This is a genomic window from Agarivorans sp. 2_MG-2023 (assembly GCF_030548085.1).
GTDB lineage: Bacteria > Pseudomonadota > Gammaproteobacteria > Enterobacterales > Celerinatantimonadaceae > Agarivorans.
In genome coordinates, this window is record NZ_JAUORQ010000004.1 from 57,672 (window position 1) to 114,207 (window position 56,536).

At 43.6% G+C, this 56,536-nt stretch carries 61 protein-coding genes, 1 riboswitch and 1 other annotated feature (2 of these 63 only partly in view); of the genes, 32 read left to right on the forward strand and 29 right to left on the reverse strand.

What is annotated here, in order from left to right; translation table 11 throughout:
• The 4 genes from miaE to Q4549_RS07285 all read left to right on the forward strand — a co-directional run.
• Nucleotides 1–719 carry the 3' portion of a tRNA-(ms[2]io[6]A)-hydroxylase gene (gene miaE, locus Q4549_RS07270; RefSeq protein WP_303551078.1) on the forward strand. It extends 220 nt beyond the left edge of the window, so 719 of the gene's 939 nt are visible here — the last part of the coding sequence; its start codon lies beyond the left edge, outside the window; it ends in the stop codon at nt 717–719.
• Between the two features lie 84 nt (nt 720–803).
• Complete coding sequence (locus Q4549_RS07275; protein ID WP_303551077.1) at nt 804–1,376, forward strand: LON peptidase substrate-binding domain-containing protein; 573 nt, start codon at nt 804–806, stop codon at nt 1,374–1,376.
• Between the two features lie 301 nt (nt 1,377–1,677).
• Entirely contained in the window at nt 1,678–1,905 is a 228-nt protein-coding gene (locus tag Q4549_RS07280) for a hypothetical protein (protein WP_137674717.1), read from the forward strand.
• 125 nt (nt 1,906–2,030) lie between these two features.
• Complete coding sequence (locus tag Q4549_RS07285) at nt 2,031–2,273, forward strand: DUF6482 family protein (protein ID WP_303551075.1); 243 nt, start codon at nt 2,031–2,033, stop codon at nt 2,271–2,273.
• A 68-nt stretch (nt 2,274–2,341) separates the two neighbouring features.
• Here Q4549_RS07285 and msrA read toward each other — a convergent pair whose 3' ends face one another.
• The gene (gene msrA, locus Q4549_RS07290) at nt 2,342–2,977 is read right to left on the reverse strand and encodes a peptide-methionine (S)-S-oxide reductase MsrA (protein WP_303551074.1); all 636 of its coding nucleotides are present in this window, start codon (nt 2,975–2,977) and stop codon (nt 2,342–2,344) included.
• A gap of 43 nt (nt 2,978–3,020) precedes the next feature.
• Nucleotides 3,021–4,685, reverse strand: a complete 1,665-nt coding sequence (gene glnS / locus Q4549_RS07295; RefSeq protein ID WP_303515642.1) for a glutamine--tRNA ligase — start codon at nt 4,683–4,685, stop codon at nt 3,021–3,023.
• A 229-nt stretch (nt 4,686–4,914) separates the two neighbouring features.
• On the opposite strand from glnS, the gene Q4549_RS07300 reads away from it, so the two are divergent.
• Nucleotides 4,915–5,316: a hypothetical protein gene (locus Q4549_RS07300; RefSeq protein WP_303515644.1), complete on the forward strand. Its 402-nt coding sequence runs from the start codon at nt 4,915–4,917 to the stop codon at nt 5,314–5,316.
• Between the two features lie 26 nt (nt 5,317–5,342).
• Here the strand turns inward: Q4549_RS07300 and Q4549_RS07305 are convergent, their stop codons facing one another.
• Entirely contained in the window at nt 5,343–6,152 is an 810-nt protein-coding gene (locus Q4549_RS07305) for a fumarylacetoacetate hydrolase family protein (RefSeq protein ID WP_303551072.1), read from the reverse strand.
• 61 nt (nt 6,153–6,213) lie between these two features.
• Complete coding sequence (gene norR / locus Q4549_RS07310; protein WP_303551069.1) at nt 6,214–7,785, reverse strand: nitric oxide reductase transcriptional regulator NorR; 1,572 nt, start codon at nt 7,783–7,785, stop codon at nt 6,214–6,216.
• A 193-nt stretch (nt 7,786–7,978) separates the two neighbouring features.
• On the opposite strand from norR, the gene Q4549_RS07315 reads away from it, so the two are divergent.
• The 3 genes from Q4549_RS07315 to rhtB all read left to right on the forward strand — a co-directional run bounded on the left by Q4549_RS07315 (nt 7,979) and on the right by rhtB (nt 10,142).
• Nucleotides 7,979–8,248 carry a hypothetical protein gene (locus Q4549_RS07315; RefSeq protein WP_303515649.1) on the forward strand — a complete coding sequence of 90 codons (270 nt, stop codon included), beginning with the start codon at nt 7,979–7,981 and terminating at the stop codon, nt 8,246–8,248.
• Complete coding sequence (locus tag Q4549_RS07320; RefSeq protein WP_303551066.1) at nt 8,249–9,448, forward strand: NnrS family protein; 1,200 nt, start codon at nt 8,249–8,251, stop codon at nt 9,446–9,448.
• A 76-nt stretch (nt 9,449–9,524) separates the two neighbouring features.
• Nucleotides 9,525–10,142 carry a homoserine/homoserine lactone efflux protein gene (gene rhtB / locus Q4549_RS07325; RefSeq protein ID WP_303551063.1) on the forward strand — a complete coding sequence of 206 codons (618 nt, stop codon included), beginning with the start codon at nt 9,525–9,527 and terminating at the stop codon, nt 10,140–10,142.
• A gap of 27 nt (nt 10,143–10,169) precedes the next feature.
• On the opposite strand, the gene Q4549_RS07330 is transcribed toward rhtB, so the two are convergent.
• The 5 genes from Q4549_RS07330 to Q4549_RS07355 all read right to left on the reverse strand — a co-directional run bounded on the left by Q4549_RS07330 (nt 10,170) and on the right by Q4549_RS07355 (nt 15,102).
• Nucleotides 10,170–11,195, reverse strand: coding sequence for a hypothetical protein (locus Q4549_RS07330; protein WP_303551060.1), 1,026 nt, complete (start codon nt 11,193–11,195; stop codon nt 10,170–10,172).
• Nucleotides 11,196–11,751: 556 nt separating this feature from the next.
• Nucleotides 11,752–12,264 (reverse strand): GNAT family N-acetyltransferase, encoded by a 513-nt coding sequence (locus tag Q4549_RS07335; protein ID WP_303551057.1) that lies wholly within the window; start codon nt 12,262–12,264, stop codon nt 11,752–11,754.
• Between the two features lie 205 nt (nt 12,265–12,469).
• Nucleotides 12,470–13,327, reverse strand: a complete 858-nt coding sequence (locus Q4549_RS07340; RefSeq protein ID WP_303551054.1) for an NAD-dependent epimerase/dehydratase family protein — start codon at nt 13,325–13,327, stop codon at nt 12,470–12,472.
• A gap of 422 nt (nt 13,328–13,749) precedes the next feature.
• The gene (locus Q4549_RS07350) at nt 13,750–14,457 is read right to left on the reverse strand and encodes a CBS domain-containing protein (RefSeq protein WP_303551048.1); all 708 of its coding nucleotides are present in this window, start codon (nt 14,455–14,457) and stop codon (nt 13,750–13,752) included.
• A gap of 105 nt (nt 14,458–14,562) precedes the next feature.
• The gene (locus tag Q4549_RS07355; protein WP_303551045.1) at nt 14,563–15,102 is read right to left on the reverse strand and encodes a hypothetical protein; all 540 of its coding nucleotides are present in this window, start codon (nt 15,100–15,102) and stop codon (nt 14,563–14,565) included.
• A 440-nt stretch (nt 15,103–15,542) separates the two neighbouring features.
• Between Q4549_RS07355 and Q4549_RS07360 the strand changes: the two genes are divergently transcribed.
• A complete protein-coding gene (locus Q4549_RS07360) occupies nt 15,543–16,238 on the forward strand; it encodes a glutathione S-transferase family protein (protein WP_303551042.1) in 696 nt (231 codons plus the stop codon).
• A 98-nt stretch (nt 16,239–16,336) separates the two neighbouring features.
• Nucleotides 16,337–16,879 (forward strand): RNA polymerase sigma factor SigZ, encoded by a 543-nt coding sequence (sigZ, locus tag Q4549_RS07365; protein WP_303551040.1) that lies wholly within the window; start codon nt 16,337–16,339, stop codon nt 16,877–16,879.
• Between the two features lie 68 nt (nt 16,880–16,947).
• Here sigZ and Q4549_RS07370 read toward each other — a convergent pair whose 3' ends face one another.
• From Q4549_RS07370 to Q4549_RS07380, 3 genes are all read right to left on the reverse strand, one after another.
• Nucleotides 16,948–17,505, reverse strand: coding sequence for a YbhB/YbcL family Raf kinase inhibitor-like protein (locus tag Q4549_RS07370; RefSeq protein ID WP_303551037.1), 558 nt, complete (start codon nt 17,503–17,505; stop codon nt 16,948–16,950).
• Between the two features lie 84 nt (nt 17,506–17,589).
• Nucleotides 17,590–18,414: a helix-turn-helix transcriptional regulator gene (locus Q4549_RS07375; RefSeq protein WP_303551034.1), complete on the reverse strand. Its 825-nt coding sequence runs from the start codon at nt 18,412–18,414 to the stop codon at nt 17,590–17,592.
• Nucleotides 18,415–18,555: 141 nt separating this feature from the next.
• Nucleotides 18,556–18,948: a cupin domain-containing protein gene (locus Q4549_RS07380; RefSeq protein WP_303551031.1), complete on the reverse strand. Its 393-nt coding sequence runs from the start codon at nt 18,946–18,948 to the stop codon at nt 18,556–18,558.
• A 172-nt stretch (nt 18,949–19,120) separates the two neighbouring features.
• Here Q4549_RS07380 and Q4549_RS07385 point away from each other — a divergent pair, with 172 nt between their 5' ends.
• Nucleotides 19,121–19,591 carry a CreA family protein gene (locus Q4549_RS07385; RefSeq protein ID WP_137674700.1) on the forward strand — a complete coding sequence of 157 codons (471 nt, stop codon included), beginning with the start codon at nt 19,121–19,123 and terminating at the stop codon, nt 19,589–19,591.
• Nucleotides 19,592–19,691: 100 nt separating this feature from the next.
• Here the strand turns inward: Q4549_RS07385 and nagE are convergent, their stop codons facing one another.
• Nucleotides 19,692–21,134: an N-acetylglucosamine-specific PTS transporter subunit IIBC gene (gene nagE, locus Q4549_RS07390; protein ID WP_303551028.1), complete on the reverse strand. Its 1,443-nt coding sequence runs from the start codon at nt 21,132–21,134 to the stop codon at nt 19,692–19,694.
• Between the two features lie 286 nt (nt 21,135–21,420).
• Between nagE and nagB the strand changes: the two genes are divergently transcribed.
• The 4 genes from nagB to Q4549_RS07410 all read left to right on the forward strand — a co-directional run bounded on the left by nagB (nt 21,421) and on the right by Q4549_RS07410 (nt 26,258).
• Nucleotides 21,421–22,218, forward strand: a complete 798-nt coding sequence (gene nagB, locus Q4549_RS07395) for a glucosamine-6-phosphate deaminase (protein WP_137674698.1) — start codon at nt 21,421–21,423, stop codon at nt 22,216–22,218.
• A gap of 10 nt (nt 22,219–22,228) precedes the next feature.
• On the forward strand, nt 22,229–23,365 hold the full coding sequence (gene nagA, locus Q4549_RS07400) for an N-acetylglucosamine-6-phosphate deacetylase (RefSeq protein ID WP_235836253.1): 1,137 nt from the start codon (nt 22,229–22,231) through the stop codon (nt 23,363–23,365).
• Between the two features lie 11 nt (nt 23,366–23,376).
• Nucleotides 23,377–24,606, forward strand: coding sequence for an ROK family protein (locus Q4549_RS07405; RefSeq protein ID WP_303551026.1), 1,230 nt, complete (start codon nt 23,377–23,379; stop codon nt 24,604–24,606).
• A gap of 110 nt (nt 24,607–24,716) precedes the next feature.
• Nucleotides 24,717–26,258: an EAL domain-containing protein gene (locus tag Q4549_RS07410; RefSeq protein WP_303551023.1), complete on the forward strand. Its 1,542-nt coding sequence runs from the start codon at nt 24,717–24,719 to the stop codon at nt 26,256–26,258.
• Nucleotides 26,259–26,353: 95 nt separating this feature from the next.
• Here Q4549_RS07410 and Q4549_RS07415 read toward each other — a convergent pair whose 3' ends face one another.
• Genes Q4549_RS07415 through Q4549_RS07425 form a run of 3 tightly spaced genes read right to left on the reverse strand, consistent with a single transcriptional unit; the run spans nt 26,354 to nt 29,059 of the window.
• Nucleotides 26,354–26,596 carry a FeoC-like transcriptional regulator gene (locus tag Q4549_RS07415; protein WP_303551021.1) on the reverse strand — a complete coding sequence of 81 codons (243 nt, stop codon included), beginning with the start codon at nt 26,594–26,596 and terminating at the stop codon, nt 26,354–26,356.
• Nucleotides 26,577–28,835, reverse strand: coding sequence for a Fe(2+) transporter permease subunit FeoB (feoB, locus tag Q4549_RS07420; protein WP_303551018.1), 2,259 nt, complete (start codon nt 28,833–28,835; stop codon nt 26,577–26,579). Before feoB ends, Q4549_RS07415 begins: the two co-directional genes overlap by 20 nt.
• On the reverse strand, nt 28,832–29,059 hold the full coding sequence (locus Q4549_RS07425; protein ID WP_303551015.1) for a FeoA family protein: 228 nt from the start codon (nt 29,057–29,059) through the stop codon (nt 28,832–28,834). Before Q4549_RS07425 ends, feoB begins: the two co-directional genes overlap by 4 nt.
• 199 nt (nt 29,060–29,258) lie before the next feature.
• On the opposite strand from Q4549_RS07425, the gene Q4549_RS07430 reads away from it, so the two are divergent.
• The 3 genes from Q4549_RS07430 (at nt 29,259) to Q4549_RS07440 (ending at nt 30,794) form a co-directional block, all read left to right on the forward strand.
• A complete protein-coding gene (locus Q4549_RS07430; protein ID WP_137674692.1) occupies nt 29,259–29,591 on the forward strand; it encodes a translation initiation factor in 333 nt (110 codons plus the stop codon).
• A gap of 44 nt (nt 29,592–29,635) precedes the next feature.
• A riboswitch (yybP-ykoY riboswitch) is annotated at nt 29,636–29,798 on the forward strand.
• A 15-nt stretch (nt 29,799–29,813) separates the two neighbouring features.
• Nucleotides 29,814–30,368: a TMEM165/GDT1 family protein gene (locus Q4549_RS07435; protein WP_303551011.1), complete on the forward strand. Its 555-nt coding sequence runs from the start codon at nt 29,814–29,816 to the stop codon at nt 30,366–30,368.
• Between the two features lie 66 nt (nt 30,369–30,434).
• Nucleotides 30,435–30,794 carry a glutaredoxin gene (locus Q4549_RS07440; protein ID WP_303551008.1) on the forward strand — a complete coding sequence of 120 codons (360 nt, stop codon included), beginning with the start codon at nt 30,435–30,437 and terminating at the stop codon, nt 30,792–30,794.
• Between the two features lie 80 nt (nt 30,795–30,874).
• On the opposite strand, the gene fadR is transcribed toward Q4549_RS07440, so the two are convergent.
• Nucleotides 30,875–31,591, reverse strand: coding sequence for a fatty acid metabolism transcriptional regulator FadR (gene fadR / locus Q4549_RS07445; protein WP_303513011.1), 717 nt, complete (start codon nt 31,589–31,591; stop codon nt 30,875–30,877).
• Nucleotides 31,592–31,837: 246 nt separating this feature from the next.
• Here fadR and nhaB point away from each other — a divergent pair, with 246 nt between their 5' ends.
• Nucleotides 31,838–33,409, forward strand: a complete 1,572-nt coding sequence (nhaB, locus tag Q4549_RS07450; RefSeq protein ID WP_137674688.1) for a sodium/proton antiporter NhaB — start codon at nt 31,838–31,840, stop codon at nt 33,407–33,409.
• Between the two features lie 51 nt (nt 33,410–33,460).
• Nucleotides 33,461–33,970, forward strand: coding sequence for a disulfide bond formation protein DsbB (gene dsbB / locus Q4549_RS07455; RefSeq protein ID WP_303551006.1), 510 nt, complete (start codon nt 33,461–33,463; stop codon nt 33,968–33,970).
• Nucleotides 33,971–34,033: 63 nt separating this feature from the next.
• Here dsbB and Q4549_RS07460 read toward each other — a convergent pair whose 3' ends face one another.
• The 4 genes from Q4549_RS07460 to Q4549_RS07475 are packed head-to-tail and all read right to left on the reverse strand — an operon-like array spanning nt 34,034 to nt 36,411.
• Nucleotides 34,034–34,489: a YcgN family cysteine cluster protein gene (locus Q4549_RS07460; protein ID WP_137674593.1), complete on the reverse strand. Its 456-nt coding sequence runs from the start codon at nt 34,487–34,489 to the stop codon at nt 34,034–34,036.
• Entirely contained in the window at nt 34,482–35,147 is a 666-nt protein-coding gene (locus Q4549_RS07465; RefSeq protein ID WP_303551004.1) for a fumarylacetoacetate hydrolase family protein, read from the reverse strand. The genes Q4549_RS07460 and Q4549_RS07465 overlap by 8 nt, the downstream gene beginning before the upstream one ends.
• Nucleotide 35,148: 1 nt before the next feature.
• Nucleotides 35,149–36,114, reverse strand: a complete 966-nt coding sequence (locus Q4549_RS07470; protein ID WP_303551001.1) for a lytic transglycosylase domain-containing protein — start codon at nt 36,112–36,114, stop codon at nt 35,149–35,151.
• A 12-nt stretch (nt 36,115–36,126) separates the two neighbouring features.
• A complete protein-coding gene (locus tag Q4549_RS07475; RefSeq protein WP_137674596.1) occupies nt 36,127–36,411 on the reverse strand; it encodes a YcgL domain-containing protein in 285 nt (94 codons plus the stop codon).
• Nucleotides 36,412–36,523: 112 nt separating this feature from the next.
• On the opposite strand from Q4549_RS07475, the gene minC reads away from it, so the two are divergent.
• Genes minC through minE form a run of 3 tightly spaced genes read left to right on the forward strand, consistent with a single transcriptional unit; the run spans nt 36,524 to nt 38,337 of the window.
• Nucleotides 36,524–37,228, forward strand: a complete 705-nt coding sequence (minC, locus tag Q4549_RS07480; protein ID WP_303550998.1) for a septum site-determining protein MinC — start codon at nt 36,524–36,526, stop codon at nt 37,226–37,228.
• A gap of 30 nt (nt 37,229–37,258) precedes the next feature.
• On the forward strand, nt 37,259–38,071 hold the full coding sequence (minD, locus tag Q4549_RS07485) for a septum site-determining protein MinD (protein ID WP_137674598.1): 813 nt from the start codon (nt 37,259–37,261) through the stop codon (nt 38,069–38,071).
• Between the two features lie 2 nt (nt 38,072–38,073).
• Nucleotides 38,074–38,337 carry a cell division topological specificity factor MinE gene (gene minE, locus Q4549_RS07490; RefSeq protein WP_137674599.1) on the forward strand — a complete coding sequence of 88 codons (264 nt, stop codon included), beginning with the start codon at nt 38,074–38,076 and terminating at the stop codon, nt 38,335–38,337.
• Here minE and rnd read toward each other — a convergent pair.
• From rnd to Q4549_RS07525, 7 genes are all read right to left on the reverse strand, one after another.
• A complete protein-coding gene (gene rnd / locus Q4549_RS07495; RefSeq protein ID WP_303550995.1) occupies nt 38,312–39,433 on the reverse strand; it encodes a ribonuclease D in 1,122 nt (373 codons plus the stop codon). The two genes, minE and rnd, sit on opposite strands and share 26 nt — an antisense overlap.
• Before the next feature lie 49 nt (nt 39,434–39,482).
• A complete protein-coding gene (gene fadD, locus Q4549_RS07500; protein WP_303550992.1) occupies nt 39,483–41,144 on the reverse strand; it encodes a long-chain-fatty-acid--CoA ligase FadD in 1,662 nt (553 codons plus the stop codon).
• Between the two features lie 198 nt (nt 41,145–41,342).
• Nucleotides 41,343–42,176: an alpha/beta fold hydrolase gene (locus Q4549_RS07505; protein ID WP_303550989.1), complete on the reverse strand. Its 834-nt coding sequence runs from the start codon at nt 42,174–42,176 to the stop codon at nt 41,343–41,345.
• 16 nt (nt 42,177–42,192) lie between these two features.
• Nucleotides 42,193–42,456, reverse strand: a complete 264-nt coding sequence (locus Q4549_RS07510) for a hypothetical protein (protein ID WP_137674603.1) — start codon at nt 42,454–42,456, stop codon at nt 42,193–42,195.
• A 17-nt stretch (nt 42,457–42,473) separates the two neighbouring features.
• A complete protein-coding gene (tsaB, locus tag Q4549_RS07515) occupies nt 42,474–43,163 on the reverse strand; it encodes a tRNA (adenosine(37)-N6)-threonylcarbamoyltransferase complex dimerization subunit type 1 TsaB (protein WP_303550986.1) in 690 nt (229 codons plus the stop codon).
• Entirely contained in the window at nt 43,160–45,076 is a 1,917-nt protein-coding gene (locus tag Q4549_RS07520; protein WP_303550983.1) for an ATP-dependent DNA helicase, read from the reverse strand. The genes tsaB and Q4549_RS07520 overlap by 4 nt, the downstream gene beginning before the upstream one ends.
• A 67-nt stretch (nt 45,077–45,143) precedes the next feature.
• Nucleotides 45,144–45,359, reverse strand: a complete 216-nt coding sequence (locus Q4549_RS07525) for a hypothetical protein (protein WP_303512985.1) — start codon at nt 45,357–45,359, stop codon at nt 45,144–45,146.
• Nucleotides 45,360–45,552: 193 nt separating this feature from the next.
• Nucleotides 45,553–45,680: a sequence feature (His leader region), on the forward strand.
• Between the two features lie 21 nt (nt 45,681–45,701).
• Here Q4549_RS07525 and hisG point away from each other — a divergent pair.
• The 9 genes from hisG (at nt 45,702) to Q4549_RS07570 (ending at nt 54,486) form a co-directional block, all read left to right on the forward strand.
• Nucleotides 45,702–46,601, forward strand: coding sequence for an ATP phosphoribosyltransferase (hisG, locus tag Q4549_RS07530; RefSeq protein ID WP_137674607.1), 900 nt, complete (start codon nt 45,702–45,704; stop codon nt 46,599–46,601).
• A gap of 5 nt (nt 46,602–46,606) precedes the next feature.
• Nucleotides 46,607–47,893 (forward strand): histidinol dehydrogenase, encoded by a 1,287-nt coding sequence (hisD, locus tag Q4549_RS07535; RefSeq protein WP_303550977.1) that lies wholly within the window; start codon nt 46,607–46,609, stop codon nt 47,891–47,893.
• A 1-nt stretch (nt 47,894) separates the two neighbouring features.
• Nucleotides 47,895–48,953, forward strand: coding sequence for a histidinol-phosphate transaminase (gene hisC, locus Q4549_RS07540; protein ID WP_303550975.1), 1,059 nt, complete (start codon nt 47,895–47,897; stop codon nt 48,951–48,953).
• On the forward strand, nt 48,954–50,030 hold the full coding sequence (hisB, locus tag Q4549_RS07545) for a bifunctional histidinol-phosphatase/imidazoleglycerol-phosphate dehydratase HisB (RefSeq protein WP_303550972.1): 1,077 nt from the start codon (nt 48,954–48,956) through the stop codon (nt 50,028–50,030).
• A 29-nt stretch (nt 50,031–50,059) separates the two neighbouring features.
• Nucleotides 50,060–50,668, forward strand: a complete 609-nt coding sequence (gene hisH, locus Q4549_RS07550) for an imidazole glycerol phosphate synthase subunit HisH (protein ID WP_303550971.1) — start codon at nt 50,060–50,062, stop codon at nt 50,666–50,668.
• A 1-nt stretch (nt 50,669) separates the two neighbouring features.
• The gene (hisA, locus tag Q4549_RS07555; protein ID WP_303550968.1) at nt 50,670–51,422 is read left to right on the forward strand and encodes a 1-(5-phosphoribosyl)-5-[(5-phosphoribosylamino)methylideneamino]imidazole-4-carboxamide isomerase; all 753 of its coding nucleotides are present in this window, start codon (nt 50,670–50,672) and stop codon (nt 51,420–51,422) included.
• A complete protein-coding gene (gene hisF, locus Q4549_RS07560; RefSeq protein WP_303550963.1) occupies nt 51,412–52,185 on the forward strand; it encodes an imidazole glycerol phosphate synthase subunit HisF in 774 nt (257 codons plus the stop codon). Before hisA ends, hisF begins: the two co-directional genes overlap by 11 nt.
• Nucleotides 52,182–52,799, forward strand: a complete 618-nt coding sequence (gene hisIE / locus Q4549_RS07565) for a bifunctional phosphoribosyl-AMP cyclohydrolase/phosphoribosyl-ATP diphosphatase HisIE (RefSeq protein WP_303550958.1) — start codon at nt 52,182–52,184, stop codon at nt 52,797–52,799. Before hisF ends, hisIE begins: the two co-directional genes overlap by 4 nt.
• Before the next feature lie 652 nt (nt 52,800–53,451).
• Nucleotides 53,452–54,486 (forward strand): LamG domain-containing protein, encoded by a 1,035-nt coding sequence (locus Q4549_RS07570; RefSeq protein WP_303512970.1) that lies wholly within the window; start codon nt 53,452–53,454, stop codon nt 54,484–54,486.
• Between the two features lie 764 nt (nt 54,487–55,250).
• Here Q4549_RS07570 and Q4549_RS07575 read toward each other — a convergent pair.
• On the reverse strand, nt 55,251–56,536 hold the 3' portion of the coding sequence (locus Q4549_RS07575; RefSeq protein WP_303551294.1) for a SulP family inorganic anion transporter. It continues 376 nt past the right edge of the window; only the last 1,286 of its 1,662 coding nucleotides appear in the window; the start codon falls outside the window, past its right edge — the gene reads right to left on this strand; it ends in the stop codon at nt 55,251–55,253.

The window sequence follows — 56,536 nt, forward strand, 5'->3', positions numbered from 1 at the left end:
CGCCCTACGAGTACCTAATATTTAGAGCAGGAAAATGGTCTGTTGAAGGTTTTAAGCAATGGTTTTTTCCTCAAGGCATTCGGCAAGCGAGTAAAGAACAACAAGATTTAGCACACGCCACACTAAACATAATGACGAGGTGCTACATACTACCTTTATTAGTAGAGCAATTGAGCCAAGAGCTAAACCTTAACAACCGCAGCATGGCAAACCAATATTCAGCGCTTAACCGAGATAGCCAGCGCGAGGTAAACGCGGGCTTAAGCGCTTTTCAAGCTCAATTGATAGACAAAATGCGGCTACTGATTAGAGAAGAGTTACATCATTTCGAACAAGTCTGCGCAATAATGAACAGCCACCAAGTGTCTTATAAAAACATCAGTGCGGGCGGTTACGCAAAAGCCTTAATTCGCCAAGTACGCCACTTTGAGCCACAAGCATTAGCCGATAAACTTATCGTTGGTGCATATATAGAAGCCCGTTCATGTGAGCGCTTCGCCTTGTTAGCGCCCCACTTACCCCAAGACATAGGTAAGTTTTATCAATCCTTGCTTCGCTCAGAAGCCAGACATTATCAAGATTACCTAAGTTTAGCCGCCAGTATTCTCCCGCAAGAGCAACTAGAACCTCGCATACAGCAAATTGGCCAAGCAGAGGCTGAGTTTATACAACAAACAGATCCTACTTTTCGCTTTCACAGCGGCATTCCTATCAGCTAATATTGATAAAGCACCATCAACATTGATCAACTACCGATTTACTCACGTAGTTAAGTACATAGTTTGATTAAGATAAGGTGACCTATGCGATTACCCTTGTTTCCATTAGATCTACTGGTACTGCCTGGTGGCTTAAGCCAGCTAAGAATTTTTGAGCCTCGTTATTTACGTCTGGTGTCCATCGCCAGTGAAGAAGCCAAAGGCTTTGTGCTATGCCAACCCAGTAATGAAGACTTCCCTCAATTCAACATAGGTGTGCATTGCATAATTGAAGATTTTGAGCAGCTTGAGGATGGCATGTTAGGCATAACAATTAGAGGCTTAGAGCGTGTCGAACTCAGCGATACTAATCAAGCCGATGACAAACTCTATAGTGCACTAACAAAAAAAAAACCTGCTTGGTCACTCGAGCAAGCAAATCCTATTGAAGATGATCTCAGTGAGAAATTACAGCAAGTTTTAGTGCAACACAGCTTGTACGAACAACACCCCGATTTTTTTGCCTACGACGACGAAAGTTGGGTGGTATCTCGTTGGTTAGAATTACTGCCGTTTTCGAGCAATGCAAAGAACCAAATTTTAAACGAAGACGACTTTAATACCCTAGATAACTTAGTACATCAACTAGTGTCTGAAATAACAATAGATGCTAGGTAACTGAAATATATAGCGATTACATCTTGACCAATTAATCGCTAAGTTTAATGTCAAATTTCAGCACTAAAAACTTATATTTAACTCAAAAAAGTCATATTTATCGTATTTTGCGAACTTTTACACAGTCTTGTAATCAAAAGTGCTTTAAGATGGCTTTGTCATGGATGATGATTAAGGAGCAGTAGTTAAATGCCGTACAGCGGCGTCCAATTGCACTACTGCCCTAATACCCTTGGAACATTAAATATCTAGTAGTTTGAAAGTGAGTGATCTGCGACCCTGACTTTCTTAAAGGTGATTCATGAGATATAAAGCAAAAATAAGCGCAGCAATAACACAAGCACTACCGCTGATCCAAACCGCCACTTCTGATGAAGCCGTATTATGGAACATCGAAAAAGAGCGAGACATGTTATGCATGGAATTTACCTCAAACTTGAGTTTTGAGAATTTAGAGGCCGGTTTTAAGCAAGCCGCTGAAAAATTAGGCATAAGCTGCCCAATTAGTATCTTAAAGTTACGCCGCTAGCTTAGAAATCTTGGGGGTGGATTTACCCTCCCCCAGTTCTCTCTTCCTTTATTGTCCCACCCACTCATCTATTTTGATCTTTACTACGTATTCACTATTAAGTGCAATCACGGTTAGGAAACAAAATGGAACTCGTTATTAATTCTCACGAAGGCGATATTTACCTAGTTTGCGAGCAGAACCTTAACCCTGCTCAGAACAAGAGCCATCCAAAACGATTTAACAGCCTTTCAAGCGTTAAGCAGCACTACCAGCAACAGCATCCAGATAAAGTGTGGTTAATACACCATTCGGCGTACGACGAGATGTGCGGATTACCTAGCAGTCATTCAGAAATGAAAATTGAACTCGATTGGTCAAAGCATTAAACCGGTTTAGTTAAAGGTAAACCAACAAAAAAGCAGCCCTTAGGCTGCTTTTTTACTTTAAAGGCTAGTTAGTCTTGTAACCAAGGCGGTAAACAAACACCTAAGCCACCTAGTCCGCAATAGCCGTTAGGATTTTTATGTAAGTACTGCTGATGATTAAGTTCGGCATAGTAAAACACCTCAAAATCAACTATCTCTGTGCTAATCGCTCGCGCTAACCCTTCGCCTTGCAAGGCTTTCTGGTAGGCCTGTTGAGCCTGCTGAGCAAGACTGGCTTGCTCACTATTACTCGCAAAAATCATTGAGCGGTATTGAGTACCAACATCGCCGCCTTGACGCATTCCTTGAGTAGGATCATGCTGCTCAAAAAAGCACGCTAACAACTGCTGATAACTAATAACACTTGGGTCGTATACCACTTTTACCACTTCGGTGTGACCGGTAAGGCCGGTGCACACTTCCTCGTAACTAGGATTAACGGTGTAACCACCTGCATATCCTACCGCTGTAGATACCACACCATTTTGCTGCCAAAACAAACGCTCTGCGCCCCAAAAGCAGCCTAATCCAAAGTAAGCGGTTGTTAAGCCGGCTGCCGCTTGCAAATAGTTACTGCCGTTTACCGCATGAACGCCATCAAGAATAATCGCAGTATCGCGACCCACTAATGCGTCTTGCTCACTTACCATGTCCGTTTTGCTCATCGATACAACTCCATTAATCTCGATAAAGGCGGTAACTGACTATCTAGTCGCCTATTTTTGCCCAAGTATCACGCAAACCCACAGTACGGTTAAATACTAGCTTTTCTGGGCTTGAATCTTGGCTGTCTGCACAGAAGTAACCTTGGCGCTCAAACTGATGCGCATGCTCTGCTTTCGCAGTCACTAAGCTAGGTTCAACAAAACCTTGTTTAACCACTAAAGATTCAGGGTTAAGCACTTGGGTAAAGTCTTCTTCAGCAGCTGGGTTAGGTACTGTGAACAAACGATCGTACAAACGAATTTCAGCAGGCTTGGCGTGGTCAGCCGATACCCAGTGAATAACGCCTTTAGGTTTGCGACCGTCTTCAGGGTTTTTACCCAAGGTTGTGTCGTCGTAAGTACAGTAAACCGTAGTTACATTGCCATTTTCATCTTTGTCGCAACGCTCAGCTTTAATCATATAGGCGTTACGTAAGCGAACTTCTTTACCAATTACCAAGCGTTTAAACTTCTTGTTAGCTTCTTCACGGAAGTCTTCTGCTTCAATGTAAAGTTCACGACTGAACGGTACATCACGCTCGCCCATGTCTTCACTTGGGTGAAGCGGTGCACTTAGTTGCTCTACTTTATCCGCAGGGTAGTTTTCGATAACCACTTTAATCGGATCTAATACCGCCATAGCACGTGGTGCATTGGCATTTAAGTCTTCACGAATACAGGCTTCTAACATTGGCATTTCTACCATGTTTTCCATTTTGGTCACGCCAATACGCTTACAAAACTCAACAATAGAACCAGCGGTATAACCACGGCGGCGTAAACCGGCAATGGTTAACATACGTGGGTCATTCCAACCATTTACATGGCCATCGGTGACCAAGGTATTTAACTTGCGCTTAGACATAACCGTGTATTCAAGGTTTAAGCGTGAAAACTCATATTGATGCGGTACCGTATCAATGGTGATGTTTTCTAATACCCAGTCGTATAAACGGCGGTTATCTTGAAACTCTAAGGTACACAAAGAATGAGTAATGCCTTCGATAGCATCAGAAATACAGTGAGTAAAATCGTACATTGGGTAAATGCACCACTTGTCACCGGTTTGGTGATGATGAGCAAAACGAATACGATAAATCACTGGGTCACGCATACACATGAACGAAGAACTCATGTCTATTTTAGCGCGTAACGAACACTCACCTTCTTTAAACTCGCCCGCTCGCATTTTCTCGAACAAGGCTAAGTTTTCTTCTACTGAGGTATCTCGGTAAGGGCTATTTTTACCCGGTTGGCTTAAGGTGCCACGATACTCGCGAGACTCTTCTGCATTTAAGAAACATACAAACGCCAAACCTTTCTCAATCAGCTCTACTGCATAAGCGTGTAGCTGATCAAAATAGTTTGATGAATAACACACCTCATCGTTCCACTCAAAGCCCAGCCATTTAACGTCTTGCTGAATCGAGTTAACGTAATCAATGTCTTCTTTTTCTGGGTTGGTGTCGTCAAAGCGTAGGTTACATGCACCCTGGTAGTCTTGAGCAATTCCAAAATTTAAACAAATCGACTTAGCATGGCCGATGTGTAAATAGCCGTTTGGCTCAGGAGGAAAACGTGTATGCACACTTGTATGTTTTCCCGATTGAAGATCTTCATCAATAATATGACGAATGAAATTGCTAGGGCGATTGTCCGCCTCACTCATACCAGCCTACCTATATATACCGAATATCTAATTTAATCCCGTATAATCACTGATTATTCAGCTCAGCACAAGCAACCATCAATCAAGCGTTGAAAAGATAGCCTACCCGCACTTAAGCTCAGCCGTTTTCCTTACCACTTTAGCCTTACAACAGCTCTAACAAATGGCAGTTTCGTGGTTATGGTTTATATTTCTAAAAGGCTATTGTTGATAATTAAGGGAATAAAATATGCGTATATTAAGTGTTGCATTTGGATTGCTGTTATTAGTGGCTTGTTCCAGTACACCCACTTGGGATGGTATGTCGGAATCTGAAATCGCCGCTTGGAAAGAAATAGGCGTAAATGTAGAACAAGTGCAAACCTATGTGCGAGCAGGAATGAGTCAGCCACAAGTAAAAGAGTTTATTGACCAGAAATTTACTGACCCTGCTCAAATTACTTCTTGGGGGCAAACCTTTACTGCCATTGATGCTAGAGGCTGGATAGATTCTGGTTTCGATTTAACCGCCGCTAAAGACTGGGCCGCTAACAAGTTCAGCTTTGAAGAAGCCGCTGCTTGGGCCTCAGCAGACTTCGACTTAGATGGCGCTAAGAAAAACCGAGATAAAGGCTTAACTCCGGTTAAGTAAACACAGACAGTAAACCACGCTGGTGCTTACTTGATTTGAGTAAGCACCTCGCCCAAACCTTCAATACTCACACTAACCTTATCGCCACTTTCTAATGCTTGAGTTCGCCCAGGTGTTCCCGTAAAAATCACATCCCAAGGCTGCAAAGTAAGGTATTGGCTAATGTAGCTAACAATATCCTCAACCGAATGAATCATATTGCTGCTTGATTCTTGCTGAACCACTTTACCGTTGAGCGTAGTCGTCACAGTAAAGGTGTTCTCTCCACTTACCGTGGTTAACCAAGGGGATATAGGTGCAAAGCCATTAGCGCCTTTGGCTCTCCACCATTGCAAATCTTGCCCCTGCCAAGAGCGCTCAGTGAGATCGTTGCCAGCGGTATAAGCAAATATGCAATTGCTAGCCTGCTGCTTAGTCACTTTTGCACATGGCTTGCCTATCACCACCACGAGCTCACCTTCAAAATGTACGTTATTAGCATCAGCTGGTAAATCTAGCTCGCCCCCTATGCTCAACGAGCTAGCTGATTTATAAAATATCTCAGGTTTACTAGCGCCAGCATTACCGGCATGGCTGCGGTAGTTCAAACCTACTGCAAATACCGTGGCAGGTTCAACCGGCAATACAAACTCAGCCTTGTTAACAGGCGTAGAGTTAGCCTTTATCTCACCACCCGCTAACGGCGAATCACTTAAGTGATGCAGGATTTCTCCCTTACGCTCTACCCAAACTACACCGTCATCGGTGTTGATTCGCGCATATTGGGCGGCTTGTAGCCCTGTACTCACCAGCAAACTCGCAGTCACAACGACTAGTCCATTAAATAAAGGCCTCATATACATTCCCTTGCTTAACTACTGTTTAATAACAATAGTACGCAACACACCATGTTAAAGATTAACGGCTAATCACTTTGCTCACAGTTAAGCCTAAACGTTTCGCTAAGCGGTTTAAGTTGGCTCTGTCGGTCGATAACTCACGCGCTGCCGCTGCCCAACTGCCACCATGCTTTTCAAGAGTATTTGCAATAATGTCACGCTGATAGTTGTCTGTAGCTTCACGCAGGCTTAGCCCTTGGCTCGTTATTGCGTGGCTCACGGCAACGGGTTCCGCCGCAACATACTCACTAGGCGCAAGCTCACCGCAATCGTCTATGCTTATGCGCACTATTTCTTGGCGTTGCTGGCGAGACCTTGCTTTTAAAGCTGCGCGGCTAATAAGGTGCTCTAATTCCCGCACATTGCCGGGCCAATCATATTGATTTAGGTAACTCACCAAATCGGCTTGCAGTTTTAATTGGCCAATCCCCAATTTACGTTTAAGCACTTCTACAAAGTAACCGGCTAGTAGCTGTACATCACCTGCGCGTAAACGCAACGCGGGTACCGTAACTGGGTACACCGTTAAGCGATGATACAAATCTGCTCTAAAACGCCCTTGTTCTACTTCCTCGGCTAAATCCCGATTGGTGGCGGCAATCACTCGTACATCAACTGTTTGGATCTTGTCTTGGCCAAGCGCTTGAATCTCTTTATTTTGCAGTACCCGCAGCAACTTACTTTGCGCCGCTAAAGGTAACTCGCCAATCTCATCCAAAAAAATGGTGCCGCCGTCTGCCACGCTAAACTTACCGGCTCTGGTTTTATCCGCGCCAGTAAATGCGCCTTTTACATGGCCAAACAACTCACTTTCAATTAAGTTCTCGGGCAATGCCGCACAGTTAACGTGAACAATAGGTGCTTTAAATCGACCCGATTGCATGTGAAGAGAACGCGCAACCAGCTCTTTACCCACCCCTGTTTCACCTTGAATTAAGATAGTAAAATCAGACGGCGCGACTAATGCAATCTCTTGCTTTAAGCGCTGCATCTCTGGGCTTTCGCCAATCAGTTCTTCACTGGCGGTTTGCCAGGCTGCTTGGTTTAATTCTTCTAATACTTGCTGTGAATGATGTGCTTGCTGCTCTAGTAAATCTAGGGTGAGAGCGGTATTTAAACTGGCTGCCGCCATCGCCGAAATCACTTCTAAAGTGCGACTTGGTATATCGTCAAATACTTTGGGTGTGAAGCTATCTAACGTAAGCACGCCAATCAGCTTATGGTCGAAATACAAAGGCAAGCCCATGCAAGCATGCACCGGTAAATCACCCTCGCGGTCAATTAATAAACCATCATAGGGATCGGGTAAGTCGCTATCGGCAGGGAAACGCACCGGCGTATTGGAGCTGCATATTTGCTGAAAGCGAGGATGCTCTGATAAAAGAAACCGCCGGCCCAAAGTATCTCGACTCAAACCTTGCAAAGTTAAGGGGCTAAGTACTTCGCCGCGTAAAGCTAAAAGAGCCACCGCGTCACAGCTAATGGTTTTGCGTACCGTGTCTAATAAACGATCAAAGCGATCTTTAGTACTAAGGCTTTGGGCTAAATCTAAAGCTAGTTCAATCAGTGCCTTTGAAGAAATGTCTGACATATTACCTCCGTCAATTAAATTCAAAGTAGTCTAATTGACACTTTTTATCAAGAAGTCATATTGACACCATCCACAAAAATCGCCCCACTAAGCCCCATTGAACCAGGCCTTAAACGTTTGGCACAGCGTTTGCTATTTCTAAAACAACGGTGAAGAACCTAAAGTTCGCCACTACTTCAAAGAGGAAAGCACAATGACCGTATTCCCATTACTAGTAAGCTCCGCTTACACCCAAACAGCAAAACAATATATGCGCTGCGTAGTAGGCGGTAACTGGCTAATGTTGCTTTCACTCAGCATTATCATTTCATCCATTGTTATCTCCTACCCTTTAGCACAAAGCTTTTCTATTCCAATGCAAATTACAGCTCACATCTCTACCATTGTTTTTGCTGGCATTTTAAAAGTAGGTTACGTGCTACGCTGTGTAGGATTAAACGAACTAGGCCAAGAGGTATTATAAGTGATTAAAATTGGTGAGCCGAACGCCACAGACCAAGCCCAACATTGGCATCAGCAAGCTATTTTAGAGCTCGCCTTTAGACCGTTCTTTTTACTAGCCACATTAAGCTCTGCTATTAGTATTGGTTTATGGATCCTGCTACTTAATGGCAATATGCTAATAGGTAGCCAAGGCTTAAGCCCGCATGTGTGGCACGCTCATGAAATGCTAATTGGCTTTGGCACAACGGTAGCGGTGGGGTTTATTTTAACCGCCGTACAAACCTGGACTGGCCAGCCCAGTATTAAGGGCAAGGCATTAGCCGGCTTAGTATTGTTATGGTGTTTGGCGCGTATTGGGTTTTATATAAACGACGCCAACAGCGCAATAGCCGCTACTGCACTACAAGGCCTTTGGTGGCTAAGTGTTGTTGTGATTTACAGTAAGTTAGTCTTTAAAGCGCAAAACCGCCGCAATTACATATTCATCGCTTTACTCAGCGTAATGACCTTAATCAACCTCGGTATGTTAATTGCCGATTTAAACGGTAACAGCGCCTTCGCCTTACATTTAAGCCGCACTATGGTATTACTCTTCACCATAATGATGGCCTTAGTAGGCGGCAGAGTTATTCCTTTCTTCACGGTGCGCGGCGCAAAAACTGAGGCCATTGAATGTCCAGCTTGGATAAACCAACTAGTAGGCCCATTTGCTATTGCCACGGTGCTTGTATTTATTAGTGACTACTTCACCGCTACCTTTGGCATAGTGCCAATAGCCCTGATGGCTTTAGGTCTGCTGCACTTACTACGCCTAGCTTACTGGCGCTCGATAAAAACGGTAAAAGTGCCTTTGCTATGGTCATTGCACTTATCTTACCTACTTATGGCACTAGGCTTAATATTACTCGGCGCCAGTTACTACTTACCGCAACTTACTTTTAGTAACGCCCTTCACCTCATTACCATTGGCGCCATAGGGTTAATGATCTTCGCTATGATGAGCCGTGTATCTTTAGGCCACACAGGCAGAACATTAGTGATAAAACCGGTGATTACGCTGGCGTTTTTACTCTTGGTGGCCGCTACCTTAATTAGAACATTTATGGCGATTACAGACCCACTTCAAGCTTGGAACATAAGCGCAGGGCTTTGGATTAGCGCCAGCGTGCTGTTTTTGGTGGTATACGTACCCATTCTAAGCAGTAAAAGACAAAGCTAAGGCAACAAAGGCTAGACGAACTCAGGGTAATTCTGCGATATTGCGTTAATCACCTAGCAATACCAAGGAATTACCAATGTTGTTTAGCGTTTGGCTTACGTTTGTTGCCGCTTGCATTGTATTTAGTTTATCGCCCGGCGCGGGCGCAGTGGCTACCATTAGCCACTCTTTAAGCGGCGGCTTCAAACAAGCCTGTAAAAATATTGCGGGTTTGCAGCTAGCACTAATAGGCCATGTGCTTATTGTCTCTGTTGGTTTAGGCGCCCTGCTGGCGTCTTCGGCACTGGCGTTCACCATCATTAAATATCTAGGTGCCGCCTACCTACTCTATTTGGGAGTGACTAAATTTTTTGAGAAAAGCCAAGCCTTTAGCACCGAGCCACAAGCAAAAAAAAGCAGCTCTCAGTTAGTTAAACAAGGCTTCATTGTTAACCTAATGAACCCAAAATCTATCATTTTCCTAGCGGCCTTTTTGCCGCAATTCATAAGCCCGAACAGTGACCTTTCTAACCAGTACTTAATATTAGGTTTAACCGTAGTGCTGATCGATTGCGTAGTCATGTTTAGTTACGCCACCTTAGCTAGCGCAGCTAAACCTTGGCTAGGTAAAGCTAAGTTTATGGCGCTACAAAATCGTATATTTGGTTCACTGTTTATTATGATGGGTATCGCGCTGGCACGTGTAGAACGATAAAGGAGCTTTATAGCTCCTTTAAACAAACTAGTTAGCGATGCTAATACTCACTGATTTAATATCAATCCACTGGCTCTGCCCAGATTGATCACCTTCAGCATCAGTTTGAGTGTTAAGCCAGTCTATGGGCTGGTACTTTACGCTCTCATTCGGAAAGAGATCTGCATGTAAGTCGTCAGTCCAATTCCATGGCCCATCTACAGTGCCACTCCAAACGCTTTCCGTTTCAGGTTTTGGGTAAGATAGATAACTCGTTACCTTTACTGGCGTATCAAGATTTACCAAAGACAGCAATGGATTTACATTACGCGCGATGGTAAATGAAACTATATTAGAATCGGTTGAAACCGAACCCGTTTGGGATGTATGAACCAAATCGTATAAGCCCAAATTTTCTTCTGGAGGTGGACCAGGCATATATTGAGGCACGCCAATGGTTGTAGTTAGGTCATTAATACTGATAAATTTTTCAGTTTCACTATTTTTGTTATACCTAGCAGAAAAACTAAAATCACCTGATGACCGAGTCCCTGTTTTGTCTAAATCAAACAAAAATGTGTAGATTATTTCTGTTCTATTCATCATTTGCGCATTACGATTTACTTTAAATGACGTTGGTAACTCAGCTAACTCCAGGCTTAATGTTATGTTGCCCGAATCACAGCCATCAACACTCGGGAGGTGGCTCAATTTATTAAAGCTAAGTTCCAAACTACCTTCTTTTACATTCAACTGCCCAGAGTCACCAATTGAAAAACTACTCGTAGTACTTGTTCCTTCATACACAGTTGTAAAGCTATTTTCTGTAACAGCGGAGTACGCGGAAGTTGTAGCCCCAAAACAGCCAGCTTCCGTGTCAACATAAGCAGAAATGGCTGATTTTCCTATAGACACAATCACAGAGTTATCACTAGATTCCCATGCACCCAAGTATTCATCTGCTAATACTGGGTTATCGTTACTACCATTTCCTGTATTAGAAGAATCTGAACTGTCTCCTCCTCCACAACCAGCTAAAACTGAAATCAAAGCTGGAATCAAAATCCCTTTCATTATTACACTATCCTTTAAAATACCTATTAAGCATTCGCATATTATCTAACTAGTCATTAATTAGCTTCTATATCTTGCTTATGTTTCGCCTTTACCTGATCTCGTTCGTCTTATCGGTAATTAATTAAAACAATGAGACCATCATATTAAGATTATTAGCGTTAAAATTTGCCCATTTTTAACGTGTAATTGCGGCTTTAGAAACTAGAGATGTTCCTTACGAAATTGAATACATCGAAGATGAGTTTGGCCCAATAGAAGCAGACGTAACAAACGAACAGCGCGCCATAGTCAGAGCGTGGAGCTAATTAGGCTCTAAGCATTATTTAGCGCAGTGCGGCACCAAGAGCAGTAAAAACAAGGTCCCTTTCGATCATGAGCAACAATTTCAAGTGAGCTTTATGAGTAGTTATAAGGGGTAACGCGGTAGTTTACATCGACCAATTCTGTATTGGTAAAATCATCATAAAGAACTTTTTCAGTCAAACCCAAACTCAGGAAAACCCAAAATAAATCTGCGTATTTTCACGCCATTTGAACTTTTAGTTTGGTCTCATTACGCGGATATTTGCATATAGTGAACATCATGAAATTCATCTAGGGCATATAATGCTTGCGGCTCTGTACCATAAACCTTAAAACCATATTTACTATAAAACGATATTGCAGGCTTATTACTGGTGGTAACTTGAAGCCAGAGAAGTATCACTTCGGAATGATTCTTTGCCCACTTCTGTACGTATTGTAAAAGCACTCCTCCTACGTGTGCCTTTCTGTAATCATGAGCAATGTACATCCCCCAGATAAACCCACGATGTTTGAACTTTGGGCTTAGCCTCCTTGATACAGCAATAACACCCACTAGTTTATTTTCAGCAAATGCACCAAATAACACCGTTCCTTCAGATGCGTACATAGACAAAATTGAAGATATTCCGTCATCTCCTGCTAACAACTCACGCTCGACACTTGGTCCCACATATTGGGGAAGTTCAAACTCAGAAACTCTCCTAAGTGCTAAGTATTCTTTTGAATGGTCAGGCTGTAATTCCAAAACATCAATATTCATATCATTCCCTTAAAGTCCAACCGGATATTTTAGCTTGCTAACAAGGTTATCGTTATGCCCAAATCTACCACCTAAACCAACAAAGCTGAACCTAGTTAAAGCGCCAAGCGATAATAGCCAGCTTAAATCGCCGTTAGGAAGCATTTATCGCAACCCTAGTTATCGATTCAAATTCAGCTAATACCGCCAGCCAATACAAAGATAATTACAATTCGGAAAGAATATTCTGGTGAGTCGGCGTCCAGCCTAATTCCCTTTTTATCTTATCTGCGTTCATACATTGATCTAAGGTTGGCCCTAAAGCCCAAGTACCATTTTCAGCAACCACCTCATCAACAGAACGCACTAATACCTCGGTTGGTAATCGACTTTTTCTTATATACGAGTGAGCAATACCTCCCACTCGTACCGCTTGTTCTCCACACACATTGTATGACATGCCTGGCCTACCATTTTCTAAAACAAGCCTATAGGCTGATGCAAGATCATCTGTATGAACTACCGGCCAGCGTGTATCGAGAGAGCCCCACACTTCTACTTGGCCATTCTGGGGAACAAAGCTAGACAACACCCCTGCATCTTTAGCGTAAACCACAGCTGGGTGAATAATATTGGTATGCAAACTAGGCGCGTTCAAAACTAAAGAACTATTTTCAATCATCCAACTAAAGCTAGATATTGGCTTAAATGGGCTCTCCTCTGTGGCTGCAATATCCCCTGTTTCCCCGTATAGCCAAACACCCCCAGTGTAGATAAATCGCGTTATTCCGCCCTTAACATTAGCTTGGGCGATTAGTTCATTAACCACTCGTAAATCAATGTCCCCCATATCTTCACAGAATGTTGCAGCGGCATGAATAACAGCATCAACCCTATGAATAGCGGTCGACCATAACTGAGGCTCACGTAAGTCACCCCGTAAAACATCTGCACCCTTTGCTGTAATGGTCTGCGCTGCATAATCAGACCGCGCCAATGCAAGCACCGAATGCCCATGCTGTAATAGCTCGGTCAATATCGCACTGCCAATGGTTCCCGTTGCTCCAAGTAGTAAAACCTTCATTTGCAATCTCCTTTGAAAAGCACCAAGGTAAGACCTCAAGCTAGCTTTAGGTCAAGAGATTGTGTTGTGGTTTATTGGAATAAAGTTCTATTACCTAGACTAAGGCAAGGCTGCTCAATCAAGAGCAGGTGCAAACTATTTCAACAAAGAGTTGCGGGTAACCAAGCTCGCTCTACTTCTCCAATATCAAAAAGAACTATCGCGACACATGCTTGCCATGGGCCTCTCATTGAGTTTTTCTATGCTGATGTTAATCGGTACGAATCGACTTGTGGATGTTGACAGCGGGGATCATATCAACGCTCTGTTAAGGTGTGATCAACGCAATACTAATGCTCCCGCATACTACCTTAACCACAAAACCTAACGCATAGTAAAAATGCCACGCGTTCCGAATCATTCTTAAACAGTTTGTTATATTTCTAGTACAACGCGTTTATTATTTCTGGTATGTCAGCTAACGTAACTATTCCTAAAATAGACTCATTCCTTTTTCCCGATTCAGTGAGAAGAATCCCATCAAGTTGCTTACCTTCCGATGAGTATCGATCAAACTTAGCAAGAGCTTTACCATAATCTTCATTTTTTGGTAGCAGAACAAAATTGTCTTCATTTTCCAAATGAGTCATTACATGGGAAATTGTAGTATCGGTAGTAGAAAAAATATCTTCCGAAGAGTCTGCACCCAGCCATCGAGAAATTGTGTTTGAAGACAATACGCCAATAATCTCTCCCTCATTCATGATCGGAACTTGCGAAAAATCATTTGCTCTCATTGAGATAATTGCATCTTGAATCGGCTGTGAAGATCTAAATATCAATGGTTTGGATTTACAAAAATGAATCAGCTTGGGTTGATTAGCTATTTTCTTGTTAATTTCTTTAAGACTAGCAATCAACTTTTCAGAAGGTGCTATCAAGTGAGTGTTTGCATATCGTTCATGACTTAATAAGTTGCGCAGTTCAGCAAATACCTTCAGGTCCGATTGATATTGCTTTACAACTCGATTCTTTGGTACTGTCAATCGAACCAACTCGCTAAATGACGTACTCTTCGACGCTTTAGAAAGATCTCGCAAATACTTTTCCAGATTACAAAATTCATTCAAAAAATCATCTACTGGACTCATAAGCCCTCCTGAAATATAACACCGCAATAAGCGGTGAATGAACGCGTGCTATGTTTGAGCGTAAGCGAGTCGGCACGCGTTCATGAATCCGACTTAATTGCTTTGTTATGCACGTGCTTCGATTGTGTTGTAGTGAAATGCAGAACTAGAATCTGACAGGTGAAACCAAACTTCAATGTCCGCTATGTTTTCAACAGTTTTCGATTCTTGAGCAATCTTTTCAAACAAAACTTCCGGATTAATGTTATACCCATAAACTAAATAAATTGCCCTCTCATAGCCGACTGCACTTTTAAATAGAGACAATGATTCGAGATCCTTTCTAATGCCTGCATTTGGAGCCCTTTCGTGTTTGACTTCGATTATTGCATGGTTACCAGACATATATCCCGGTTTATGTACTAAGAAGTCAGGCTTAATATGACTCGCACCTAATTCACGCAAAATAGGATGGGCTGCTTTATCTATCTCTCCGTTCAAATAATACTCGGAGTTGTCAGGCCAAACCATTCTCATCTGATGATATAGTTCATAGCAATATACTCTTTCCCTATAAACTGGATCACCACCATCGATTCTAAGCCTAATGTAGCCCGCTTCGATTTGGTTGGTTGCATTGATTATTATTGAGTCAATTTCTCTCATATTTCCTCTAAGTGCATAACAACTTATTAAGAGGAAAAATGCCTTGTTTAAACAAGGCATTTTTCCTCTTTTTACGCATTTAATGAAATGAAGATTACCACTTTTTACTCGTATCATCAGCGACCTAAGACAACAATCAACAAAAACACCAACAGAAAAAAATGCAAACACTTGGGAAAGGAGGAGTTGCCGTTTACCTGTATACAATCACAGGAAAATTGCGGTTCATTAGCCTAATGAAAATTGCGTAGTCGGGAGGACTTTCGAGAAAGCAGTAATACAATATCGAGCTGAATCTCATGGCACCCGCAAGCTTTGCACCTGATACCTCCCTCGCTCCCTACTTCATTTATCTATGCCACAAAACTTTTTAAAATTAGTTTCGTCTTTTTCTTATCTGGTTCGTCTTATAGGTAATTCACTAATACAATGAGACCATCATGATTAAGATTGTTAGCTTTAAAATTTGCCCATTTGTTCAACGTGTAACCGCGGCTTTAGAAACTAAAAAGATTCCTTACGAAATTGAATACATTAGTTTAAAAGACAAACCTCAGTGGTTTTTAGACCTGTCGCCAAATGGTCAGGTGCCCTTGCTAATTACCGAAAACAACACCGCTTTATTTGAGTCTGACGCAATTATCGAATACATAGAAGATGAGTTTGGCTCTATAGAAGCAAACGTAACTAACGAACAGCGCGCCATGGACAGAGCATGGAGCTACTTAGGCTCTAAGCATTATTTAGCCCAGTGCGGCACCATGAGCAGTAAAGATAAAGCCACCTTTGAAGAGCGTACTGAAAAGCTGTTTAAAGCCTTTGTGAAAATAGAAGCGCAGCTATCTGGCACGACGATGTTTTTTAAGTCTAACCAGTTAAGCAATGTAGATATTGCATGGTTACCACTATTACATCGCGCCAACATTGTTAAGCAACATACTGGCTTCGACTTTTTATGCGGCCTACCTAAAGCGCAAGCATGGCAAAATAACGTGTTAGCCACTGGCCTTGCTGAGAAAACTGTTTCAGACGATTTTGCAGCCTTGTTCACTGACTTCTACCTTACCAATACCTATTTGGGTGGTAATGAAGCTGAAGAAAAAGTGGCGTGTGGCACAAGCTCTTGCTGCGGTTAGTCTAGTTAGCAAGTGTAATTACACTTAAGAAAACAACCCTCAGTTTGTATACTTCATGCTGAGGGTTTAGTGATTTCTATAAACGGCAGAGCAAATACATGAAGATTGAACAGGTGTGGCACCAATATCGACAAAGCCTAAAAGCGTTTTTACACGCTAATGTTTCTAACCCTGCCGATGTGGACGATCTTCTGCAAGAAATCTTAATTAAAACCTATCAAAACTTTAGCCAGCTACAAGATCATAGCAAGGTAAAATCGTGGTTATTTCAAGTTGCCAATCGCAGCATTATTGATTTTTACCGTCAGCGCGGCCAAGCCGATAAGCTTGAAAACAATGAGCTTTGGTATACCGAGGCGGATGAAAGTGTGCACCAACAACTGGCTAGCTGTATTTCGCCTTTTATTCATGCCTTACCCAGTGACGAGGCAGACATGTTGGTGAGTATTGAACTAGAAGGCATGGGCCAGAAAGACTACGCAGCACAACACCAGATTAAGTATTCAACATTAAAATCGCGCGTACAAAAAAGCCGCGAGAAAGTATTACAACTGTTTCAATCTTGCTGTCAGTTTTCGATAGATGCAGAGGGCCGATTGGTAGAATTTGATCCCAAGAAACTAGGCTGTAAAAGCTGCTAAAAGCGTTAGCTAATGCAATAAACCCAAGCTATTACGCCAAGGTTTACCACACTACCCGCTAGTGGGTATTAGTCGCGTTTATATAAAGCTTCTAGGGTACTCGATGCAATGGTATTGGCATTGATCATATACCCAGCCAACGCACCAGATGCATCTTGCGGTAAATCAAGCTTCTCTACCGACAACGCATGTACGGTAAATTGGTAGTGATGAACACCATGCCCTTGCGGTGGGCAAGCGCCACCAAAGCCTTTGTAGCCATAATCATTACCCACCATTTCACTACCCATAGGCAAATTTTTCCCTTCTACATTCCCCGCATCGGAAGCGAGAGCGTTTATGCTTGCTGGGATATTTACCACTTGCCAATGCCACCAACCGCTGCCAGTAGGTGCATCCGGGTCGTATACCGTAATGGCAAAGCTTTTAGTACCAGCCGGAGGATTAAGCCAGCTAAGTTGTGGCGAAACATTAGCGCCAGAGCAGCCAAAACCCGTGAACTCTTGTTGCTTATTCATTGTTTCACCTTGAGCAATATCTGTACTGGTTAAGGTGAAGGTGTTGGCTACAGCGGGTAAAGTGCCAAGTAGTGAAAAAGTAATACAGCAAATAGGTAACAAACGCATGATAGATCCTTGTTTAATCAACGAGTCACTATGCTAGCGCGCACGCTTAAGCGTAATTAGTCCTAAAACCCCCAACTATTCGCCTTATTCGGTCATTCTGGTTTTTCTTAGCTCGGAAGGGGTTAAACCAAAGTGGCTTTTAAAGCGGTCGGTAAATCGCGAGGGGGAATGATAACCGCATTTCTCAGCAATTAAACCGATGGGGTCATCACTCGTTTGCAACAAATGTAAGCCAAGCCCCAGCCGCGCTCGGTCTTTCACTTCTTGAACGCTGGTTCCTTCTGCGTTTAACTTTCGGCGTAAGGTAGATTCGCTCATCGCAAGGTGCTCGCAGATAGTTGCGATTGATAAGTCATTGAAGTGTTTATCGCGAAATAGGTCGTGCAAGCGATGGCTAACTTTAGGCTTGCCCATCATCGTGGTGATTTGCCGATGCCCAAGCGAATAAAGCAAGCTTAGTATTTCTCTCTTTCTTGAGCTTTGAAGCGCTTTAGGCGCCCACAAGCTGCATTCTACAAATTGCTGTAAACACTGTTTTAAAACAGTGTTGGTTTTGGCCACAAAATAATCAGGCTTTACCTTGCTAGCCGCTGCAACGTTGCTGGGTAATTCGCTAAAGTCTTGGTAATCAAACTCAATCAACAATGCAAAATAAGAGTTACCCTTAGGAATGTTTCGCATATTGATGGCGGGGCTGTCACTTAAGAAAATGAAGTGGTCACTAGGACACGCTATTGAAGCATTTTCGCCCAGTTGTTTATTGCCATTGATCACCACAATTAATAAGGGTTTCGAGATGGGTACATTAAGCAACATTTGCTCGTGAACCGAAGAGTAAACTGAAAATGGCAATTCCTTTACGTCCATTTGGCTCACTGCTTTTTGAATACTAACCAGTAACTTTTCCATGTCTCATTCATTTAATGTTAATAAGTGTTTGCTAGCAGGCTTATTTGCGCTATTTCGATTAAAACGACCTAGCTGCAACCAAGGGCTTAAAGCACGCTTATTACTGCTTACGGTTATAAGCTTGCCGTTAAAAATTACCCGTTAAAGGCTTGGCGTATCAACTTGGTGATCCGTGGGTTGCGGCGTTACGGTCATTACCTTCACTCCTTTTGGTGTTTCAAAGCGATGCCATGTATTCTGCGGTACAACCATTAATTCACCGGCACTAAGACTTAAGCTTGTTTCACCGTCTTTCGTTAATAAAACCAGATTTGTTGCCCCTTCAATCACCTGCACAATCTCGTCACCTTGGCTGTGCCGTTCCCACTCGCTGCTACCCGCATAATGCCCAATATAAATTGCACCATTTCGGTAGTGACACAGTTCACTAAACGCTCCCGCTAATTCAGCCTCGCTAGAATCTGGTGTGCGGTTACCCACAAATTGCAAATGCTCGAACTGTTGGTTTAAGGCAATAACCGTTGCTTTGCTCATTCTACTTTCCTCTTAACACCACTTGACCGTTAAATCGCGACGCGCCATACGTTAGCAAGAACCGAATTAAAGTTTAGAATTAATTTACTCACGCTAATTGATAATTACCTTTAAGACCAGTAGCGTAGACCAAAGACCTAAACAATTAGTCACTTATTTAGAGAAACTTATAATGAAAAATGCCCTCGCCCTGCTCCTTGCCAGTAGCCTGTTGGTTGCTTGTGATAGCAATGAAGTTGCCGATGTCTCTCTAGGCTTACTAACCACTAAAGATATTAAAATTAGCGTGCTTAAAGATCCCATTGTTAGCGGAGTAACTTGTCATATTGCCAATGTAGAAGCTGACTTAGATTTTGCTGACCCCAGTGATATGTCTATTTCTTGCCGCCAAACGGGTGAAATTACGTCGGCTATGATTACTAGCATCGATAAATCGAAATCGGGAGAAGTGGTGTTTAAAAAATCGAAAAGCATACTCTTTAAGTCACTTAAAATACGCCGAATTTACGATGCTGAATCGCAAACCTTAATGTATCTATCTTATTCCACTAAAGAAACCTCGGGCAGTTACAAACATAGCTTGTCTACGGTACCTCTGTGGGGAACTCAAGCTTACAGCTCGCAGATAGAAGCGACTCAATAAGTTGTTAAACAAATAACAGATATAAAAAAGGCCCTCTTCCAGAGGGCCAAACAGTACAGTTATAACGACAGTTACAGAGCGCTATTCTTTCTTTAATACCCTACTTGGCGGCGAGAATTTTTAGCTCGTTGGCTACAAATTCTACGTGTGGACCAATCACTACCTGTATTGCCGTTTTACTTGGCACAATCACACCAGGTACATGTTTTTTAAGCCCGCTTACATCAACACGGTCGCTGTCTTTTACTTCTAAACGAAGGCGTGTAGCACAGTTGTCTACAAGTACTACGTTGTCTGTTCCACCTAACATTGTTAATACTAAACCAGCAGTTTCTGCATGGCTGCCACCAACACTTGAGGTTTCTTCACCTTCGTCAGCGTCTTCACGACCTGGTGTTTTAAGGTTCATTTTAATAATCATGGTTTTAAACACGAAGTAGTAAACTGCAAAGAACACTAAACCTTGTGGGATAAGCATGTACCAATTAGTGGCTAATGGGTTACGTGACGACAACACCATATCAACCAAACCAGCACTAAAGCCAAAGCCTGCCATCCACTGCATAGACGCCGCAATAAATACTGAAATACCGGTGAGTAAGGCATGTACTACATATAGCACAGGCGCTACAAACATGAAGGCGAACTCTAGTGGTTCGGTAACACCAGTAAAGAAAGACGCCGTTGCTGCAGCAATCATGATTGAGGCAACTTTAGATTTATTTTCTGCTTTAGCGGTGTGGTAAATAGCCAAGGCTGCGCCAGGTAAACCAAACATCATCACAGGGAAGAAACCTGCCATGTAACGCCCTGTTTCACCCGGTACAGCGTCAGCCGATACACTCAAAAACTTACCAAGGTCGTTAATACCAGCCATATCAAACCAGAACACAGCATTAAGTGCGTGGTGTAAACCAACAGGAATAAGCAAGCGGTTGAAGAAACCATAGATACCCGCACCAACCGACCCTAAGCCAGTAATGCTTTCGCCAAAGTGAACCAAGCCACCAAAAATAATTGGCCACAAGTACATTAATACAAAGGCAACACCGATACCGGCCACCGACGTAAGAATAGGCACTAAACGCTTTCCACTAAAAAACGATAAAGCTTTATGCAATTCTACTTGGTAGAAACGGTTGTATAACTCAGCCGCCATAATCCCGCTAATAATACCTACAAACTGGTTTTCAATTTTTGAAAACGCCAAGGTGCTAGAATCGTTTAGTACCACTAAACCAATTTGCTCTACCGCACCCGGCGATAGCAAAGTAGTAACCACCATGTAGCCAACAAAGCCTGCTAAGGCCGCGGCGCCGTCTTTATCCCGAGACATGCCGTAGGCAATACCAATGGCAAACAGTACCGACATGTTGTCGATAATGGCCGCACCAGACTTAATTAAAAAAGCCGCCAGTGCACTATTGCCACCCCAGCCGTTTGGGTCAATCCAGTAACCTATGCCCATTAAAATAGCGGCTGCGGGTAGTACCGCTACCGGTACCATTAAGGCGCGACCAATCTTCTGTAAATAGCTAAACATAGTGTCCCTCTTTATGGCTATTATTAACCAAATTCAAATTTATCAGCGGCATCTGCCAACTCGACCTTGGTGTTCAAATTCACAGCGTGTTTCGTTTAATGTTCCACCAAGAACTTAATTCGCAGTGTAAATAATTAAATTTCCTTCGCAAATAAAGCCTTCCAAAAGTGTGATCAAAGCATTCATAAATTGCTTTTATGTCGCCTTTAGTCACATTTTATCTAAATCTTATTTCGCGATAAAAATTAAACTGCTAAGCTAATTTGAAATTACGTGGAGAATACCGATGAGACTCATACCTTTACTCGACAAAGAACAAGTAGGACGCTGGTCTGCACTTTATATCGCAGAGAAAATTAAGTCGTTTAATCCTAGCGAAGATAAACCCTTTGTATTGGGGTGCCCTACCGGCGGGACTCCGCTAACCACCTATAAACATCTTATTGAGCTGCACAAACAAGGCATGGTGAGCTTTGAGCATGTGGTTACTTTTAACATGGATGAATATGTTGGTATTCCAAGTGACCACCCTGAAAGCTACTACAGCTTTATGCACAACAACTTCTTCTCACATATAGACATCAAGCCAGAAAACATTAATTTACTTGACGGCAATGCCGAAGATTTGGAAGCAGAGTGCGCCAATTACGAAGCCAAAATTAGGCATTATGGGAAAATAAACTTGTTTATGGGTGGTGTTGGTGTAGATGGCCACATCGCATTTAACGAACCCGCCTCTTCACTGGCGTCGCGTACACGAGTAAAAACGCTTACCGAAGATACGCGTATGGTTAATTCGCGCTTCTTCAACAACATTGATGAAGTACCGCGTTTAGCACTTACGGTTGGCGTAGGTACCCTTCTTGATGCGGAAGAAATTTTAATATTAGTGACCGGACATAACAAAGCGCAGGCCCTACAGGCAGCAGTAGAAGGCAGTGTAAATCATTTATGGACCATTTCTGCGCTACAACTACATCCCAAAGGAATGATAGTATGCGACGAGCCTTCAACCATGGAATTGAAAGTAAAAACAGTACGCTACTTTCAAGAGCTTGAAGCCAACAATATAAAGAACATTTAGGAACAACGGAATGATATACGCCCTTACCAATGCCCTGGTTTTTGATGGTAGTGAATTGTTAAACGGCTATTCAGTACTGATTGAAAATGGTCACATCACATCGGTGGTTCCTAACCAGCAAGTATCGCCACAAATAAGAAGCATTGACCTAAATGGTTCAGTGCTAAGTGCGGGTTTTGTAGATCTGCAACTAAACGGTTGTGGCGGTGTGATGCTAAATGGCGACTTTAGTACCCGCAATTTAGAGATTATGCATCAGTCTAATATTAAAAGCGGCACCACTAACTTCATGCCAACCCTCATTACTACCGATGACGAAGAGATGCAGCAAGCCGTTGAGGTATCACGAGCTCACCAACGCAGCCATGGCTCGGTTAACCTAGGATTACACCTAGAAGGCCCCTACCTTAGCGTAGATAAAAAAGGCATTCACAGCGAAGCACTGATTAGACAACTAAACCAACAGCGTTTGCGTTTTTTGTTAGACAACAGCGATGCCATTAAAAAAGTCACTCTGGCACCAGAGCATGTTGAGCTAAGTACTATAGCCGCGCTTAAAGAAGCCGGTATTTTAGTGTCTCTTGGCCACACCAATGCTAATTACCAACAAGCTAGCGAAGCCATTAATGCGGGCGCTGGTTTTGCAACCCACCTGTTTAATGCCATGAGTCCAATGACCGGGCGTGAACCAGGTGTGGTAGGCGCGATTTTTGATCACAACCTGTTTGCTGGGATTATTGTCGATGGCCACCATGTAGACGATGCCAATGTGAGAATAGCTAAACGATTATTACGCCACAAACTGTGTTTAGTGACCGACGCCACCGCTGCTGCAGGTGCCGATATCACTAGCTTTGATTTTGTTGGGCGAAAGATCACAGTACAGGATGGGATTTGCTTTGGTGATGATGGTACACTCGGCGGCTCTGCTTTAACCATGATTCAAGCAGTAAAAAACTGCGTACAATCAGTAGGTTTATCTATGCGCGACAGCCTAAGAATGGCCTCTTTGTACCCAGCAACCGCCATCAATAGAGACAAGGACTTTGGTCGAATTAAAGCAGGTTACACTGCCAACTTAACGGCCTTCGACCAAGATTTTAATGTCACGCTCTGTATTAGCGACGGCCAACTTACTCAGTTTTAAGCAAGCAAAGCATGAATGACAAATTAATCGTAAACGTAGATAAAGTTAAACAGGTAAACACCGCGGCGGTGTATGGGATGATTGACCAATTAGGTCCGATCTCTCGCGTAAAAGTAGCAGAACAAAGCCAATTGGCACCTGCTAGCGTGACCAAAATCACCCGCCAGCTATTAGCTACCGGTTTAATTAAAGAAGTTGCCCAGCAAGCCTCTACCGGAGGGCGCCGGGCTATTTCCTTAATGACCGAGCAAAGCCATTACTACTTTATTTCGGTGCGATTAGGCCGTGGGACCATGGACATTTCGCTGTTTGATTTAAGCGGAATATCTCATGCTCACAGTAATCTTGATGTGCCAGAGGTGGAACAAGACGCCCTAGTAAACACCCTGCTCAACAACATCGATAGCTTTATTCAGCAACACCTTGAAGCTTCACAAAATCTTATTGCGGTTGCGGTTACCTTGTCTGGTTTAGTGAACCCAGGCGAAGGCACGGTGGTATACACTCCTCACTATCAGTTACGAGATTGCCCACTAGCCAGCCTAATAGAAGCGCGATTCTTATTGCCAGCTTATGTAGGTAACGATACCCGTGCGATGGCGCTAGCTGAGCATTACTTTGGTGCAACTAAAGATGTGCTCGATTCCATTTTGATTAGTGTGCATAGCGGCACAGGTGCCGGCATTATCGTGAATGGCCAAGTATTTATGAGCCAGAACCGAGATGTGGGTGAAATAGGTCATATTCAGGTCGATCCTCTGGGCGACAAATGCCAATGTGGCAATGTAGGTTGCCTAGAAACCATTGTCTCTAATACCGCGATTGTAGAACGATTAAAAACCCTGATTAGCCAAGGTTGCCCGTCTATTTTACAGGGTGACTTTAACATTGAAGATGTCTGCGCTGCAGCCAACCAAGGTGACATGTTGTGCCACCAAGTATTGCATCGTGTAGGTAAAATGCTCGGCAATAGCATCGCCATTACTATTAACTTATTTCACCCGCAAAAAATCATTCTAGCGGGAGAGATAATGGCGGCACAAAGCATTTTATTACCCACTATTAAACAGTGTATTGAGCATCAAGCCCTAAGCTCGTTTGCTGAAGACTTACCGATTGAAGCGGCACACTTTCAAAACAACCCAACCATGGGCGGATTAGCCTTAGTAAAACGCGCCCTACTTAATGGGAGCTTGCTGATTCGCTTAATTAACGAAAAAGCGCAGCAAATCGAACAGTAATTTAAGGCTAAGGTTTTAAAAAATAAGCGCAATACACCGCGCTAAGCACTAGGTTTAGATTAACTTTTTGTGCTTTAATTATGACGACTAAGGTACATGGATGTAAGCTTATGCGAGTTTTTACACAACAAATACTTATCGTTACTGCGGGGCTATTGTCTTGTGCATTAATGACCGTCATTTCTCTACAATTTCTTTCGCACGACATCAGCCAGTCGCAACGCTATCATGCAGATAATACTTTAAGCCTCACCCAGTCGGTGTTTTATAGCACCATACAATCCTTAGATGACTTAGCTAACTTAAACATAGACGACTGTAGCCCAGCGTCCTTACTAAAAATGCGCCAAACGGTATTCCTCAGTGATTACATTAAAGACGCAGGTTTAGTACAAAATAACCACTTAGCTTGTACCACTACAGGAGGGGAACTAGAGGTTCCCTTAGAATTAGACCCGCCAAGTTACACCACTAACTTAGACTTCGACGTATGGTTAAACCAGCAATTGATTATATTTGATCACCTGCATTCAGGCATGGTCATCCGTAAAGGTGATTTCACTGTTGTGATCGCTAACAATACCTTTAGTAGCTTAGAATACGGTGATAACCAATGGGAAGTGGTAAATCGAGTAGATGATCACTATACCCACTTAATAGGCACACCCGGTACGTTTCGCCGTGCAGAGCTAGATGAAATGGAAGAAGTAGATGATAACTATCACTATTTTCATCGTTGTAGCCAGACCTACGATTTCTGTATTGCCCTCAGTTTGTATAACTACACCCTCCTTAAAAGTAAGTTCGGTTTTTTAATCTTTTCGTTATTGTTTAGTGCAGCCTTTGGCATTTTGATAAGCATCAGTTCTGATACCCTAATCAAACGCCATGGCAGTATGAGCTCTCGTGTAAGACGAGGCATCAATAAAGGCCACTTCGTTTGCCATGTTCAACCTCTTGTCGATCTTAAATCTAAACGGATTATTGGTGGAGAAGTATTAACTCGTTTCGAAGATCAACATGGCAAGTTAATGCCCGATGAGTTTATTCCAGAAATACGCAAACTGCGCTTAACCTGGCCTTTTACTTTAATGATCATTAAAGATGCTCTGAGTCAGTTACAAGCCAGTGGTGCAATAACTAGTGATATGAAAGTGAGTTTTAACATTTTCCCTTGTGATGTTGAAAACAACAACATTGCTGATTTACAAGGATTGCCAGAAGTACAGCAGTTTAAAGGAGGCATTACTCTCGAGATAACAGAAGATCTGCAACTCGACAGCTTAGTCGCCAATCAACACATTAATCATGTTATTCAACAGGGTTTTGAAGTGGCGATTGATGATTTTGGCACCGGCTACTCAAACCTTAAACAACTTAAAAACTTCCGCTGCCAATACCTAAAAATTGATAAGAGCTTTGTATTCGATTTAGAGGCGGGCTCTATTCGCTCGTCGTTAGTACCGCACATGGTAGAAATTGCCAAGAAATCTGATTTAAAAGTCATCGCAGAAGGTGTAGAAAACCTAATGCAATGCAAAGTATTAGAAGAATTAGATGTAGAGTTTGGCCAAGGTTGGATGTTTGGAAAGCCCATGCCTATTAGCCAGTTTGTTGAAAAGTACACGCAATCGAACAGTTCTACAGACTAATTTACAAAGCCTAAGTGCAAATTTACCCACTAACAAAACCAAAAAAAGGACAGTGAATACACTGTCCTTTTTGCTCTATGTTTCCACTGCGCCGCTTAGCACGTAACCCCTATTTGGCTTTCATTTTGCCAATATAGCTGCCACTGTTCTTCACTCACTCCGCAGCCACAGCCACCCGAACAAGAGCCCAGTTTAACCAAGCGGAGTCGATGGCGTTTTACCCAAGGCTGCAACATCGCTAACGCTGCGTCATCACTCAATGAGAAATGATTTGCTACCTGGCTAAGCATAACCCCAGGGTTAGCTTCAATGTATTCCTTAAGCGCTTGTAATATCAAAATGCTCTGCCCGCTTACGTTTCAAAAATAGTACCCAAACCGCCAACATAAATACCATTGCCAATAACAACACGCTGGCAGACACTGGCGCTTGCTGCCAAGTAGCCACTTGGTAGTAAATAGTGGCCGAGCTATAGGCTAGTAAGGTAGACCACACGCCAATTAGTCGCGCCCATTTTATACCTAGTTCTTTTACCAATGCGCCCATTGCCGCTGCGCAAGGCATGTAGAGTAAAATGAATAACATGAACGAAACGGCTGATTCAGGCGTAAAGTGTTTGCCCAACTGCGACATAGTGCTGAAATCAACTTCGTTTATTTCAGCTGCTGCTTCAAGGCTATCAGCTTCTTCAATTGCTATGCCTAAAGGGTCACCGTAGTTTAAGTCGTTAAAGTTATCGACAATGGTTTGCCCAGCTTCTTGGAAACGGCCTAGATAAGTCCACTCTTCGTCTGCTTCACTGGCATTGGCATATAAGCTGTTTAAGGTGCCAATTACCGCTTCTTTAGCGAATAAGCCAGTAACAATACCTACCGTTGCTGGCCAGTTGTCTTGCTCAATACCCATTGGGCCAAATACTGGTGTAACAAATTGGCTAGCTCGACTCAAAATTGAATGTTCTTGGCCTTCGGCGTCTAACTCACCACCCGTTCCGATACTGTTTAATACGCTAAGAATAGCGACCACTAATACAATGGTTTTGCCTGCGCCAACCACAAAGCCACGCACTTTTTGCCAGGTTAATAGCAATACGCCAAAAGCCGTAGGTAACTGGTAGTCTGGCAACTCAAGAACCGAGTCTTGCGCAGTGCCCGGTAACAACGTGTACTTAAGCAATAAGCCGGTAACAATCGCAGCCAATATGCCAATGAGATACAAACCAAATACCATGTTCTGGCCTTGCTCTGGGAAAAACGCTGCCACAAACAATGCATAAACCGGTAAGCGCGCACCACAAGACATAAATGGGCTCATGGCTGAAGTTAATACCCGCTCGCGATGCTTTTCTAATACTCGGGTCGCCATAATGGCAGGCACGGTACAGCCAAAACCCATTAACATCGGAACAAATGCTTTACCCGGTAAACCAATCACCTGCATAGCACGGTCTACCACAAAAGCCGCTCGCGCCAGATAACCTGAGCTTTCCAGTAACGCTAAGAATAAATACAAACACGCAATAACGGGAATAAAGGTAGCAACGGTTTGAATGCCCACGCCTACACCATTTGCTAACACCACAGTTAGCCACTCGGGAGCGCCGACATTACTCAGCACTTCACCCACACCATCAACAAAAATAGTGCCAGCAGTAATATCAAAAAAGTCGATGAATACCGCACCGCCATTAATGGCAAACATAAACATTAGGTACATCACGCCTAAAAAGGCAGGAATACCAATCCAGCGATTAAGCAACAAGCTATCAATCATCGCCGTGTAATCTCGGTTTAAGTGGCCTTTTTTGCCAACACAATCTTGTGTAAGTTGGTAGATAAAGTTGTAGCGACTATTCGCGAGTTCTAAATCAACATCAGTATTGTTAAATTGCACAAAATCTTGTTCTAACTCTGCCACTAACTGAGGTTCAAGCTGTTTAATCAGCCAAGGATCTTGCTCTATCAAGCGCAATACTTGGCCTTTGTTAAAGCCCAGTTTTGCTTGCCATTTTGTTGAAAATGCTTCGATGGGCGCTGAATATTCTAACTCTAGAGGCTCACTCTGTTTGGCTTGCTCAATAATCTGGGGAAGATTATCTTTGAAATCTTCTACCTGCTTTTTAGAGGTAGCAGACAGGCATACCAGCGGCAACTTAAAGCGTTCGCTAAACTGCTGTACTTTAATTTTTAGCAGCTTTGCTTTAGCGGTGTCCATTTTGTTTAGTACTAGCACCACCGGTAAACCCAGTTCTTTAAGTTGAATGCTCAAATATAAGCTACGTTCAACTGCACTGGCATCGACCACGTTGATCACTAGATCTAAAGGTTCCGACTGTAAAAACTCACAAGCGATACGCTCGTCTAAAGAACTATTGTCTAACTGAGGATCAATATTATAAACGCCGGGGAGGTCCACCACTTCAGATCGCCAATCGGCCTTGCGGATCCAACCTGACTTTTTATCAACCGTAATACCACTAAAGTTACCCACTTTCTGTTTACTGCCCGTCAAAGCATTAAACAAGGTACTTTTGCCACTATTCGGGTTACCTACTGTAGCAATTTTATGCTTAATCATACCGACTCCACCTCAATCGCCTTTGCCTGTAGATTACTCAAGGCTAGGTTAATGCCTGCGGCAGATACCTGGATCGGATCACCTAAGGGAGCGCGCCTAACTATGGTTAAGGTTGTATTAGGTAATATGCCTAACGACATTAGCTTTTTTCGACTAGCGCGTGGCAAGTTTTGCAAACTTAACACCTTTGCTTTTTGACCTGCGACTATTTCATCCAATGACATAGAGTCCCACCCGACAATTCTAAATAGAAATGATTTTCATTTAGTTGATTGTGCGACACTCATCACTATATAACTTTGATCTATATCAAGCAGGTTTATATAGCTTGGTATTTTTGTGAGATATTTTTAGGTGTTATTTTTGAAACCTTTTCACTAAATGCGCTACCATTTAGCCAATTTCAACAAAGGTAACTTGAAGATGTCATTCAAAGACCAACTATCGCAACTTGTTTACTCCACCGACCAAGGCCGCATTGAACCTGAAGACATAGCTGAAGATATTCCAGACAGCGATGGTTTTGTTAAAATGCGTCGTGAAACCAAAGGCCGAAAAGGCAAAGGAGTAACCTGCTTAAGTGGCTTTGGGCTAGAAGAATCAGAGTTAAAAAGCCTATGCAAAGAAATGAAAAAACACTGTGGCGTTGGTGGTAGCGTAAAAGACTATGTGATTGAAATTCAAGGTGACCAACGCGACAAGCTTGAAGCATGGTTGAAGCAGCGTGATTACAAAACTAAACGCATTGGTGGCTAAACCTTTTGACTAACCAGTGCTTACACGCTATCTTCTGCGCGCTTTTGGGGAGTAGCCGCCTGTAACTTTGGTTGCGGGGCATTTATCAACATACTTAGTGCACAATCACTATGGTAAATGCAGCCTAGTTAGGCCTGGCAAGACCAACTGCACATTAACGCTATTATGAGGTGAGCGGCGTTTGTGCATTGGTTTATTTGCTCGCCTCATTAAGAGATATTAATGGAAGCCCTTGTTACCTCCATCACCGCTGTTGCCATTGCCGAAATTGGCGACAAAACTCAGTTACTTGCTCTGTTACTCGCATGCAAATTTCGTAAACCAATGCCCATTATTGCCGGCATTATTGTCGCAACCCTACTGAATCATGCCGCTGCCGCTTGGTTTGGCGCAATGGTGCAATCTTGGTTAAACCCTGATGTACTGCGTTGGCTGCTAGGATTGTCGTTTATTGCCATGGCTATTTGGGTGCTGATTCCCGATAAAGTAGACGACTTAGACAGCGCGATGCTAAAACATGGCCCTTTCTTGGCGTCCTTAGTGCTTTTCTTTATTGCTGAAATTGGCGACAAGACCCAAGTGGCTACAGTTATTTTAGCGGCTAAATACGATGCCTTATGGATGGTAATAGCAGGAACCACCATTGGTATGTGCATTGCAAACATCCCAGTTGTTTTACTCGGTAAACTAGGGGTAGACAAGCTGCCTATGACCTTAATACATCGCTTAACAGCAATACTATTTTTAGCCTTAGGTTTAAGCACCTTGTTGTTTTAAGCAAGGCTTAAGCTTTAGCCGGTTTGTGTTACACTCTGCCGCAAATTGTTACTCGGGTTGTAAAAAATGAAAGTGATTCGTTGGATTTTAGGCCGTATTATTTTGTTACTTAACGCGGTATTTTCGCCAAAATCGATAAAGCGTAGTCCTGATGAACAAGCTGCAGTTGATCAGAAACTACAAGGCTTACATCTTTACCAATTGGCTGCTTGCCCCTTCTGCGTGAAGGTAAGACGCGCAATGAAACGCAACGGCATCAACATTGGATTACGTGATATTAAAGCCCAGCCAGAATTTCTTGATGAGTTAGTAAGCGAAGGCGGTTCTCGAAAAGTGCCTTGTTTGCGCATCAGCGAAGGCGAAAACGTAAAATGGCTTTACGAATCAAATGACATTATTCGTTACTTAGAGCAAAAAGTGGCATAAACCACAGCTTTGCTCAGTAATAAAAAAGCTCCTTTTGTAAGGAGCTTTTTTATTTACCTAAGATCTTGGCAAGCTCTAGGCTAGTCAATTTCCATAATGTCACTTGGCATAACATCTCTTAATCGCTTCCAGACTTCACTGGTTGCAATACCGTAATTACGCACCACTTGAAGCGCATTATCGTGCTCTCCTGAGTCCGCTAAGGCGATCAAGTCGTCATAAAACTTATCGACTAATTGGCGCGATACGGGATCGTCAAAGTAATACTTACCGACACTACGGTACATGCCTCTGAAACCATTTAAAATTAGGGCATACAGGGGATTACCTGAGGCAAAAGCTAAGCCGTGCAATACTTGATAATCAAACTCAGCGTAAGCTTCACCGGTTTGTTCTAATTGCTTGTATTGTTCAATTAACTGGCGACTTTTCTCCGGGTTGTTTTTTAAGGCACCACGAATAAAAATCACACTAATATTGGTTCTTGCTGATAATAACTGTTCAAAAAGTTCAGGTACGCCGTCGCTGTCTAGTTTAGCTAAGGTTTCGAGAATATTCAGTCCAGCGGTTTCCCAAAAGTTATTTACCTTAGTGGGTTTGCCATGTTGAATAGTTAACCAACCATCACGTGCCAAACGCTGGAGGACTTCACGTAATGTGGTGCGGGTAACGCCAATTAGTTCTGATAGTTCTCTTTCGGCAGGGAGGATGGTGCCAGGAGCAAAACGGTTATTCCAGATGGATTCGATGATGTACTGTTCGGCGAATCCCGCTGGGCTTTTTGCTTTTATTACCATTATTTACTCAGTCTATTTTAGTTTTTATTGAAATGATAATAACAAACCATTAACTAAAGCAAAAGCAAGTGGTACGGGCTCTAACCTACAGTTTTTAAAAACTATTGACATTTTTTATCATGACTTGAAGAATTTTGATATTTTCGAACGTTCAGCTATCAAAGATGCGTGACATCACATACAATCACGCTCGAGTTTTCGTAGGGGAAACTCGACCTGCCATACGAACAAATATGAGATTTCAGGATGAATACTAGTCTATCCAGTGCCTTTGCTAAGAACTTTCTTGGCAATGCGCCTTTGTGGTACAAAAAAGCCATTGTTTTATTTCTAATTATTAACCCCATCGTTTTCTATATTGACCCTTTCATTGCGGGTTGGTTGCTGGTAATTGAGTTCATTTTTACTTTGGCTATGGCCTTAAAATGTTACCCATTACAGCCGGGCGGTTTACTGGCCATTGAGGCAGTAGCTATAGGGATGACATCATCGGAAACAGTAAAGCACGAGTTAGTGAATAACTTTGAAGTAGTGCTGCTATTGATCTTCATGGTGGCGGGCATCTTCTTTATGAAGCAACTGCTTTTATTTATGTTCACCAAAATGCTCATTAAGATTAAAGATAAAGCGATTTTGTCTTTAGCCTTTTGTATAGCCGGTGCATTTTTATCGGCCTTCTTGGATGCATTAACCGTTATTGCCGTGGTGATTAGTGTCGCTATCGGCTTTTATAGCATCTATCACAAAGTGGCCTCTGGAAAAGACTTTCACCAAAAGCATGACCACACCGGTGATGACTTAAGCAGCGATGACTTAGAAGGTTTTCGCGCTTTTCTACGTAGCTTAATGATGCATGCTGGTGTAGGTACCGCGCTTGGCGGCGTATGTACCATGGTAGGTGAGCCACAAAACCTCATTATTGCTGACCAATCTGGATGGCAATTTTTTGAGTTCTTCTTACGCATGGCACCGGTCTCTTTACCGGTACTAGTATTTGGCCTGTTAACCTGTTTCTTACTAGAGAAAGCGGGCAAGTTTGGTTATGGCACTAAACTACCTGCCAACGTTAGACAAATTCTTACCGACTACGATAAGTACGAAGATGAGAAGCGTACTAACCGTGACCGTGCAAAACTTATCGTTCAAGCCTTTATCGCAGTATGGTTAATTATTGGTTTAGCCATGCACTTAGCGGCTGTTGGTTTAATTGGTTTGTCTGTGATTATTCTCGCCACTGCATTTACCGGAATTACCGAGGAACACCAATTAGGAAAGGCCTTTGAAGAAGCCCTTCCCTTTACGGCATTGCTAGCGGTATTCTTCTCGATTGTGGCAGTGATTATTGATCTAGAGCTATTCAAACCCGTTATTCACTGGGTGCTATCGATTGAAGATGAGGGGCAACTGGTCGCCTTCTACATTGCCAATGGCTTGCTCTCGATGGTGAGTGACAATGTGTTTGTAGGCACTGTTTACATTAACGAAGTGAAAGCCGCTTGGTTAGATGGCCAAATCACTCGTGACCAATTCGACATGTTAGCGGTTGCCATTAACACTGGTACTAACTTGCCGTCGGTAGCTACACCAAATGGCCAAGCAGCATTCTTATTCTTGCTCACCTCTTCACTCGCTCCGCTTTTACGTTTGTCTTACGGGCGCATGGTGTGGATGGCCATTCCTTACACCATCGTACTAGCCGGTGTAGGTTTATTGTGTGTGGAATTTGCATTGATTCCTGCCACTCAATACTTCTACGATATGGGATGGATTAGCCATCACGTTGCGGGCGCAGCGTCAGCGGTTTCTGCTGGACATTAATTTTAAAAACGGCGATGCTTGCATCGCCTTTTTTAACAGGAGTTTCTGATTATGCTCAATTTTTTAAGCAGTTTGCCGTACCAACGTAAACCTTGGTTTCTGCTTTTTATTGGTAGCTTATCATTAGAGTTGTGCGCTTTATTCTTCCAACATGCCATGAAGCTTGACCCTTGCGTTATGTGTATTTATGAGCGTGTAGCCATGTTTGGTTTAATGGCAGCAGGTTTACTAGGTTGGATTGCACCTAAAAATATCGTCATTCGTTTAAGTGCTTTTGGATTATGGATCGTCAGTGCCGCATGGGGTTTGCAGCTAGCAATAACCCATACCGACTACCAAATGAACCCTAGCCCATTTGCTACCTGCGACTTCTTTGCCAACTTCCCTGAATGGGCGCCGCTAGATAAATGGGTGCCTTGGTTATTTAATCCAAATGGATTTTGTGACGAGATCTCTTGGATGTTCTTAGGCTGGTCTATGCCGCAGTGGCTGATTCTATTATTTGCGGTGTTCTTAGCAGCCGGGGTTTTGTTCTTTGGTCTGCAATGGCGTAAGAAATAGATTTAAAAGATAAACATAAAAAAGCCCGCTTAACGCGGGCTTTTTTATGGCTGGCATTTAACGCTATTCACACTCGTCTAAAGGCCACCGCACAATGTAATCTTGAGACGGACCCGTTAACTGCGTTTCACACACAATTTTACCCCGCACAGAAGCGCCACGTTTGTGCATTTCCGAAGCCTTGCCCTTATTTAACAAAGGATGCCACTCTGGCAGCGGTTTCCCTTCGATTAGCCGTTTATAGGCACAACTAGGCGGCAACCAATGAAATGCATCAATATCATCTAAAGTGATTTTTACGCAATCAGGGACCTTAGCAAATCGATTCGGGTAATCACTACACTGGCAGCTTTTACTGTTTAACAATACACAAGCAATATTGGTGTAATACAACTCATCGGTATCTTCATCTATCAACTTCGATAAACAACATTTACCACATCCATCACATAACGACTCCCACTCTTGGGCAGTCATTTGCGCCAAGGTTTTGGTTTCCCAAAATCTTACTTCACTCACTCAATACAACCTCTGTTTCTACCGAAATATCGGCAACCTTAAATGCTAACTTATCGCCGGCCTTCAAGGGGCCAACGCCAGCAGGAGTGCCAGTTAGCAATACATCTCCTGGCTCTAGAGTAAAACAGCGTGAAGCTTCACACAGCAATGTGCTTAGATTGCGGATCATTTGCTTTGTTGTGCCCTGCTGTTTTAACTGAGTATTTTGCTCAAAACGTAGCTCAACATCAGCCAACTCACTTAACCTATTAATCGGCTTAAAGTGACTCAGTACGCAGCTCTTATCAAAGGCCTTAGCGCGCTCCCATGGATGACCACTTTGTTTTAGCGCTAACTGCACATCGCGTAAGGTTAAATCTAATGCCGCGGCGTATCCCCAAACGGCATCATCCAATTCTTTAGGAGAGGCATTGCGAAGCGGCTTAGCAATCAATATGGCGAGCTCAAGTTCGTAATGCACTTCATCTACATCATTTGGAATCATTACTCCGTTTGCCAAACCAGTGATGGCGGTTTTAGGCTTAATAAACAACACTGCTTGTTTAGCAGGCGCGCCCCCCATCTCTTGCATGTGCGCCAAGTAATTTTGCCCTACACAGACTGCTTTATTCGCAGTAAATGGTAAGGCTTGGCCTTGTTCGTCGAGATGCTGATACACCTTAAAACACCGGTGGGTAAGCGATGCGATCAGCTAAAGTACCTACCGCGGCCACAAAGTAATGCGAGCGATTCCACTTCATCAGTACTTGGTAGTTATCGTAAGCTAAATATGCACGCCCTTGAGCGTCGTCTGGCTGAACGATAGAGGCTTGAATATCGCGAATAGGTAAGTTAGTGCCGTCGTAACGGCGAACGCCCATAGCTTGCCACTCGTTTAGGCTTTTCTTAACTTTTAAGCCTGAGTGCGTTGTATCATAATCGTTTGGAAGTTTAACTTGGCGACCCCACGTTAAATCATTGTTCCAGCCACTTTGCGCTAAGTAGTTTGCAGCAGAAGCCAAAGCATCAGCGGTATTGTTCCAAATATCTTTGTTGCCATCGCCATCAAAGTCTTGGGCGTAAGCTAAAAAGGAACTTGGCATAAACTGCACTTGACCCATGGCACCCGCCCAAGAGCCTTTCATTTTGTTAGGTTCAATATGTCCATCTTCAAGAATACGAAGCGCATTCATTAATTCTTTCTTAAAAAACGCTTCGCGACGGCCTTCATAAGACATAGTGGCAAGCGCCGATACCACACTATAGTTACCGGTAAACTTGCCAAAGTTGGATTCCACTCCCCACAAAGCAATAATAAAGCGCGGCTGCACCTTATATTTCTTTTCAATTTCTTTGAGTAATGGGTAGTGTTTCTTATATAACGCCCGCGCTTGCTGCACTTTCCAGTCGGGCACTGCTCGTGGCAAGTAGGTATCTAGTGTTAGCTTAAACTCAGGCTGTTGCTTATCTGCTTTTACAGCGCGAGGGTAAAACTTGGCATTGGTAAATGCGGCATCAATAGTGGCTTGTGAAATGCCTTCACTAGCCGCTTCTACTTTAAGTTCTTCAACGTAGTTATCAAAGCCCGGTTCAGCGTGTAATGAGAAGGCAGCCGAGAATAGCACCGTACCGATAAATTTTTTCACTAACTTCCCCTTTTAGTCATTTTTTGCCTTAGCCTGAGCGGCTAAATGCTGCTTAAGATAGTTTTCTGGAGGTGGTGGTAGTTGTAAATAATAGCCTTGCTCTTTAAACGCGGCTTCTAAGGTGTTTATTTCAACACTAGCAAAATCTTTTGTTGGTCGTTTTGGTACCAACATTACCAGCTCCTTAGCCCCCATTAACTCTAGTAATGACGCTGGAACTGGCGAAAAATCGTCTTTCTTCTCAATATAGAGATAAGTTTGCTGTTTTTTGAGACTTTTATAGACTGCACAGAACATGAAAATGTTAGTATCCTAGTCACTGATCAGGTTATGCTAAAACGCGACTATATCAGAATATATAGTGAAGCGTCATTGCTCGTATACAAATGTAAAAAGGAATCAGCTGTTCATGTCCGGACAGGAAATAGAGTTTAAAGGGACAAACTTTACCCTTTCAGTGGTTTACTTAGGAAAAAATGATTTAACATCATTAAATAACAAGTTAATGGAAAAAGTGGCGCAAGCGCCTCAGTTCTTTAACTGTGCTCCTATAGTAGTGAATATTAGCGAAGTAGACGCTGATTTTGATTTCAACCAACTCAAGGAAGTGGTAGAAGCTCAAGACTTTGTATTAGTAGGCGTTACCGGATGTAGTACCTCTGAACAAAAAACCGCTGCCCGTGCTGCAGGTTTAGCCGTAATGACCAGTGGCTCACAACAAGCAACTGCCAAGCCCAGCAAACCAGCAGAAGAAAAAGCGCCAACACCTCCCCCTACCCCAGCGGCTGTGCCAAGTAAAATCGTTCGCGGACAGATTCGCTCTGGCCAACAAGTTTACGCGCAAAATACCGACCTAGTCATTATTGGCTCGGTAGGTAATGGCGCGGAAGTGATTGCTGACGGTAACATTCATATTTATGGTGCATTAAGGGGTCGTGCTATCGCAGGCGCTAGCGGCAGAAAAGACAGCAAAATATTTTGTCAGAACTTGCAAGCAGAACTTATTTCTATTGCTGGTGTTTATATGTTGCATGAGCAAATTGGCGAACATGCCGACGCGCCGCAATGTGTACAAATAGAAGACCAGCAAATCGTATTTGGTAATTTAAGTTAACTTCGTTAACGAATTTATAAAGGAAAGATAATGGCTAAGATTATCGTTGTGACCTCAGGAAAAGGGGGTGTTGGAAAAACAACCTCCAGCGCGGCTATTGGTACTGGCCTCGCCATTAAAGGTTTTAAAACTGTAATCATCGATTTCGATATTGGTTTACGTAACCTAGATTTAATTATGGGTTGTGAACGTCGCGTAGTGTATGACTTCGTGAACGTAATCAAAGGTGAAGCCAACCTTAATCAATCATTGATTAAAGACAAACGTACCGACAACTTGTTCATTCTTCCTGCTTCTCAAACGCGTGATAAAGACGCGTTAACTAAAGAAGGTGTGCAGAAGGTATTGGACGATTTAGCAGAGCAAGGTTTCGACTACATTGTGTGTGACTCTCCTGCTGGTATTGAAACAGGCGCAATCATGGCGCTTTACTTCGCCGACGAAGCGATTGTTACCACCAACCCTGAAGTATCATCAGTTCGTGACTCAGACCGTATTCTTGGCATGCTTGCCAGTAAGTCAAAGCGCGCAGAACAAGGTAAAGAGCCGGTTAAAGAGCACCTACTATTAACGCGCTACAACCCTGAGCGTGTTAACCGCGGTGACATGTTAAGCGTAGAAGATGTGCAAGATATTCTGGCGATACCATTACTTGGGGTTATCCCTGAGTCACCGGCCGTGCTTAAAGCGTCTAACTCTGGTGAGCCAGTAATTTTAGACACTGAAAGTGACGCTGGTTTAGCTTACGACGACGCTGTAAGTCGATTAATTGGCGAAAGTGTAGACTTTCGTTTCTTAGAAGAACAAAAGAAAGGCCTATTTAGCCGCTTATTTGGAGGATAACGATGTCTCTTTTAGACTACTTTCGAACGACAAAACAGTCTAAAACGGCGCAAACCGCCAAAGAACGACTGCAAATTATTGTTGCCCACGAACGCGGGGAGCGCAGTGGGCCAGATTACTTGCCTGCTATGAAGCAAGATATTATAGAAGTAATAAAGAAGTACGTTGCTATCAACTCAGACCAAGTTAATGTTAGCTTGGACAACAAGAGTGAAGACATTAGCGTACTTGAGCTAAATATTACCCTTCCTGATCAACGTGATTAGCGAATAATGGCTTACGCCAACCAGTAAGTAGTAGAGGCAACTCTTCTGCTTGCTGGTGCTCTTTACGTTTCCACGCAATATATTGATTAAGCACCTTCTTGCTCGCCAATACGTCTTCAGGCAAACCCGACTCTTCTGCGACTGCAGTCACCACCAACTTAAGTTCTTGAATGGTTTTTTTGTAATCTGGGTAATCAACAATACGTTTAATAGGTTTAGGGAAATCCGCTGTATTAACTTGCTGACCCTGTTTCACTAATTTAAGCAAACGTTGACCATGAATACGCAACTCTTGCGGTGGTAAATTAAGCCGTTGTAACTCATCCACGTTGCTTGGTTGGTAGCGCGCTAAGGCCCATAGGTTGTCACCGTGTACCACATTATTAATGGCTAAATCACGACTTGCCGCTTGCTGTATTCGCCAGCGACACAACACTTGTAACACCGCTAATTGCTGCGGGTTTAACTTCCAAGCATTTTTAATGTCTTTATAAACTTCATCTTGGTTTACCACACGTTTTTTCAAGGCTGCTAAACGCGTGCTTTCTTCTAATGCAGCTTGAAAACGCCCTTCTTCTTCTAGCTGCTGTTTAATCTTAAGATATGCGGGTAGCAAATAGATAACATCTAAAGCAGCGTAATCTAATTGCGAAGCCCGCAGTGGACGTGCGAGCCAATCGGTACGAGATTCACCCTTATCGAGTTCAATCTCTAGCTCTGTGGCAATAAAGCGCTGGTAACCCAAGCTAATGCCATGACCAAGAAAAGCCGCACCAACTTGTGTATCAAACACGGTTGCGCCAAATTTTCCACTTAAACGTTGAATGATTTCTAAGTCTTCACTAAACGCATGCAAGACCCAGTGATGCCGGGCAAGAGCCTGCCACAACGGTTCCATTGACACTTTTAGTGGATCCACTAGATAGCATTGCAGGCCATCGTAAATTTGTAGTAAACCCAGTTGAGCATAGTAGGTTCGAGTACGAACAAACTCGGTATCAATGGCTAATACCATTGGGGTTTGTTCATTTAAAAAACGTAACAGAGGCGCAAGTTGCGCCTCTGTTTCAATCATGTCGAAGTTTACGTCTGCCAAAATTGCGGCGTCCTAGTGGAAAGCATCTAATGGCTAACCATTTTACGGTTTATGCCTCTTCGCGCAAGGCTCTACGCAAGATCTTCCCCACATTTGTTTTAGGTAGTTCGTCTCTAAACTCCACCAGCTTAGGCACTTTGTAGGCAGTTAAAAACTCGCGACAGTGTTCTATCACTTGCTTCTCGTTCAGTGAATCGTCTTTTTTAACGATAAACACTTTAACCGCTTCACCACTTACGTCGTTAGGCACACCGACTGCTGCTACTTCTAACACTTTAGCGTTACCTGAAATAACCTCTTCAATTTCATTAGGGAATACGTTGAAACCAGACACCAAAATCATGTCTTTTTTGCGGTCAACGATATGGAAGAAACCTTGGTCATCAACTGTGGCAATATCACCCGTAGCGAACCAACCGCCAGGCATTGATTCTTCGGTCGCTTCTGGTCGCTGCCAGTAACCCTGCATCACTTGTGGGCCTTTCACTAATATTTCGCCTGATTCACCGTCGCCGACTTCTTGGCCATCTTCGCCCACCAACTTAATATCCGTTGAAGGCGCTGGTAAGCCAATACTGCCGTTATAGGCTTCTAAATCGTAAGGGCAAACGGTAACTAGTGGAGCACACTCTGTTAAACCATAACCTTCTATCAGGCGCGAACCGGTGACTTCTTGCCAGCGCTCTGCAACTGCTCGTTGCACCGACATTCCCCCGCCCAGTGATAAACGCAGACGGGCGAAATCTAACTTGGCAAAATCGTCATTATTTAGCAAGGCGTTGAATAAGGTATTTACCCCTGTGATTGCCGTAAAGGGCGTCTTGGCGAGCTCTTTAACAAAGGTAGGAATATCACGAGGATTGGTGATTAATAAGTTCTGGCACCCCATGGCAAAAAACACCATGCAGTTCGCGGTTAATGCAAAGATATGGTAAAGCGGCAATGCTGTTACTACCACTTCTTTCCCTTCGCGCAAACATGGGCCAACAATACCCAAAGCTTGCAGCAAGTTAGCCACCATATTGCTATGTGACAACATCGCGCCTTTGGCGACACCTGTGGTACCTCCGGTATACTGCAAAAAGGCTAGATCTTCACTTTTGATTTCTGGGCGAACATATTGGAGATGCTGCCCTTTAGACAGAACATAACGGAGCGATTGAGCGTGAGGTAAATGGTACTTTGGCACCATTTTCTTCACGTATTTTACAACAAAGTTCACTAAGGTACGTTTGGTTGCAGAAAGCTGGTCGCCTAAACGGGTAAGAACCACATGCTCGATACCGGTTTCTTCTACAATTTCTTCAAGAATATGCGCAAAATTAGACACAATCACAATGGCTTTAGCACCACTGTCGTTTAGTTGATGCTTTAATTCTCGCGGCGTGTAAAGCGGGTTTACGTTAACTACCACCATACCTGCACGCAAAGCACCAAACAAACAAATAGGATACTGCAGCAAGTTAGGCATCATTAAAGCAACGCGGTCACCAGCGTTAAGCTTCAATTCATTTTGAAGATAAGCGGCAAAGGCGCGTGATTGCTCTTCAAGGCGGCGATAGGTCATCACCTGCCCCATGTTAATAAAGGCCACCTTATCTGCGTGTTTAGCAGCACCTTCTTCAAAGACATCTATCAATGTTTGATAGCGTGCTGAGTCTATCTCTGCAGGAACATCTTTAGGGTATCGATTAAGCCAAACCTTATCCACGCAGTTCTCCTAAACATTTCAATTACAACAAGTATAATTTGCTCACCAAGTTTATTGTGAATTTTATTATGCTCTTGGCGGCATCGTTGGCATTAGAGCTTTCGCTCCAAAATTTCAAACGATTGTTTCATACGCCATTTTAAATAACAATATTTTAACATTGAGCGTAGCGGATAAGATCGAAAATAGTGAAGTGGTTCAAACAATTGTTTTAATGTAAGCATTTATAGAGCGAGCAACCTCTACGGAGTTTTGCATATGAAGATGATGCCCACCGTTTAATAAATGGGTTTTAAGCTGCTTAAACCATGCTTGGCGATGGCTTATGTATTCCGCGGATAACAAAGGGTGTTCACTAGCCGCTATTAACAAACTGGGATGTTGCACAGCTCTACAAATATTTTCTGCCTGCGACTCACTAAAGCGCAAAGGAGAGCTTAACTTTAGTTTTTGATCGTGACGCCAATACCATAGACCACCGCGCTTAATCACTGCCCGCTCTACCAATAGTTGGCTATTGCGTTCACTAATCCCATTGGTTTGCGCACGCAATTTTACTGCAGATTCAAGTTTTTCAAATCCCTTAGCGGGCTTTACAGCTTGCCGTTGTTGAATAGCTTTAGTTAGGTGTGTTGTGGTTTCTTCTTCAGCTAGGCTTAAAGGCCCCAACCCGTCTATGCAAACCAAACCGAGCAGTTTTTCTGGGAATGCCGCTGCATAAGTAGTGGCTACCAATGCACCTAAAGAATGCCCAATAAGAATAATAGGTTTGTTAACCTTTAGTTCACAAATAGCACGATAAACATCGTCAACATAATCTACAAAATGGTAATAACCTTGGCGATGTGCAGACAGTCCATGACCGGGAAAATCTAAAGCAATGCAATGTACATCGCTAAATTGTTTAAGAAGAGGCGTAAAACTGGCGGCATTGTCCATCCAACCGTGCAACATCACTACACAGTAATCACTAGAGGCGGTTTGTTCGATATAGGCGATATTAGAGTGAGGTAAATACGAGAAGTCAGTCATTGCGGAGCGGATTGCTTTAGGCGAACAAATCGATACCAAACATCTCATTCACTTGTTGGCGCTTGAGTTGATTAGCAACGTCTTGATATTGAGACACAGCTTCGCCGCCACTGCCAACATTTTGGTCGTAGCGGAGTTTTTCGACACTGCTCTCGTCCATTACCGCCCAGGGTACGATCCCCTTTGGCGCCTTAGTAGCAACACTTAACTCTGTGCTGCTGGTCGCCTTTTTAACGTTTGTTTGTTGCGGTATGGGCTGGCCAAGGCCCTGAATCTTCAAGTTTTATTGTCCTTTAATTACTCTCTACCCGGTAGTTTCTTCCAGGTTACTTTGTCGCGTAAATAAACAGGTTCGGCATTTTCTGCACTTACCAGCTCGCCTTTATTATAGGCAACCTGAGCATAACTAAGCATATTTTGTGCCGTTGGATAAAGCACTGATTCCAACACTTTTGCGCCAGAAAATTGACCGCATAATAGTTCTTGGTAAGTTTGCCAGCCCGTGCCCACAGCAGCTGCGCTTTGGCTATTGCCAGTTAGCAGGTCGGGTTTAATCACAAGCTCTTCATCTACTATACACATCAAGCCGTTTTGCAGATGGTACTCGCCCCAATACACCTCTCCCATGCGGGCATCAATAGCCGCCAAACACTGCTCGCTATTATTGCTAAGGTAAGCGGCTTGCGCCATGGCTTGTAAGGTTGAAACAGCAATCATTGGTTTATCTGCACCAAAAGCCAGCCCTTGAGCGGTGGCTACACCAATCCGCACCCCAGTAAAACTTCCTGGTCCACGACCGAACGCAATCGCATCAAGCTGCTTTAAGCTAACTCCTGCTTCCGCCAAGATTCGCTCAACAAAAGGTAAGATTTTAAGTGTATGGTCGCGTGGGCTGTATTCTTGCTTACTCAGTACTTCACCCTGCCAATGCAGTGCAACAGAGCAGTTTTCGGTTGATGTATCTAAAGCGAGTATGTTTGCTGTCATGTTTCCTCAGCGTCTTTTTTAACAAATTCTAAAACTCTTGAGAGTTCTCTAGTGCGTGGCATAGCGGGCAAACTGCTAATAAATAGCGAACCGTAATCGCGATTCACTAAACGGTTGTCACATATAATCACTACGCCATGATCATCTTGGGTTCTAATTAAGCGCCCTACGCCCTGTTTAAGGCTAATCACTGCTTGCGGCAAATATACCTGACGAAAAGGATCTCCGCCACGTAAACGGCAGTCTTCACTTTTGGCTTTAAGTAATGGATCATCTGGCGCAGCAAAGGGTAGCTTGTCGATAATCACACATGACAGCGCCTTGCCCGGCACATCCACCCCTTCCCAAAAGGTACTGGTTGCAACTAGCACTGCGTTACCATCTTCTACAAATTCGTTGAGTAACTCTTGTTTACCCGCTTCACCTTGAACCAATACCAATAGCTCTGTACGTAGGCGTAACTCTGTTGCCACTTTTTGAATCATTCGGTGGCTGGTACATAAAAAGAAACAGCGGCCACCGTTGGCCTCAATCACCGGCGCAAGCTGATCCAGCATCACTTGTTCTGCATTGGGCTGCTTTGTTTCTGGCAAGTAACGAGGCACACATAACAAGGCCTGTTTTTGATAATCAAAAGGGCTGTCGAGCAACATGCTGCTGGCATCTTTTAAACCCATTTGAGTTTGAAAATGCTGAAAGTTGCCATCTACCGCCAATGTGGCCGAGGTAAATACCCATGCGGCATTACGCTCTTCCACCTCACTATTAAAGCGCTCTGCAATATTAAGGGGGGTAATATTTAAAGTGAAATGCTGCCGAGTAGTTTCGTACCAATAACTAAAACCGGTTTTGTCTACATCCATCACTTTATCGAACAATAGGCGCATTTTAGCTAAACGTTCAAAGCAAGAATCGGCCAGTTCACTGCGCGATAGCGCCAACTTAAGCACTTGATACACAAAGTCCATGTCTTCGCGCAACGCTTCCATCATTTCGCCAAAACGCTTTTGTTTAGCTAATGGGCGCCACTCGCCTCGGTCACGCAGACCTTCAAACTCCAATCTACATTGGCGGATTCTACGCTCTAGCTTTTGCGAGGCTTTTTGTAATTGCGCCATATCTCTAAGCTCAGTTTTATAGCTCAGTTCAATGTCATTACATAAATCGAGTATTTGTCGGCTAGAAAAGTGCTGACCAAAATAACTCGCAGCAATATCGGGTAGTTGGTGCGCTTCGTCAAAGATATAAGCATCGGCTTCAGGAATCAGCTCCCCAAAGCCAGTTTCTTTTACCACCATGTCGGCAAAAAAGAGGTGATGATTCACCACCACTAAATCTGCTTCCATCGCCTTGTTACGGGCTTTAACTAAATAGCATTCTTTATAAGACGGGCAATCTCTGCCGAGGCAGTTATCGTTGGTGCTGGTAATTAAGGGGAATACATCGGCCCGTTCAGCGATTGGGCCAAGCTCGCTAATGTCGCCGGTTTCTTCGCCTTGTGCCCATGCCTTAATTTTTACTAGCTCAGCTAAGGTAGTGCGGTCTTGGCCGCTACCGTAATGGGAAAAACTGTTTAGCCGTTCAATACACAAATAGTTAGAACGCCCTTTTAGCAGCGCTATCATTTGATTGTATTTGAGGGCTTTTTGCATACGCGGTAGGTCTTTAGTAAACAACTGATCTTGCAGCGCTTTACTACCGGTGCTAATAACAATTTTTTTGCCACTGTCCATAGCTGGTACAAGGTAAGCAAAGGTTTTGCCGGTGCCAGTACCCGCTTCAACTAATAAACTGCCACTGGTCTCTATAGCTGCAGCAACCGCTGTGGCCATGTCGTGTTGTTGTGGTCGGGGAGAAAAACCATCTATGGCTTTTGATAACAAACCATCTTTGGCAAAATACTGATGTTTCAAACTTGGTTCCGGCAAGCAAAAGTCGCGGCAACTATACCAGCCGACTCACGCTAGACCAAACACAAAGCTACACAAATAGGTCGATATTATGTTGCTCGTCAGGGTCGGGCTTTTTAGATTTATTGTTTTGCTGTTCGCCGCTTAGCTTTGGCCGCACTTGAATGTCGTTTTGTGCAGCGGTTTTGCTTTTCTTCACCACCTTGGTGGTTTTAATCGGTGGCGCCTTACTATCGGGTTTAGCAGGTGCTCGCGGCAAAATTGGCAATATGGCATCTTGGCTCACAATCACAGCTCCTTTTTATGGCTTCCTATAGTTAATTATCGGTCAATATTCAAACAACTTTAATCTTATAATAAAAAGCAGCCAAAAAAGGTTGCAATTTAGCGCTAGATTGGTAAGTTTATGCCCACTATTGCCATGAAGGCAAAAACCACGTTGACAGGAACGTAGCAATGATTTTTAACCAACTGAAGCATCATCACCACCATCATCCAGAATAGGCTTCAGGCGGTTTTCTGCTGGAAGCTTGTAAGATGCTTCCGGTGGTAGAATATAAGAATATTGCAAACCCCCGGAAGGTTACCCTCCCGGGGGTTTTTTAGTTTTATTATTAGGGACAAAAACATGACAGAGCAAAAACGACTACGCATCGCTATCCAAAAATCTGGACGCTTAAGCGATGATTCACAGGCACTATTAAAAAGCTGCGGAATGAAAATCAATCTCCGCCAACAACGCCTGATAGCCCATTCTGAAAATATGCCAGTAGATTTGCTACGTGTACGCGATGACGATATTCCAGGCTTAGTCATGGACGGCGTGGTTGATTTCGGTATCGTTGGCGAAAACGTATTAGAAGAAGAAACCATGTTGCGCACCGCGCAAAATGAGCCAACTGATTGCGACATTCTTAAACGTTTGGATTTTGGCGATTGCCGCTTCTCATTGGCAGTAGCCGAAGAATTCGATTACACCGGCCCACAATGTTTAGCCAACAAACGCATTGCCACCAGTTACCCAGGTATTCTTAAGCGTTACTTAGACGAGCAAGGCGTACCGTTTTCAACTTGTATGCTTGCGGGCTCGGTTGAAGTAGCTACCCGTGCAGGCTTAGCCGATGCCATTTGTGATTTAGTATCTACCGGTGCAACTTTAGAAGCCAACGGCCTTAAAGAAGTTGAAGTGATTTACCGCTCGCAAGCGGTATTGATTAAATCTAAAAACAAACTAAGCGACGAGCACCAAGACTTGCTAGACCGCTTATTAATGCGCATGCAAGGCACCATGGAAGCCAAAGAAAGCAAGTACATCATGCTGCACGCGCCTAAAACACATCTTGATCAAATTGTAGACCTGCTACCAGGCAGCGAGCACCCAACCGTATTAGCACTTGCCGGTGACGAAGAAAAAGTCGCCCTGCATGTAGTTAGTACCGAGAACCTATTCTGGGAGACGATGGAAAAGCTAAAAACCTTAGGTGCAAGCTCTATTCTCGTTATGCCAATTGAAAAGATGTTGAGATAAGTACCATGCAAACGGTAATTTGGAAGCAACTATCAACAGAGCAACAACAACAGGTGCTGTCCCGCCCTGCTGTTAATAGCTCAACCGACATTGCCGGAATTGTTGCTGATGTAGTAAGCCAAGTACGAGAACAAGGTGACCAAGCGCTGATTGCGCTGGCCGCCAAGTTTGATAACACCGAATTGAGCGAAGTAAGAGTCAGTCAGCAAGAGATTGATGCAGCTGAACAAGGCTTAAGCGACGAGTTCAAACAAGCGGTTGCGCAAGCAAAAGCGAACATTGAAGTGTTTCACCAAGCTCAGAAACCTCAAGCCATTAGTCTAGAAACCCAACCCGGTGTGCGTTGCGAAATGCATTACGCCGCTATAGGCAATGTAGGTTTGTATGTGCCGGGCGGCACCGCACCTTTACCTTCAACAGTATTGATGTTGGCTATTCCAGCACGTATTGCGGGTTGTAAAAAAGTAGTATTAAGCTCACCACCACCGATTGCCGCAGAGATCCTTTATACCGCGAAGTTATGTGGTGTAGACGAAGTATACGCTGCAGGTGGCGCACAAGCGATTGCCGCAATGGCCTACGGCACCGAAAGTGTGTCTAAATCTGATAAAATTTTCGGCCCTGGTAACGCCTTTGTGACCCAAGCTAAACAGCAAGTGAGTGGCGACCACGCAGGTGCTGCTATCGATATGCCAGCGGGCCCATCTGAAGTGTTGGTCATTGCTGACGCTAAAGCCAACCCGGCTTTTGTAGCTGCCGACTTATTATCGCAAGCCGAGCACGGCCCCGATTCACAAGTGATTTTAGTCACCACCAGTGAGCAACAAGCCGAAGCGGTAAATCAAGAATTGGCTCGCCAATTAGCACTGCTTAGTCGCAATAACATTGCCGACCAAGCGCTATCACACAGTACGGCGATTGTAGTGAACGACTTAGCCCAAGCGGTACAGGTGAGTAACCTATACGGCCCAGAGCACTTAATTGTACAAACTGAGCAAGCGCGCGACTTACTGCCAGAAATTGAGAATGCTGGTAGTGTGTTCTTAGGTGAGTGGACACCTGAATCAGTAGGTGATTACGCCAGTGGTACTAATCACACCCTGCCAACTTATGGCTATACACGTGCTTATTCAAGCTTAGGAACAGCTGACTTTATGAAGCGTTTTACGGTTCAGGAATTAAGCCAGCAAGGTTTAAAAGACTTAAGTGCAGCAGTAGTGCCTATTGCCAATGCCGAAGGCTTAGACGCTCACCGCCGAGCGGTAACTCTGCGTTTAGGCGAGGATCAATAATATGTCGGTGACATTATTAGCCCGTAAAAAGATTCAAGCACTCGTGCCCTACCAAAGCGCACGTCGCATTGGTGGCAGTGGCGAAGTATGGCTAAACGCCAACGAAAGCCCAGACGTGAGCGATTTTAGCTACGAAGGTGACGAGTTAAATCGCTACCCTGAGTTTCAACCAGCAGCGCTTATTAATGGTTATGCCGCCTACGCAGGCGTAGAGCCAAACCAAGTGCTGGCCAGTCGCGGCGCAGATGAAGCCATCGAAGTATTGATTCGCGCCTTTTGCGAACCCAACGAAGATAGCATTGTTATCTGTGCGCCGACTTACGGCATGTACTCGGTAAGTGCCGAGACTATTGGTGTAGAAGTTAAAACTGTTGAACTCGATGCTAACTTTGACCCAGACTACGCAGCGCTTGCTCAAGTAAATAGCAAAATCATATTCTTATGTGCTCCAAACAACCCCACCGGCAATATGCTTAATAAAGCCAAGCTGTGTGAATTGTTAAGTGCCCAAAAAGACAAAGCGCTAGTCGTGGTAGATGAAGCTTATATTGAGTTTTGTGAAGAGCAAAGCGTGGTTAAGCTACTGAGCGATTACGACAACCTAGTGATTACTCGTACTTTGTCTAAAGCCTTTGCCTTAGCCGGTTTACGTTGTGGCTTTACTGTAGCCGGCACCGAAGTGATAGAGGTAATGAGCAAAGTAATTGCACCCTACCCAATCGCCCGACCGGTTGCCGAAATTGCCGCAAAAGCGCTAACCCAAGATGGTTTGAAAATTATGCGCGAGCGCGTAGCAAAGCTAAATGCGATTCGCAGCCAAGCGGTTGAAGATTTAAGCAAACTTAATATTGTGCAAGAGATCTTCCCGGCTACCGGCAACTACATTTTGGTACGTTTCGACGAATCAGCCCGTGTATTCAAAACATTGGGCGAACAAGGCATTGTGTTGCGAGATTTTGCCAATAAACCGCGATTAGAAAACTGCATTCGCATTAGTATTGGTAACCAGCAAGAAGTGGCCGCCACTGTATCAGCAATTCAAGGATTGGAGCGAACTTAAGTGAGCCAAGTAAAACAGAAATTCTTATTTATCGACCGTGATGGCACCATGATCGACGAGCCTATCACCGACAAACAGGTAGATAGCGTAGAGAAAGTAAAACTAGAGCCACAAGTGATCCCAGTGTTGCTTAAGCTACAAGCTAATGGCTACCGTTTAGTGATGGTGACTAACCAGGATGGTTTAGGCACCGACAGCTTTCCAGAAGCTGATTTTCACCTAGCACAAAACTACATGATGGATATCTTCGAATCACAAGGCGTGAAGTTTGACGACGTGCTGGTTTGCCCACATTTCGACGAAGATAACTGCAGCTGCCGTAAGCCAAAGCTTGGTTTGGTAAAAGACTACCTAAAAAGCGGCGTGATTGATTTTGCCAATTCTTACGTAATTGGCGATCGCCATACCGATATGCAGTTAGCCGACAACATGGGTCTTGAAGGCCTGCAATATCAGCGCGATGGCCTTAACTGGGTAGCAATTGAAAAGCAGCTTACTCAACTTGGTCGCAAAGCCAAGGTTGAACGCAATACTAAAGAAACCCAAATTAGCATCGCAGTTGATTTAGACAATGCCGGCGGCAGCCAAATTGATACAGGCTTGGGCTTTTTTGACCACATGCTAGATCAAATTGCCACTCACGGCGGTTTTCAGCTTAATTGTAAAGTGGTTGGCGATTACCATATCGACGATCACCACAGCGTAGAAGACACAGCAATTGCTTTAGGCCAAGCGCTAAAAGAAGCACTTGGCGACAAACGTGGCATTGGCCGTTTTGGCTTCGTATTGCCTATGGACGAATGCCTAGCGCAATGTGCCCTAGATTTAAGCGGCCGCGCTCATCTAGAGTTTAAAGCCGACTTTACTCGCGACAACATTGGTGACTTTGCCACAGAAATGGTGATTCACTTCTTCCGTTCATTAAGCGATGCCATGGCCTGCACCCTGCACCTAGAAACCACCGGGAAAAATACTCACCACATGGTAGAGGCCCTGTTTAAAGTATTTGGTCGTGCACTTGGTCAAGCCATTGTTAAATCTGGCGATGCCATGCCAAGCAGCAAAGGCACACTATAAGCCCTGCGCTTTAAAGGATAAGAGCAACCATGAACGTAATTATTGATACAGGATGTGCCAACTTATCTTCGGTAAAATTTGCCGTAGAACGTTTAGGCTTTCCGGTAACAGTGAGCCGCGATCCACAAGTGATTTTAGCCGCTGACAAACTGTTTCTACCCGGTGTAGGTACCGCCACCGAAGCAATGAAAAACCTTGCCGACCGCGAGTTGATTGACTTAGTTAAACAAGTTAAGAAGCCGCTACTGGGTATTTGTTTAGGCATGCAAATGCTGGCCGAATTCTCTATCGAAGGCGGCGCCAAGCAGGCAGAACAACCAGTACCCTGTTTAGGTTTAGTACCCGGAACCGTTAGCCTAATGCAACCGCAAGATGGCCAGCGTTTACCCCACATGGGTTGGAACCAAATTCAACCTAAAGCTGGTCACCCACTGTTTAAAGGCATTGAAGCAGGCAGCTACTTCTACTTTGTACATAGCTACGCCCTACCAGTAAACGCCGCCACTATCGCCGAATGTGATTACGGCAATGCCTTTACCGCAGCAGTAAACAAAGACAACTTTTACGGGGTGCAATTTCACCCAGAACGTAGTGGCCAAGCCGGTGCGCAACTCATCAAAAACTTCTTGGAGATGTAACATGATCATTCCTGCTTTAGATTTAATAGACGGAAAGATTGTGCGTTTGTTCCAAGGTGATTACGCACAAAAAACTATTTACGGCGACGACCCGCAAGCACAGTTTTCTGAATACCACAGCCAAGGCGCTGATTGGCTGCACTTAGTTGATTTAGACGGCGCGAAAGATACCAGCGCTCGCCAACTCGACGTAATTGCCCAGCTACTAAAAAACACCCCTGCTAAAATTCAAATTGGTGGCGGCGTGCGCAGCGAGCAAGACGTTAAAGATTTATTGGATGCTGGCGCAGAGCGTGTAGTTATTGGCTCTACCGCGGTTAAGCAACCAGAAGTGGTTGCCAAGTGGATGGAGAAATACGGCGCCGAACACATTGTACTGGCGCTAGACATTAACATCGACGCCCAAGGCAATAAGGTTGTGGCAGTATCGGGCTGGCAAGAAGACAGTGGCGTAACTATTGAAGAGCTAGTGGCGATATACTCGCCGGTTGGCCTTAAGCACGTATTGTGTACCGACATTTCTAAAGACGGCACGCTTGAAGGCTCAAACGTAAGTTTGTATCGCGAGCTATGTGCGCAATACCCAGATATTCACTGGCAAAGCTCTGGCGGCATTGGCGACTTAAACGACATCGCCGCGCTTACTGATACTGGCGTATCCGGAGTGATTGTAGGCCGCGCATTGCTAGAAGGTAAGTTCAACGTAGAACAAGCCATTGCCTGCTGGCAGCAAGGAGGCAACAATGCTAGCTAAACGAATTATTCCCTGCCTAGACGTAAAAGACGGCATGGTAGTAAAAGGCGTTAAGTTTCGTAACCACGAAATTATTGGCGACATTGTCCCCCTAGCCAAACGTTACGCTGAAGAAGGCGCCGATGAACTAGTGTTCTACGATATTACCGCAAGCTCAGACGAGCGCGTAGTAGATAAAAGCTGGGTAAGCCGCGTAGCCGAAGTGATCGACATTCCGTTTTGTGTAGCTGGTGGCATTAAAACCATTGAAGACGCTAATCGCACTTTGCAAAATGGTGCCGACAAAATTTCTATCAACTCCCCTGCTTTAGCCGATCCAAGTTTAATTACTAAGTTAGCCGACAAGTTTGGCGTGCAATGCATCGTAGTGGGCATTGATTCTTACTACTGCGACGAAACCCAACAATACCAAGTTAAACAGTTTACCGGCGACGAAAAGCGCACCGTAACCACTGCTTGGAATACCTTTGATTGGGTTAAAGAAGTGCAAACACGCGGCGCGGGCGAAATTGTATTAAACGTAATGAACCAAGATGGCGTGCGCCAAGGTTACGATTTAGAGCAACTAAGCCGAGTACGAGAGATTTGTAACGTTCCCTTAATCGCCTCTGGCGGCGCAGGCGAAATGCAGCACTTTAAAGATGCATTCAAAATTTCTGACGTAGACGGCGCATTAGCCGCCAGCGTATTTCACAAAAGCATTATTGATATTGGTGAATTGAAGCAATATCTCAAACAACAAGAGGTGGCAATTCGACTATGAGCCAGTTTGAAGAACTAAACCAAAAGATTAACTGGGACAAAGTAGAAGGCTTAATCCCAGCAGTGGTTCAACACGACCTCAGCGGCCAAGTGCTAATGCTAGGTTACATGAACAGTGATGCACTGGCTAAAACCTTAGATACCAAGCAAGTTACCTTCTTTAGCCGCACCAAACAGCGCCTATGGACCAAAGGTGAAACCTCGGGCAACGTGCTACAACTTAAAAGCATTACCCTAGATTGCGACCAAGACACACTACTGGTAGCTGTTGACCCAATTGGCCCAACTTGTCACCTTGGCAATCCAAGCTGCTTTGACGGCCACCAAGAGCCTAAGCTGACCTTTATCGCTCAACTACAAGCCGTATTGGCCGAACGCAAACTAGCGGACCCAGAAGAAAGCTACACCGCTAGCCTATTCGCCCGTGGCACCAAGCGCATTTGCCAAAAAGTAGGCGAAGAAGGCGTAGAGGTTGCGCTAGCGGCCATGGCTAACGACCGCGAAGAGTTAGTGAATGAAAGCTCAGACTTGTTGTATCACCTACTGGTATTACTAGAAAAACAAGAAGTGGGTTTTGACGAAGTAGTAGCTTGTTTGCAGGCAAGGCATAAATAAGGCTAACACCTTCTAACCAAATAAAAGCCAGCGTAATGCTGGTTTTTTTGTTTCATCTAAAGCCTAGAAAAGTTGGTGATGGTAACCTTTAGTTGTCTATAAAAGTGGGGCTAAAAGGCGTTATTAATGGCTTTTCGGCCAGTTTAATTTCACTCTGCCCCCAATTATTTCTTTTCTTTACAGTGCTTAAGTGCTGACGCACCTACCGTTTTCCTCCATCAAACACCTCTAAGCCCGTTAAAGCGGCCACAACTGGGCGGTCGACAATTCACATCCACTAATACTGCGACCAAGGCGTCCTGTGGTTATGCAATTGCTTAATAGAAATTCAGTAATGGCCCATCGCAGGTTTAAGGCCTTGTTGTATTGTTTCCAGTTGACGATGTTGATTTTTTATTTACTAATGACACTACCTGGCAGTTGTGGTTTAACGATTAACTCGCTGAAAGGTGAAAAGGTTCGATTATAAGTTTACCTGCCTTTGAAAACCATCAAAGCAGAGACCTAGGTTACAAAAATACATTCTGAACAGTAGTACTGCCAAAATCAATGTCTCCACAATCCCAACAATATATTCTTTTTACAAAAAGTTTGGTATCACCACACTTTAGTGATAAATTTAATTTTAAACTATTCAATGAGATTTAATAAAATGAAAAAAATAATTTCAAATTTTTGTTGGCTGTTAACACTATTGATTTTCACATTATCGGTAGAATCAGCAGAAATAGCTCGCTATAAGCTTGATGGGAGTCCAGCGGATTCTGGCCCTAACGTAATGAATGGTAGGTTATATGGCAACGTTAATCCAACAACAGACCGACATGGAAACACTAATAGTGCAATGAGATTTAATGGTGGTCTTATTCAAGTTGATCTATTCAGAAATCATGATTTTGGTAACCAATTAACTATTTCATTTTGGATGCGCCGTACTTCATCTAGTAACTATATGGGAATCATCAACAATGGGCACTCAGCAAAGTCATTTGATATACGCATGGGAAGAGAAAATGGCGGAACGTTTTTATTTGCTAATTCTCAATGGGGTAGTGGAAATTTAGGCGTAAGCTCTAGAAATTTTATCAATATAGGTAGCTGGCACCATGTAGCTATTGTTTTCAATGATGGCCTTGCAAGGCTATATATTGATGGACAAAAACTTCACGAAAACTTTATACCACCCAGCAGCTTAAGCGTTTTTAATACCCCTCTAACTATAGGCTCCAACGGAAACGGCTTAGGTCATGAACCTTTTAAAGGTTCGCTAGATGACATTTGGATGTTTGATGAAGCTTTGTCCGATACAGATATATTCGCATTAGCACAAGGTACATACCAACCCACAATGCAAGTTAAGTTAGAGTTGGTTTCCAATCAAACCGATATTCCCCCCTCAGGAGGCTCGATTACTTATAATGCTGAGATTACAAATAACATCGACAACGATACGACAGATTTCATTAAATGGGCTGTACTAACACTTCCTAATGGACAGGATTACCCTATACTCTCTCCAGAAGCTATAAATATCGCAATAAATGATACAACTCACTATCAAAATCAAACGGGGAATATTCCTTCTTGGTTCCCTCCAGGACAATATACCTACCGTTTTTATGTTGCAGACCCTGCAAAACCAAACGGAAACATCCTTAATTCCTATGTGACATTTAAAAAGCTTTAAGATAACATTTGCTTTTATAATCGAACACTTTTAGGCAAAGTAAATATTAAAGAGGAGGACCTCCTCTTTAATTAATTTAAATTCCCAATTATAAAATAAAATATCAAAGCACTCGATAATTTCACTCTATAAACGAGACACTTTCACAACCAACAGGTCGAAACCTGAAGACGACTAAGATACTAAGTTATTTTTTCAGCCTTGTATCTCACCAAAATATTAACCCAGCGGTCTGATTTTAAAGAATATGCCAATAACTAGTTTAAAGATTAGGAAGTGATAAAAACGACTAACAATTTTACAACCAATATTTTTAAATATTAGATAAATTACGCGCAGTCTACATTAACTGACAACTCGATGTTCAGCATGATGCCAGAAGTTATAAAATTGCTCTTTTTAACCCTGTTTGTCACACCTACACCCGTCTAACATATGTCCGTGTTCACAACCTTAGAGCTCACACACTCAAACATTAACCACCGCTAAATGTTAGATGATAGGCATGATTTTTCTTATAATGCCGCTACAAAGAACAGGCGCTATATCACCTATAGTTACATGGCTTAAGTGGATGTGTTCGTTAAGCCACCATAAATTGAAAATTAAAGAGAAATTATCATGAGATACCTCCCTCCTTACCCTAACTGTGAATCAGCCTATTTACTCATTCGCATTTAATTCTCGGTATTTCACTCGTAACAAAAAGCCGCGCTGGAGGGCCAACTCCAGCGCGGCTTTTAGATATCCAAGAAGACTAATCGTTAAATCGCCGAACCTTGCTGCTCAACTTCAGATTCAGCGTTTATACGCTGCACCACTGCTAGACCTTTTTCTAAGGCTTCAGTGCGGCTATCTACGATATGTTCATCATCTATCCAATCGCGGATTTGGATTTTCTCTAGCTGATGCATGGTTTGCTCGTTAGGGCTATAGAGGAAGACTTCACAGCCAGCATCTAAGGCATCACGCATGGCGTTTTCTAAAGCTAGCGCTACGGTTACATCAATCATCGGTACCGCACTAAGGTCTAGCACCATTACTTTGTATTGCTCAACCGCTGCGTGTTGTCTGGCAATGGCTTTTGATACTCCAAAAATCATTGGCCCTGAGAGGTAGAAAAACAACAGCTGGCCCTTGGCTTGGTCTAACAATTGGCGTTCTGAATCCTCTAGTGGCACTCCGTCATCGGCATCGGATATCGCTTTAACGTTTTTCTCCTGAACCCGACTCAGCTTTTCAATAGTGATAACGTTGGCAAGAAATACCCCAATGCCTACCGCGTAAATTAAATCGACAAACACAGTAAGAAACAGCACCCCATACATGATGAAAGTGGGGACTAAAGATACCCGATGTGCGCGTTTAATAAAGCTCCAATCAAGAATATTAAGGCCAACATACATAGCGATACCCGCCAGCACCGCCAGCGGAATAGGCTGGGTAAGCGGTGCTAACCACAACACAACTAGCAGCAAGATTATCGCCCGCACAATACCAGATAGCGGAGAGCTGCCTCCTACTTGAACGTTAACCACGGTTCCCATGGTAGCGCCCGCGCCAGGCAAGCCGCCAAACAGGCCTGAAACCGTATTTGCTATGCCCTGCCCCATTAACTCGCGGTTAGAATCATGTTCTTTGCGGGTTAAGCTATCGGCAATTACTGCGGTAAGTAGAGTATCGATACAACCTAGTGTGCCTAGCACTAAGGCATCAACTAGCATTTCACTAAGCAGGCCCCAAGTAAAAGTGGGCCAAATTATTGATGGCAAGCCGCTTGGGATCTCACCAATACGGCGAATGCCGTCATCACTAAATAGCAGCATTGACACTAACGTAACTGCCACCAGCGCAACCAACTGTGGTGGGATGATTTTTTTATATTTATTAGGCATGAACAACAGTGCGCCTAAGGTCATCAGCCCTAGAAGAAACTCACCAAAGTGCATGTTACGAATGAGATCGGGAATCGCCTGCAGGGTTCCCAAAGCTCCACCGGCGGGAGTAGACTGCCCCAAAAAGGGCGCCAGCTGCAGGATAACTAGAATGA

Bases quoted from the DNA above. Each gene is read 5' to 3' on its own strand.
- Q4549_RS07275 (WP_303551077.1), top strand. From the start codon at position 804: ATGCGATTACCCTTGTTTCCATTAGATCTACTGGTACTGCCTGGTGGC.
- Q4549_RS07280 (WP_137674717.1), top strand. From the start codon at position 1,678: ATGAGATATAAAGCAAAAATAAGCGCAGCAATAACACAAGCACTACCG.
- Q4549_RS07285 (WP_303551075.1), top strand. From the start codon at position 2,031: ATGGAACTCGTTATTAATTCTCACGAAGGCGATATTTACCTAGTTTGC.
- msrA (WP_303551074.1), bottom strand. From the start codon at position 2,977: ATGAGCAAAACGGACATGGTAAGTGAGCAAGACGCATTAGTGGGTCGC.
- glnS (WP_303515642.1), bottom strand. From the start codon at position 4,685: ATGAGTGAGGCGGACAATCGCCCTAGCAATTTCATTCGTCATATTATT.
- Q4549_RS07300 (WP_303515644.1), top strand. From the start codon at position 4,915: ATGCGTATATTAAGTGTTGCATTTGGATTGCTGTTATTAGTGGCTTGT.
- Q4549_RS07305 (WP_303551072.1), bottom strand. From the start codon at position 6,152: ATGAGGCCTTTATTTAATGGACTAGTCGTTGTGACTGCGAGTTTGCTG.
- norR (WP_303551069.1), bottom strand. From the start codon at position 7,785: ATGTCAGACATTTCTTCAAAGGCACTGATTGAACTAGCTTTAGATTTA.
- Q4549_RS07315 (WP_303515649.1), top strand. From the start codon at position 7,979: ATGACCGTATTCCCATTACTAGTAAGCTCCGCTTACACCCAAACAGCA.
- rhtB (WP_303551063.1), top strand. From the start codon at position 9,525: ATGTTGTTTAGCGTTTGGCTTACGTTTGTTGCCGCTTGCATTGTATTT.
- Q4549_RS07330 (WP_303551060.1), bottom strand. From the start codon at position 11,195: ATGAAAGGGATTTTGATTCCAGCTTTGATTTCAGTTTTAGCTGGTTGT.
- Q4549_RS07335 (WP_303551057.1), bottom strand. From the start codon at position 12,264: ATGAATATTGATGTTTTGGAATTACAGCCTGACCATTCAAAAGAATAC.
- Q4549_RS07340 (WP_303551054.1), bottom strand. From the start codon at position 13,327: ATGAAGGTTTTACTACTTGGAGCAACGGGAACCATTGGCAGTGCGATA.
- Q4549_RS07350 (WP_303551048.1), bottom strand. From the start codon at position 14,457: ATGAGTCCAGTAGATGATTTTTTGAATGAATTTTGTAATCTGGAAAAG.
- Q4549_RS07355 (WP_303551045.1), bottom strand. From the start codon at position 15,102: ATGAGAGAAATTGACTCAATAATAATCAATGCAACCAACCAAATCGAA.
- Q4549_RS07360 (WP_303551042.1), top strand. From the start codon at position 15,543: ATGATTAAGATTGTTAGCTTTAAAATTTGCCCATTTGTTCAACGTGTA.
- sigZ (WP_303551040.1), top strand. From the start codon at position 16,337: ATGAAGATTGAACAGGTGTGGCACCAATATCGACAAAGCCTAAAAGCG.
- Q4549_RS07370 (WP_303551037.1), bottom strand. From the start codon at position 17,505: ATGCGTTTGTTACCTATTTGCTGTATTACTTTTTCACTACTTGGCACT.
- Q4549_RS07375 (WP_303551034.1), bottom strand. From the start codon at position 18,414: ATGGAAAAGTTACTGGTTAGTATTCAAAAAGCAGTGAGCCAAATGGAC.
- Q4549_RS07380 (WP_303551031.1), bottom strand. From the start codon at position 18,948: ATGAGCAAAGCAACGGTTATTGCCTTAAACCAACAGTTCGAGCATTTG.
- Q4549_RS07385 (WP_137674700.1), top strand. From the start codon at position 19,121: ATGAAAAATGCCCTCGCCCTGCTCCTTGCCAGTAGCCTGTTGGTTGCT.
- nagE (WP_303551028.1), bottom strand. From the start codon at position 21,134: ATGTTTAGCTATTTACAGAAGATTGGTCGCGCCTTAATGGTACCGGTA.
- nagB (WP_137674698.1), top strand. From the start codon at position 21,421: ATGAGACTCATACCTTTACTCGACAAAGAACAAGTAGGACGCTGGTCT.
- nagA (WP_235836253.1), top strand. From the start codon at position 22,229: ATGATATACGCCCTTACCAATGCCCTGGTTTTTGATGGTAGTGAATTG.
- Q4549_RS07405 (WP_303551026.1), top strand. From the start codon at position 23,377: ATGAATGACAAATTAATCGTAAACGTAGATAAAGTTAAACAGGTAAAC.
- Q4549_RS07410 (WP_303551023.1), top strand. From the start codon at position 24,717: ATGCGAGTTTTTACACAACAAATACTTATCGTTACTGCGGGGCTATTG.
- feoB (WP_303551018.1), bottom strand. From the start codon at position 28,835: ATGATTAAGCATAAAATTGCTACAGTAGGTAACCCGAATAGTGGCAAA.
- Q4549_RS07425 (WP_303551015.1), bottom strand. From the start codon at position 29,059: ATGTCATTGGATGAAATAGTCGCAGGTCAAAAAGCAAAGGTGTTAAGT.
- Q4549_RS07430 (WP_137674692.1), top strand. From the start codon at position 29,259: ATGTCATTCAAAGACCAACTATCGCAACTTGTTTACTCCACCGACCAA.
- Q4549_RS07435 (WP_303551011.1), top strand. From the start codon at position 29,814: ATGGAAGCCCTTGTTACCTCCATCACCGCTGTTGCCATTGCCGAAATT.
- Q4549_RS07440 (WP_303551008.1), top strand. From the start codon at position 30,435: ATGAAAGTGATTCGTTGGATTTTAGGCCGTATTATTTTGTTACTTAAC.
- fadR (WP_303513011.1), bottom strand. From the start codon at position 31,591: ATGGTAATAAAAGCAAAAAGCCCAGCGGGATTCGCCGAACAGTACATC.
- nhaB (WP_137674688.1), top strand. From the start codon at position 31,838: ATGAATACTAGTCTATCCAGTGCCTTTGCTAAGAACTTTCTTGGCAAT.
- dsbB (WP_303551006.1), top strand. From the start codon at position 33,461: ATGCTCAATTTTTTAAGCAGTTTGCCGTACCAACGTAAACCTTGGTTT.
- Q4549_RS07475 (WP_137674596.1), bottom strand. From the start codon at position 36,411: ATGTTCTGTGCAGTCTATAAAAGTCTCAAAAAACAGCAAACTTATCTC.
- minC (WP_303550998.1), top strand. From the start codon at position 36,524: ATGTCCGGACAGGAAATAGAGTTTAAAGGGACAAACTTTACCCTTTCA.
- minD (WP_137674598.1), top strand. From the start codon at position 37,259: ATGGCTAAGATTATCGTTGTGACCTCAGGAAAAGGGGGTGTTGGAAAA.
- minE (WP_137674599.1), top strand. From the start codon at position 38,074: ATGTCTCTTTTAGACTACTTTCGAACGACAAAACAGTCTAAAACGGCG.
- Q4549_RS07505 (WP_303550989.1), bottom strand. From the start codon at position 42,176: ATGACTGACTTCTCGTATTTACCTCACTCTAATATCGCCTATATCGAA.
- tsaB (WP_303550986.1), bottom strand. From the start codon at position 43,163: ATGACAGCAAACATACTCGCTTTAGATACATCAACCGAAAACTGCTCT.
- hisG (WP_137674607.1), top strand. From the start codon at position 45,702: ATGACAGAGCAAAAACGACTACGCATCGCTATCCAAAAATCTGGACGC.
- hisD (WP_303550977.1), top strand. From the start codon at position 46,607: ATGCAAACGGTAATTTGGAAGCAACTATCAACAGAGCAACAACAACAG.
- hisC (WP_303550975.1), top strand. From the start codon at position 47,895: ATGTCGGTGACATTATTAGCCCGTAAAAAGATTCAAGCACTCGTGCCC.
- hisH (WP_303550971.1), top strand. From the start codon at position 50,060: ATGAACGTAATTATTGATACAGGATGTGCCAACTTATCTTCGGTAAAA.
- hisA (WP_303550968.1), top strand. From the start codon at position 50,670: ATGATCATTCCTGCTTTAGATTTAATAGACGGAAAGATTGTGCGTTTG.
- hisF (WP_303550963.1), top strand. From the start codon at position 51,412: ATGCTAGCTAAACGAATTATTCCCTGCCTAGACGTAAAAGACGGCATG.
- hisIE (WP_303550958.1), top strand. From the start codon at position 52,182: ATGAGCCAGTTTGAAGAACTAAACCAAAAGATTAACTGGGACAAAGTA.
- Q4549_RS07570 (WP_303512970.1), top strand. From the start codon at position 53,452: ATGAAAAAAATAATTTCAAATTTTTGTTGGCTGTTAACACTATTGATT.